The sequence below is a fragment of the Pantoea sp. 1.19 genome (assembly GCF_001922585.1).
Taxonomy (GTDB): Bacteria; Pseudomonadota; Gammaproteobacteria; order Enterobacterales; family Enterobacteriaceae; genus 1-19.
Map to the genome: position 1 here is coordinate 1 of NZ_MRBS01000011.1, position 54,880 is coordinate 54,880.

General features: G+C 62.2%; 53 protein-coding genes, 3 tRNA genes, 1 rRNA gene and 2 pseudogenes. 21 read left to right on the top strand and 38 right to left on the bottom strand.

Going from position 1 to position 54,880, the window contains the following annotated elements:
- Positions 1–218 (bottom strand): transposase (locus BS626_RS16405; RefSeq protein WP_075183513.1); only part of this gene is annotated, 218 nt, incomplete at its 3' end.
- Positions 219–299: 81 nt separating this feature from the next.
- Here BS626_RS16405 and BS626_RS16410 point away from each other — a divergent pair.
- Positions 300–692 (top strand): annotated as a pseudogene (locus tag BS626_RS16410) (IS3 family transposase); the annotation flags it as partial.
- Positions 693–1,196: 504 nt separating this feature from the next.
- Here the strand turns inward: BS626_RS16410 and BS626_RS16415 are convergent.
- The 4 genes from BS626_RS16415 to proB form a co-directional block, all read right to left on the bottom strand.
- Positions 1,197–1,272, bottom strand: a tRNA-Thr gene (locus BS626_RS16415).
- A 104-nt stretch (positions 1,273–1,376) separates the two neighbouring features.
- Entirely contained in the window at positions 1,377–1,574 is a 198-nt protein-coding gene (locus tag BS626_RS16420) for a hypothetical protein (protein ID WP_075183465.1), read from the bottom strand.
- Between the two features lie 380 nt (positions 1,575–1,954).
- Positions 1,955–3,211: a glutamate-5-semialdehyde dehydrogenase gene (gene proA / locus BS626_RS16425; RefSeq protein WP_075183466.1), complete on the bottom strand. Its 1,257-nt coding sequence runs from the start codon at positions 3,209–3,211 to the stop codon at positions 1,955–1,957.
- 10 nt (positions 3,212–3,221) lie between these two features.
- Positions 3,222–4,328, bottom strand: coding sequence for a glutamate 5-kinase (gene proB, locus BS626_RS16430; protein ID WP_075183467.1), 1,107 nt, complete (start codon positions 4,326–4,328; stop codon positions 3,222–3,224).
- 238 nt (positions 4,329–4,566) lie between these two features.
- On the opposite strand from proB, the gene BS626_RS16435 reads away from it, so the two are divergent.
- Both BS626_RS16435 and BS626_RS16445 read left to right on the top strand, forming a co-directional pair.
- Complete coding sequence (locus tag BS626_RS16435; RefSeq protein ID WP_075183468.1) at positions 4,567–5,664, top strand: porin; 1,098 nt, start codon at positions 4,567–4,569, stop codon at positions 5,662–5,664.
- Between the two features lie 1,105 nt (positions 5,665–6,769).
- Positions 6,770–7,198, top strand: coding sequence for a carboxymuconolactone decarboxylase family protein (locus BS626_RS16445; RefSeq protein ID WP_075183470.1), 429 nt, complete (start codon positions 6,770–6,772; stop codon positions 7,196–7,198).
- Between the two features lie 71 nt (positions 7,199–7,269).
- Here the strand turns inward: BS626_RS16445 and crl are convergent, their stop codons facing one another.
- The 3 genes from crl to gpt all read right to left on the bottom strand — a co-directional run bounded on the left by crl (position 7,270) and on the right by gpt (position 9,563).
- Positions 7,270–7,671, bottom strand: a complete 402-nt coding sequence (gene crl, locus BS626_RS16450) for a sigma factor-binding protein Crl (RefSeq protein ID WP_075183471.1) — start codon at positions 7,669–7,671, stop codon at positions 7,270–7,272.
- Positions 7,672–7,730: 59 nt separating this feature from the next.
- Positions 7,731–8,978, bottom strand: a complete 1,248-nt coding sequence (frsA, locus tag BS626_RS16455) for an esterase FrsA (protein WP_075183472.1) — start codon at positions 8,976–8,978, stop codon at positions 7,731–7,733.
- Between the two features lie 126 nt (positions 8,979–9,104).
- Positions 9,105–9,563 (bottom strand): xanthine phosphoribosyltransferase, encoded by a 459-nt coding sequence (gpt, locus tag BS626_RS16460; protein WP_075183473.1) that lies wholly within the window; start codon positions 9,561–9,563, stop codon positions 9,105–9,107.
- A 289-nt stretch (positions 9,564–9,852) separates the two neighbouring features.
- On the opposite strand from gpt, the gene pepD reads away from it, so the two are divergent.
- On the top strand, positions 9,853–11,310 hold the full coding sequence (pepD, locus tag BS626_RS16465; protein WP_075183474.1) for a beta-Ala-His dipeptidase: 1,458 nt from the start codon (positions 9,853–9,855) through the stop codon (positions 11,308–11,310).
- Between the two features lie 35 nt (positions 11,311–11,345).
- On the opposite strand, the gene dinB is transcribed toward pepD, so the two are convergent.
- Entirely contained in the window at positions 11,346–12,401 is a 1,056-nt protein-coding gene (dinB, locus tag BS626_RS16470) for a DNA polymerase IV (protein ID WP_075183475.1), read from the bottom strand.
- A 231-nt stretch (positions 12,402–12,632) separates the two neighbouring features.
- On the opposite strand from dinB, the gene dpaA reads away from it, so the two are divergent.
- Positions 12,633–13,373, top strand: a complete 741-nt coding sequence (gene dpaA, locus BS626_RS16480) for a peptidoglycan meso-diaminopimelic acid protein amidase (RefSeq protein ID WP_075183477.1) — start codon at positions 12,633–12,635, stop codon at positions 13,371–13,373.
- On the opposite strand, the gene BS626_RS16485 is transcribed toward dpaA, so the two are convergent.
- Together BS626_RS16485 and lpcA are read right to left on the bottom strand one after the other, a co-directional pair.
- The gene (locus BS626_RS16485) at positions 13,347–14,111 is read right to left on the bottom strand and encodes a class II glutamine amidotransferase (protein WP_075183478.1); all 765 of its coding nucleotides are present in this window, start codon (positions 14,109–14,111) and stop codon (positions 13,347–13,349) included. The genes dpaA and BS626_RS16485 overlap by 27 nt on opposite strands.
- 51 nt (positions 14,112–14,162) lie before the next feature.
- Positions 14,163–14,741: a D-sedoheptulose 7-phosphate isomerase gene (lpcA, locus tag BS626_RS16490; RefSeq protein ID WP_075183479.1), complete on the bottom strand. Its 579-nt coding sequence runs from the start codon at positions 14,739–14,741 to the stop codon at positions 14,163–14,165.
- Between the two features lie 208 nt (positions 14,742–14,949).
- Here lpcA and fadE point away from each other — a divergent pair, with 208 nt between their 5' ends.
- Positions 14,950–17,424 carry an acyl-CoA dehydrogenase FadE gene (gene fadE, locus BS626_RS16495; protein WP_075183515.1) on the top strand — a complete coding sequence of 825 codons (2,475 nt, stop codon included), beginning with the start codon at positions 14,950–14,952 and terminating at the stop codon, positions 17,422–17,424.
- Between the two features lie 67 nt (positions 17,425–17,491).
- Here fadE and mtnK read toward each other — a convergent pair whose 3' ends face one another.
- Positions 17,492–18,691 (bottom strand): S-methyl-5-thioribose kinase, encoded by a 1,200-nt coding sequence (gene mtnK / locus BS626_RS16500; protein WP_075183480.1) that lies wholly within the window; start codon positions 18,689–18,691, stop codon positions 17,492–17,494.
- 116 nt (positions 18,692–18,807) lie between these two features.
- On the opposite strand from mtnK, the gene mtnA reads away from it, so the two are divergent.
- Positions 18,808–19,827, top strand: coding sequence for an S-methyl-5-thioribose-1-phosphate isomerase (mtnA, locus tag BS626_RS16505; protein ID WP_075183481.1), 1,020 nt, complete (start codon positions 18,808–18,810; stop codon positions 19,825–19,827).
- A 16-nt stretch (positions 19,828–19,843) separates the two neighbouring features.
- Here mtnA and abgT read toward each other — a convergent pair whose 3' ends face one another.
- From abgT to BS626_RS16520, 4 genes and pseudogenes are all read right to left on the bottom strand, one after another.
- A complete protein-coding gene (abgT, locus tag BS626_RS16510) occupies positions 19,844–21,367 on the bottom strand; it encodes a p-aminobenzoyl-glutamate transporter (protein ID WP_075183482.1) in 1,524 nt (507 codons plus the stop codon).
- A 29-nt stretch (positions 21,368–21,396) separates the two neighbouring features.
- Positions 21,397–21,537 (bottom strand): hypothetical protein, encoded by a 141-nt coding sequence (locus tag BS626_RS18660; protein WP_170870480.1) that lies wholly within the window; start codon positions 21,535–21,537, stop codon positions 21,397–21,399.
- An 18-nt stretch (positions 21,538–21,555) separates the two neighbouring features.
- Positions 21,556–21,849 (bottom strand): annotated as a pseudogene (locus BS626_RS16515) (amidohydrolase); the annotation flags it as partial.
- Positions 21,846–23,162, bottom strand: coding sequence for an amidohydrolase (locus tag BS626_RS16520; protein WP_075183483.1), 1,317 nt, complete (start codon positions 23,160–23,162; stop codon positions 21,846–21,848). The pseudogene BS626_RS16515 and the gene BS626_RS16520, both read right to left, overlap by 4 nt.
- A 281-nt stretch (positions 23,163–23,443) precedes the next feature.
- Between BS626_RS16520 and BS626_RS16525 the strand changes: the two genes are divergently transcribed.
- Complete coding sequence (locus tag BS626_RS16525) at positions 23,444–24,355, top strand: LysR family transcriptional regulator (RefSeq protein ID WP_075183484.1); 912 nt, start codon at positions 23,444–23,446, stop codon at positions 24,353–24,355.
- Positions 24,356–24,501: 146 nt separating this feature from the next.
- Positions 24,502–25,830 (top strand): SGNH/GDSL hydrolase family protein, encoded by a 1,329-nt coding sequence (locus BS626_RS16530; RefSeq protein WP_083615983.1) that lies wholly within the window; start codon positions 24,502–24,504, stop codon positions 25,828–25,830.
- Between the two features lie 36 nt (positions 25,831–25,866).
- Here the strand turns inward: BS626_RS16530 and BS626_RS16535 are convergent, their stop codons facing one another.
- The 3 genes from BS626_RS16535 to BS626_RS16545 are packed head-to-tail and all read right to left on the bottom strand — an operon-like array spanning position 25,867 to position 27,700.
- Positions 25,867–26,409 (bottom strand): acireductone dioxygenase, encoded by a 543-nt coding sequence (locus BS626_RS16535; protein WP_075183486.1) that lies wholly within the window; start codon positions 26,407–26,409, stop codon positions 25,867–25,869.
- Positions 26,406–27,095: an acireductone synthase gene (gene mtnC, locus BS626_RS16540; RefSeq protein WP_075183487.1), complete on the bottom strand. Its 690-nt coding sequence runs from the start codon at positions 27,093–27,095 to the stop codon at positions 26,406–26,408. The genes BS626_RS16535 and mtnC overlap by 4 nt, the downstream gene beginning before the upstream one ends.
- Entirely contained in the window at positions 27,092–27,700 is a 609-nt protein-coding gene (locus tag BS626_RS16545; RefSeq protein ID WP_075183488.1) for a methylthioribulose 1-phosphate dehydratase, read from the bottom strand. Before BS626_RS16545 ends, mtnC begins: the two co-directional genes overlap by 4 nt.
- A 139-nt stretch (positions 27,701–27,839) precedes the next feature.
- Here BS626_RS16545 and BS626_RS16550 point away from each other — a divergent pair, with 139 nt between their 5' ends.
- The 3 genes from BS626_RS16550 to BS626_RS16560 all read left to right on the top strand — a co-directional run bounded on the left by BS626_RS16550 (position 27,840) and on the right by BS626_RS16560 (position 30,470).
- Entirely contained in the window at positions 27,840–29,000 is a 1,161-nt protein-coding gene (locus BS626_RS16550; RefSeq protein ID WP_075183489.1) for a pyridoxal phosphate-dependent aminotransferase, read from the top strand.
- Positions 28,988–29,770 (top strand): amidohydrolase, encoded by a 783-nt coding sequence (locus BS626_RS16555; RefSeq protein WP_075183490.1) that lies wholly within the window; start codon positions 28,988–28,990, stop codon positions 29,768–29,770. The genes BS626_RS16550 and BS626_RS16555 overlap by 13 nt, the downstream gene beginning before the upstream one ends.
- Before the next feature lie 220 nt (positions 29,771–29,990).
- Positions 29,991–30,470, top strand: a complete 480-nt coding sequence (locus BS626_RS16560) for a molecular chaperone (RefSeq protein WP_139308849.1) — start codon at positions 29,991–29,993, stop codon at positions 30,468–30,470.
- Positions 30,471–30,508: 38 nt separating this feature from the next.
- Here BS626_RS16560 and BS626_RS16565 read toward each other — a convergent pair whose 3' ends face one another.
- The 10 genes from BS626_RS16565 to BS626_RS16610 all read right to left on the bottom strand — a co-directional run bounded on the left by BS626_RS16565 (position 30,509) and on the right by BS626_RS16610 (position 39,110).
- A complete protein-coding gene (locus BS626_RS16565) occupies positions 30,509–31,828 on the bottom strand; it encodes a nucleobase:cation symporter-2 family protein (RefSeq protein ID WP_075183492.1) in 1,320 nt (439 codons plus the stop codon).
- Between the two features lie 48 nt (positions 31,829–31,876).
- Positions 31,877–32,212: a hydroxyisourate hydrolase gene (gene uraH, locus BS626_RS16570; RefSeq protein ID WP_075183493.1), complete on the bottom strand. Its 336-nt coding sequence runs from the start codon at positions 32,210–32,212 to the stop codon at positions 31,877–31,879.
- Positions 32,209–32,706 carry a 2-oxo-4-hydroxy-4-carboxy-5-ureidoimidazoline decarboxylase gene (uraD, locus tag BS626_RS16575; RefSeq protein ID WP_205949627.1) on the bottom strand — a complete coding sequence of 166 codons (498 nt, stop codon included), beginning with the start codon at positions 32,704–32,706 and terminating at the stop codon, positions 32,209–32,211. The genes uraH and uraD overlap by 4 nt, the downstream gene beginning before the upstream one ends.
- Complete coding sequence (gene hpxK, locus BS626_RS16580) at positions 32,703–33,983, bottom strand: allantoate amidohydrolase (protein WP_075183494.1); 1,281 nt, start codon at positions 33,981–33,983, stop codon at positions 32,703–32,705. The genes uraD and hpxK overlap by 4 nt, the downstream gene beginning before the upstream one ends.
- A complete protein-coding gene (locus tag BS626_RS16585; protein ID WP_075183495.1) occupies positions 33,983–35,221 on the bottom strand; it encodes an alanine--glyoxylate aminotransferase family protein in 1,239 nt (412 codons plus the stop codon). Before BS626_RS16585 ends, hpxK begins: the two co-directional genes overlap by 1 nt.
- Positions 35,222–35,237: 16 nt before the next feature.
- The gene (locus BS626_RS16590) at positions 35,238–35,975 is read right to left on the bottom strand and encodes an amino acid ABC transporter ATP-binding protein (RefSeq protein WP_075183496.1); all 738 of its coding nucleotides are present in this window, start codon (positions 35,973–35,975) and stop codon (positions 35,238–35,240) included.
- Positions 35,956–36,615, bottom strand: a complete 660-nt coding sequence (locus tag BS626_RS16595) for an amino acid ABC transporter permease (protein ID WP_139308850.1) — start codon at positions 36,613–36,615, stop codon at positions 35,956–35,958. Before BS626_RS16595 ends, BS626_RS16590 begins: the two co-directional genes overlap by 20 nt.
- A complete protein-coding gene (locus BS626_RS16600) occupies positions 36,612–37,277 on the bottom strand; it encodes an amino acid ABC transporter permease (protein ID WP_075183497.1) in 666 nt (221 codons plus the stop codon). The genes BS626_RS16595 and BS626_RS16600 overlap by 4 nt, the downstream gene beginning before the upstream one ends.
- 10 nt (positions 37,278–37,287) lie before the next feature.
- Positions 37,288–38,073, bottom strand: a complete 786-nt coding sequence (locus BS626_RS16605) for a transporter substrate-binding domain-containing protein (RefSeq protein ID WP_075183498.1) — start codon at positions 38,071–38,073, stop codon at positions 37,288–37,290.
- Between the two features lie 197 nt (positions 38,074–38,270).
- Positions 38,271–39,110, bottom strand: coding sequence for a MurR/RpiR family transcriptional regulator (locus BS626_RS16610; protein ID WP_075183499.1), 840 nt, complete (start codon positions 39,108–39,110; stop codon positions 38,271–38,273).
- A 155-nt stretch (positions 39,111–39,265) separates the two neighbouring features.
- On the opposite strand from BS626_RS16610, the gene BS626_RS16615 reads away from it, so the two are divergent.
- From BS626_RS16615 to hpxZ, 4 genes are read left to right on the top strand one after another with little or no spacing between them, the layout of a single operon-like run.
- Positions 39,266–40,852 carry a gamma-glutamyltransferase family protein gene (locus BS626_RS16615; protein ID WP_075183500.1) on the top strand — a complete coding sequence of 529 codons (1,587 nt, stop codon included), beginning with the start codon at positions 39,266–39,268 and terminating at the stop codon, positions 40,850–40,852.
- Between the two features lie 11 nt (positions 40,853–40,863).
- Complete coding sequence (gene hpxX, locus BS626_RS16620) at positions 40,864–41,055, top strand: oxalurate catabolism protein HpxX (protein ID WP_075183501.1); 192 nt, start codon at positions 40,864–40,866, stop codon at positions 41,053–41,055.
- Positions 41,052–42,461: an AtzE family amidohydrolase gene (locus BS626_RS16625; RefSeq protein WP_075183502.1), complete on the top strand. Its 1,410-nt coding sequence runs from the start codon at positions 41,052–41,054 to the stop codon at positions 42,459–42,461. The genes hpxX and BS626_RS16625 overlap by 4 nt, the downstream gene beginning before the upstream one ends.
- On the top strand, positions 42,451–42,825 hold the full coding sequence (gene hpxZ / locus BS626_RS16630) for an oxalurate catabolism protein HpxZ (RefSeq protein WP_075183503.1): 375 nt from the start codon (positions 42,451–42,453) through the stop codon (positions 42,823–42,825). The genes BS626_RS16625 and hpxZ overlap by 11 nt, the downstream gene beginning before the upstream one ends.
- A 34-nt stretch (positions 42,826–42,859) precedes the next feature.
- On the opposite strand, the gene puuE is transcribed toward hpxZ, so the two are convergent.
- The 3 genes from puuE to BS626_RS16645 are packed head-to-tail and all read right to left on the bottom strand — an operon-like array spanning position 42,860 to position 45,267.
- Positions 42,860–43,804, bottom strand: coding sequence for an allantoinase PuuE (gene puuE, locus BS626_RS16635; RefSeq protein WP_075183504.1), 945 nt, complete (start codon positions 43,802–43,804; stop codon positions 42,860–42,862).
- A 9-nt stretch (positions 43,805–43,813) separates the two neighbouring features.
- Positions 43,814–44,551, bottom strand: a complete 738-nt coding sequence (gene hpxA / locus BS626_RS16640) for an allantoin racemase (RefSeq protein ID WP_170870482.1) — start codon at positions 44,549–44,551, stop codon at positions 43,814–43,816.
- Positions 44,552–44,559: 8 nt separating this feature from the next.
- The gene (locus BS626_RS16645) at positions 44,560–45,267 is read right to left on the bottom strand and encodes a GntR family transcriptional regulator (protein WP_075183506.1); all 708 of its coding nucleotides are present in this window, start codon (positions 45,265–45,267) and stop codon (positions 44,560–44,562) included.
- Positions 45,268–45,404: 137 nt separating this feature from the next.
- On the opposite strand from BS626_RS16645, the gene BS626_RS16650 reads away from it, so the two are divergent.
- Positions 45,405–46,898: an NCS1 family nucleobase:cation symporter-1 gene (locus BS626_RS16650; RefSeq protein WP_075183507.1), complete on the top strand. Its 1,494-nt coding sequence runs from the start codon at positions 45,405–45,407 to the stop codon at positions 46,896–46,898.
- A gap of 592 nt (positions 46,899–47,490) precedes the next feature.
- Here BS626_RS16650 and BS626_RS16655 read toward each other — a convergent pair.
- Together BS626_RS16655 and dnaQ are read right to left on the bottom strand one after the other, a co-directional pair.
- Positions 47,491–47,567: transfer RNA gene (locus BS626_RS16655), tRNA-Asp, on the bottom strand.
- A 133-nt stretch (positions 47,568–47,700) separates the two neighbouring features.
- On the bottom strand, positions 47,701–48,432 hold the full coding sequence (gene dnaQ, locus BS626_RS16660; RefSeq protein WP_075183508.1) for a DNA polymerase III subunit epsilon: 732 nt from the start codon (positions 48,430–48,432) through the stop codon (positions 47,701–47,703).
- A 52-nt stretch (positions 48,433–48,484) separates the two neighbouring features.
- Here dnaQ and rnhA point away from each other — a divergent pair, with 52 nt between their 5' ends.
- Positions 48,485–48,955 carry a ribonuclease HI gene (gene rnhA, locus BS626_RS16665; protein ID WP_075183509.1) on the top strand — a complete coding sequence of 157 codons (471 nt, stop codon included), beginning with the start codon at positions 48,485–48,487 and terminating at the stop codon, positions 48,953–48,955.
- Here rnhA and BS626_RS16670 read toward each other — a convergent pair.
- Positions 48,952–49,671: a class I SAM-dependent methyltransferase gene (locus tag BS626_RS16670; RefSeq protein ID WP_075183510.1), complete on the bottom strand. Its 720-nt coding sequence runs from the start codon at positions 49,669–49,671 to the stop codon at positions 48,952–48,954. The two genes, rnhA and BS626_RS16670, sit on opposite strands and share 4 nt — an antisense overlap.
- Positions 49,672–49,709: 38 nt before the next feature.
- On the opposite strand from BS626_RS16670, the gene gloB reads away from it, so the two are divergent.
- A complete protein-coding gene (gene gloB / locus BS626_RS16675; protein WP_075183511.1) occupies positions 49,710–50,465 on the top strand; it encodes a hydroxyacylglutathione hydrolase in 756 nt (251 codons plus the stop codon).
- Between the two features lie 67 nt (positions 50,466–50,532).
- Positions 50,533–51,906 carry a murein transglycosylase D gene (gene mltD / locus BS626_RS16680; protein ID WP_075183512.1) on the top strand — a complete coding sequence of 458 codons (1,374 nt, stop codon included), beginning with the start codon at positions 50,533–50,535 and terminating at the stop codon, positions 51,904–51,906.
- A 147-nt stretch (positions 51,907–52,053) separates the two neighbouring features.
- Here the strand turns inward: mltD and BS626_RS16685 are convergent, their stop codons facing one another.
- Complete coding sequence (locus BS626_RS16685; RefSeq protein WP_075183518.1) at positions 52,054–52,848, bottom strand: endonuclease/exonuclease/phosphatase family protein; 795 nt, start codon at positions 52,846–52,848, stop codon at positions 52,054–52,056.
- A gap of 741 nt (positions 52,849–53,589) precedes the next feature.
- On the opposite strand from BS626_RS16685, the gene yafC reads away from it, so the two are divergent.
- Complete coding sequence (gene yafC / locus BS626_RS16690; RefSeq protein WP_083615984.1) at positions 53,590–54,558, top strand: DNA-binding transcriptional regulator YafC; 969 nt, start codon at positions 53,590–53,592, stop codon at positions 54,556–54,558.
- Positions 54,559–54,583: 25 nt separating this feature from the next.
- On the opposite strand, the gene BS626_RS16695 is transcribed toward yafC, so the two are convergent.
- Positions 54,584–54,660, bottom strand: a tRNA-Asp gene (locus BS626_RS16695).
- A gap of 102 nt (positions 54,661–54,762) precedes the next feature.
- Positions 54,763–54,878, bottom strand: a 5S ribosomal RNA gene (gene rrf / locus BS626_RS16700).
- Between the last annotated feature and the right edge of the window lie 2 nt (positions 54,879–54,880).

Below are 54,880 nucleotides of genomic sequence, written 5' to 3' on the forward strand. Positions count from 1 at the left end.
AGGTCAGCAAACATCTGTTTAAGACGCCTATTTTCATCTTCCAGGTCTTTAATTTTCTTGATATCAGAAGCTTCCATTCCGCCATATTTCGCTTTCCAGTTGTAATAGCTGGCTTCTGAAATAGCTGCCTCACGGCAGACATCTTTCACCGTTCGACCGGCTTCAACAGACTTCAAAACGGCGATAATCTGGTGCTCAGTAAATCGGGCTTTACGCATAACGATCTCCTTCTGGGGACATATTCAGTATGTCGGAAGATCTCTAAAAGTGAATGGTTCTTTTTGCAGGGATACTTACAAATGCAGCCCCGGATGACAAAAAATATTGTCCTGAATGCACTTCTGATGGCGGTGTGGCGACGTAATCCTCAAAAACAGGTGCTGGTTCATTCTGATCAGGGTAGTCAGTACACAAGCTATGAGTGGCAGTCGTTTCTGAAATCACACGGCCTGGAGGGCAGCATGAGCCGTCGCGGTAACTGTCACGATAATGCGGTTGCAGAAAGCTTTTTTCAGCTGCTGAAACGTGAGCGGATAAAGAAAAAGATCTACAGAACACGAGAAGAAGCCCGTAGCGATATTTTTGATTACATCGAAATGTTTTATAACAGTAAGCGTCGGCATGGTTCGAGCGAGCAGATGCCACCGGCTGAATATGAAAACCTATATTATCAACGGCTCAGAAGTGTCTAGATTATCCGTGGCGATTCATAACTCACATCAAGCCGGCTTGAATCGCTAGCACTTCTGTCACCTTTTCTAGTTGGCATACTGGACCAGCTTTCGCTCCGCGCTCAAAGCTAACTGTCAATTTAGCAGGGTATTGGATGCTTTTTTGTCAGACATGGATAAGTAAAATGCAAGTGGTTAGTCAAGAATGCAAATACCGAAATGGACTACTAAAAGTGTTTGAATGTATGCTTTTGTAGTGACATCTTTTCGACCCATCCGTGCAGGCAAGCACTGGATTGTCAACATCCGTAACCAGAAGCCATCAAAGTAATAATATTGCTCAAAAGACAAGATAGAGGGGAGCTTCAAGGTAAGACATGCTGTTAGCATACCCTTGCATTGGGCCACAAACAATCTCACTGTACCTGCCACAATTTTGCCACACTCACAACGCGCAAAAATGCACATTCGTGTTAAGAAAAGCAAAACAATGCAACAGTAATTATATGATTTCATTGGAAAAGATGGTGCCGATAATAGGAGTCGAACCTACGACCTTCGCATTACGAATGCGCTGCTCTACCAACTGAGCTATATCGGCGGGGGAAACGGACAAGCGGGTTCACCTTAGGAAAAACGCGGCGGATCGTCAAGAGGCCAGCGGTGCAAGCGCCGTTTTTGTCACCAGCCGGCTGCGGAGCGGGCTCAGCCGCGGGCGTGAATTTCGTCGTACAGCAGATCGCAGAGGCGGGCGGCATGCTCCGCGCTGGCGCGCAGCATCGCTTTTGCTTCCTCCAGATCCTGCGGTTCTATCTGGCCAACGATGCGCCAGCCGAGGGCGATATTTTTGGCTTCTTCCAGGCGGGCGGACTGGGATAGTTCCCGGGCAGCGGCGTCAGACACGGCATTCTCCTGTTGATTACGCGATAGATCAGCGCGTGATGTCCCATCAACCGGCGGGGAGTGGCAATGGCCCTCACCGGTGCGCGACGTGCGGGCGACGTCTTCTGTTGTTATAAGCTGCCGCGCGGCTTCAGGTAAAGCTGGATCGACTGCGGAAGTTCTGAAAGTGCAGATTCTCCTGGCAAACCGCGCGCGGCGCGGGGATCCCGCGCCCGCGGATGCGGCATCGATAAAAAACGGTCGGTGTGGCAGGGGCGAAATTGCGACTGCCGCAGAGCAGACAACGCGGCGCGGCGAAGGTGCAAACGGGAAAGAATGGCCCTCAGACGGATCTGAAAACGGGGCGGGCCCCGTTTGCGTCCGGCTGAGGGCGTGGGGAGTCAGGCCCGCAGAGTGTCGTCGCCGTAGCCGATCCATTTGTAGGAGGTGAGCGCCTCCAGCCCCATCGGGCCGCGCGCGTGTAGCTTCTGGGTGCTGACCGCCACCTCCGCGCCGAGGCCAAACTGCCCCCCGTCGGTGAAGCGGGTGCTGGCGTTGACGTAGACCGCCGCCGAGTCCACTTCATTGACAAAGCGATCGGCATGACGCGAGGTGCGGGTGAGGATCGCGTCCGAGTGCTGGGTGCCGTGTTCGCGAATGTGCGCGATGGCCTCGTCCAGGCCGTCAACGACCTTGACGTTCAGGTCCAGCGATAGCCACTCATCGTTGTATTCGGCCGCCAGCACCGGCGTGACGGTTGCCGGTCCGCCCGCCAGCAGCGGCAGCGCGCGCGGGCAGGCGTGCAGGCGAATGCCCTCCTCCGCCATCTGCGCACTGAGCGCGGGCAAAAAGGCCGGCGCGATAGCCTGGTGTACCAGCAGCGTTTCGACCGAGTTGCAGGCGCTGGGGCGCTGCTTTTTGGCGTTGACGATCACCGTCAGCGCCGCCGGGATCTCCGCGCTGTCGTCCACCAGCATGTGGCAGACCCCAATGCCGCCGGTGATCACCGGAATGGTGGACTGCTCACGACACAGCTTGTGCAGCGCCGCGCCGCCGCGCGGGATCAGCATATCCACGTAGCGATCCAGCTTTAGCAGCGCGGTGACCAGCGCGCGGTCCGGGTTGTCAATGGCCTGGATGGCGGCGGCCGGCAGACCGTGCGCCTGCAGCGCCTGCTGAATGACCCTGACCGTGGCGGCGTTGGTGCGCCAGGTCTCTTTCCCGCCGCGCAGGATCGCCGCGTTGCCGGTTTTCAGGCACAGCGCGGCGATGTCGAGGGTGACGTTCGGGCGCGCCTCGTAGATCACGCCAATCACCCCGAGCGGCACGCGGCGGCGCTCGATGCGCAGGCCGCTGTCCAGCCGCCCGCCGTCAATCACTTCGCCGACCGGATCGCGCAGCCGGCAAACCTGGCGAACGTCGTTGGCGATACCTTTCAGCCGCGCCGGAGTCAGCGCCAGTCGATCCAGCAGCGCGTCGCTGAGCGCCAGGCGGCGGGCGTCATCCAGATCCTGCTGATTGGCCGCGAGGATCGCCTCGCTCTCCGCTTCCAGCCGTTCAGCAATGGTGAGCAGCACGGCGTTTTTCTGCGCGCTAGAGAGGGTGGCCAGCTGATGCGAGGCCGCTTTGGCCGCCTGGCCCATGGATTCTAATGACATCGTGTTTCCCTTAGCTGCTGACAATCATGTCGTCGCGGTGGACGGCGACCGGGCCGTATTCGTATCCCAGCATCTCGCCGATCTGCTGAGAGTGATGTCCGGCAATGCGCCGCAGCGCATCGCTGTTGTAGCGCGAGACGCCCTGCGCCACCGGTCGGCCATTGAGGCCAAGAATGCGGATCACCTCGCCGCGGGAGAAGTTGCCCTCAACCCGCCGGATGCCTTTTGGCAGCAGCGAGCTGCCGCGCGCCTGAATGGCGGCCAGAGCGCCGTCATCCACGGTGATTTCACCGGCCGGTGGGGCGCCAAAAATCCAGCGCTTGCGGTTTTCCAGCGGGCTTTGCTGCGCGTGAAAGCGGGTGCCGACCGCGGCGTTAGCGATCGCGTCGCCAATGACCCCCGGACGGCTGCCGGCGGCGATGATGGTTTCGATCCCGGCGCGGCAGGCAACGTCGGCGGCCTGCAGCTTGGTGGCCATGCCGCCGGTGCCGAGGCCGGAGACGCTGTCGCCGGCCAGCGCGCGCAGCGCATCATCCACCGCGTGCACGTCGCTGATCAGCTCGGCGTCGGGATTGCTGCGCGGATCGGCGGTGTACAGGCCGGGCTGGTCGGTCAGCAGCAGCAGCTTATCGGCACCGGCGAGGATTGCCGCCAGCGCCGACAAGTTGTCGTTGTCGCCAACTTTGATTTCGGCGGTAGCGACCGCGTCGTTTTCGTTGATGACCGGGACTATCTGATTATCCAGCAGCGCGCGCAGCGTGTCGCGGGCGTTGAGAAAACGCTCGCGATCTTCCATATCGGCGCGGGTCAGCAGCATCTGCCCGATGTGGATGCCGTAAATTGAAAACAGCTGCTCCCACAGCTGGATCAGGCGGCTCTGCCCCACCGCCGCCAGCAGCTGCTTGGAGGCGATAGTCGGTGGCAGTTCCGGGTAGCCGAGGTGCTCACGTCCGGCGGCCATCGCCCCCGAGGTGACAATCACCATCCGATGGCCCGCCGCGTGCAGCTGCGCGCACTGACGAACCAGTTCCACAATGTGTGCCCGATTTAACCGCCGTGAACCGCCGGTTAACACACTGGTTCCCAGTTTTACAACCAGGGTTTGGCTACCGCTCATGATGTTCTGCCGTTTCCGTAAAAGTGCAAAAAAGACATTAAATCAGGTGTGAAGAGCGATGCCAACTGTCACCGGCGGAAGAGAAGGCAAAAAAGCCGGACGGGGCAATTCGCCGCGGTGGATGTCGGCCTTCACGCCGCTGACGCGAAGTTGTCATGAATACGTCATCTGCGACCGGTAAAACGTTCGTGCTTTCAGACAGTTCTGATAAACCTTTTATGCTTTTTGGGAAAACAACATGCAACAGCGCGTACTGGCTATTCTGATCCCCCTGGCGTTTTCCACCGCGGCGCCGGCGGCAGAAATCTATAACAAGAACGGTAACAAACTCGATCTCTACGGCCGCGTTAAGGCCATGCACTACCTGAGCGATGATCCGAAGCTGGATGGCGATACGTCCTATATCCGGCTGGGCTTTAAAGGCCAGACCCAGATAAATGAGGTGTTGACTGGTTACGGTCAGTGGGAGTATCAGGTCGCCGCCAACGTCGCCGAAAGTCAGGGCAGCACCGGCAGCAAGACCCGCCTCGGCTTTGCCGGACTGAAGGCCGGCGATCTCGGATCCTTCGACTACGGCCGTAACTACGGCATCATTTACGATGTGGAAGCCTTTACCGATATGCTGCCGGAGTTCGGCGCTACCGGGTATACCAAAACCGATACCTATATGCTGACCCGCGCCAACGGCGTCGCGACCTGGCGCAACAATAACTTCTTCGGCCTGGTCGACGGCCTGAAGGTGGCGGTGCAGTATCAGGGCAAAAATGAGAACGCGGCGCGCCCCGGCGGCGTCTCCAACGGCGACGGCGCCGGCGTCTCGCTGGCGTATGAGGTGGTCGACGGCCTGAGCGTGGTCGGCGCCTACAGCAGCGCGAACCGTACGCTGGCACAGAAGCAAGCGGTCTACGGCAAAGGGAATAAAGCCGACGCCTGGGCTACCGGGGTGAAGTACGATAATGACGGGCTGTATCTCGCCGCCACCTGGGCCGAAACCCGCAATATGAACCCGATCGCCGGCACTGCCAACGTTAACGGCATCAGCACGCCGGTCAGCGGCGTGGCCAATCAGGTCACCAACCTTGAGCTGGTGGCGCAGTACCAGTTTGAAGGCGGCCTGCGCCCGTCGCTGGCGTGGGTGAAAACGCGGGCGAAGGACATTGAAAACGGCGTCGGCGACGCCGTTTTGGCGAAGTTTATCGATATCGCCGCCACCTGGTATTTCAATAAAAACATGTCGGCGTTTGTTGATTACAAACTGAATCAGCTACGCGACGATAATCGGCTGGCGCTGGCCAACGATGACGTGGTCGCCGTCGGCCTGGTGTATCAGTTCTGATCCTGTCGGTCGGCGCGACCGCTGCGGGCGCGCCGACCCCTGACGGCATGCGCTGAATTCGCTGTGCGTTCAGTGCCACCCCGCTCACCGCGTCCGGACACAGCCTGATCCCCTTCGTGCTGCGGGTTGAGGCACGGAATACGCCCCACAGAACCGGGGCCCCCGCCCTGCCGAATTCCGGGCCGCGAGCAGCGCACGCTGACTGCGAGCGCGCCAGCGGTATGCAGGCGTCGAGCGGCCCTCTTTTTACCCGACAGGAACAGGTGGCGAACCTCGCCGGCAGCAGACCGGGGCCATGCTAGCCAACACCGGCTGTATGCCCCCCGCGGATCCCGGTCGTCCGCTGAGAACGCGCGGCGTGGTGATGCTGACGTAGCGGGCAAAGCGCGCCCCTCATCATGATCCGCCCCAGCACGCTGGCGCCGTCGATCTCCGCCTGAATGCGTCTACCCTGCAGAGCCCGATACTGAATTTGCGCCCCAGCGCACAGCCTGTGTGCCCCAGACCGTAGCCTCTCCATCAGGGGAATTGTCGGGCGCAGACTCAGCCGCGCTGCCGGCGTGGGGCGGATGTCGGCCGTGCAGATCGCGGTGGGCCGCCAGCACGCCGCAGCAGGCGGTGGCGAAAGAGGGCGCGATACGTCGGGCGCAGACTCAGCCGCGCTGCCGGCGTGGGGCGGATGTCGGCCGTGCAGATCGCGGTGGGCCGCCAGCGCGCCGCGGCAGGCGGTGGCGAAAGAGGGCGCGACACGGCGGGCGCAGACTCAGCCGCGCTGCCGGCGTGGGGCGGATGTCGGCCGTGCAGATCGCGGTGGGCTGCCAGCACGCCGCAGCAGGCGGTGGTGAAAGAGGGCGCGATACGGCGGGCGCAGTGCGAAGGGCTCCGGTGACGCCCCGCTGGCTGCCGTTAGCAGGCGACTTGGTTGCGGATCGAAGTGAGCCCCCGCCAACGCCGCCGCGTGGTACGCGGCGCGGCAGTCCCCGCGCGGCGCGCGGCGTGCTGCCGGCTGGCTTCCCGCACGTTAGGCACTGCCCGACGCGACTGAGGCCGCTACCCTGATCGCTATCCCCACCCACTTCGTTTCCGTTGATGAAGGATTATCCATATGCTGCCACGCCTCCCCTATGCCGATCTTTCCCCCGACGCGTATCAGGGCCTGCTTCTCGCCGATAACGCCCTGCACAACAGCCCGCTGGGCACCACGCTGGTTGCGCTACTCTATCTGCGGGTGTCGCAGATTAACGGTTGTGCGTATTGTCTGGAGCGGCACGCGCGAACGCTGCGCGCTGACGGCGTCAGTCAGCACAAACTGGACGCGCTGGCCGGCTGGCGGGTGAGCCCACGCTTTAGCGCGCGCGAGCGCGCCGCCCTGCAGTGGGCGGAGTCGCTGGTGCACATCGCGTACACCCACGCGCCCGACGGCGATTTTGCAACCTTGCAGCGGCACTTTTCCGATCGCGAAATTAGCGATATCACCCTCGCCGTGGCGCTGATGAGCGCGTTTAACCGGCTGGCCATCGGCATGCGGCAGTGAGCGCTTTCGCCGCGACTGACCAAAAAAAAACCTGCACGGCAGTGCAGGTTGGGTCGGATATTCGCCGCGGCTCAGGCGCTGAGCGCGATGGGCGCATCGTTGAAATGCGGCGCCGGTTCCAGCGTCAGCGACTGCTCGGCAAGCAGCGCGGTCAGATTGCGGTGAAAGTTACGCAGCGTCTCTTCGATGCGCTGATTGTTCTCTTTACCCTTCACCCCCTGCGCTGTCCAGTTTCCGTCTTTATCAAACAGCCCAATGTAATACTCGTAGGTGAAGCGATCGCTGTGTGCTTCCAGCTCCATCCACCATCCCCAGAATTCGCGGCTTTCCGGTGCCGGCTTCACATTGACGCATACCGCCAGGCAGTCAAAAAAGAAACGATTATTCTCACACTTCTTTTCACGAATATACGGGCCAAGCGCGTTGAATTTTTTCATCAGGCGGCTTTTTGGGTGCCCACTCGGTAACGTCATGTTTTAACCTCCGTTAGTCAGCTGTTAGTTGTAACAAACTCCCGAAAAAGCGCCAACCCCTATCTCAGACGTTTCGCTATCCAGCGCGCAATGTCGTGCAGCGCGTGGTCAAATCCCTGCCTGAGCGGCGTGCGCGGGATCGCCAGCAGTTTGCCCTGCGCAGCGCCGCTGACAATCAGCCGCGACTCGCTCTCCGGGCTGAACAGGTCCTCTTGCCAGAACGCGGAGAGCAGCGGCGTCGGGCAGCGGCGTCCCAGCAGCCCCTGGGTCTTCAGCGAATAGCGTCCCAGCTCGGTGCGCAGGGCGCTGTCGCTGGTATTGGCCATGCCCAAGCGACTGGCCAGCACGTCCATATACATATCCGGGACGCGATCTTGCAGCGCGGCGTCGCTCAGCAGCGCGTGCACCACGGGGCCGAGGCAGGCCACCGCTTTCAGCCGCGAGGCCTCCAGCCACGCCAGCCGCACCGCGATGTTAGCGCCAAAGCGCAGGCCAAATGCCGCCACCCGGGTATGGTCAATCCACGGCACCTGCGCCAGCTCCCGCAGCACCTGCTGATGCAGAAAGCTGGAGTCCTGATTCAGCGTCCACTTCACCGAAAACCCCACCGACGGCATATCCAGCGTCAGCATCGCCAGCCCCAGCGGAGCGAGATAGTCATGGAACAGGCGATAGTAGTCGCTTTGCAGGCTGTCGAGCGAACCGCAGACCAGCACGGTGGGATACGGTGCCTTGACTCCCGGCGGCATATGCAAAAAACCCTGTACCGGCGGACCGCCGGGCATGGTGAAGGTTAATTCTTTCAGCTCGCCGGTCAGGCGCGCGGTGGCCTCTTCGTAGGCGCGATTGGCCAGCGTCTGCGCCTGTTCGGCCAGCGGATCGCCCTTGATGTGCGGATACGCCGCGATGCTGTAAAGCCGCGAAGCGTGCAGCCACTGTTCGCCGGCGGCGGCATCCCCGGCGGTGCGCAGCGCGCGCGCCTGCCAGCTGCCGCCTTCGCGGACCCACTCGTATTGCCAGTTGCCATTACGATAGCCGACCACCGTATCCAGCTGCTGCGGATCGGTGCGCTCGTCCGGCCCCATGGCGATGCGGGCCAGCACCGCGTCGATCTCCAGCGGCGACAGGCCGCGCCAGCTCCACAGCACCTTATTGATCATGCGATACCAGCCGGCGCGCGGTGCGCCCTCCAGCGGCGTGGTGCCGCCCTGTGGCACCTGATGGTGTACGCGACGCACCAGGGTAGAGGTTTCCGGATGTTTGAAGCGGGGTTTAAACAGCTCTTCACTGAGATTTTTCGGCGTCATGCAACAGGCTCCTGCAGAGGTCGACCACCGGCAAAGTGTAACCTGGCCTGCCGTCGCCCACACCTGCTCCGGTCAATTCCGCGCGATAAAAAGCACAGCGCCCGGTTAACCGGGCGCTGTAGGGGATCAGTTTTTGACAATCGGCGGGACAAACATCACGCCCATATCCCAGGGCTGCTCAATCCAGGTGTCCTGCGGAATATCGACCACATAGTCATCCACCAGCGGACGTCCGGCCGGCTTGGCAAAAATGGTGACAAAGTGTGCCTTTGGATACATGTCGCGGATGGCTTTTGCCGTGCCGCCGGTATCCACCAGGTCGTCAATCACGATAAATCCTTCGCCTTCTCCCTCGGCGCGCTTCAGCACGTGCAAATCGCGCTGGCTGTCGTGGTCGTAGCTGGAGATGCAGACGGTATCGACGTAGCGAATACCGAGTTCGCGCGCCAGCAGGGCTGCCGGCACCAGGCCGCCGCGGCTGACGGCGATAATGCCGGTCCACTGTTCAACAGGTAACAGGCGTTGAGCCAGTTTACGGGCATGGATCTGCAACATGTCCCAGGTAACGACGTATTTTTCACTCATAAAAGGGATCCCGGCCAAAGGAATTGGCTTAAATTGTGTTCAGTGGGGAAAAGGTTGCGCGAGATTATAGAGATTCGCCCCTGTAAAAACCAGACCCGAGGCCGCTTTTGGCTGTGGTTGCTGACGGGGCCAGCGTCCGTCAGGGTGTGCAGTCGGTTACACATCTCTGCGGTAAACAGTGGTATTCTTTGCGTATCACGTCGCTGACGCTGACGCGAGCCATCCACCAGATAATTAGCGCAGGTCAGGATAAAAACCTGATTTTACGCCAGGAAACAGGAGACCAGTGGTGTCTGAATTGTCTCAACTCTCCCCGCAGCCGCTGTGGGATATCTTTGCCAAAATCTGTTCCATTCCGCACCCTTCGTATCATGAAGAGCAGCTGGCGCAGCATATTTTACGCTGGGCTGACGAGCAGGGGCTGTGGACCGACCGCGATCAGGTGGGCAATATCCTGATCCGTAAGCCGGCCACCCCGGGCCTGGAAAACCGCAAGCCGGTGGCCCTGCAGGCGCACCTGGATATGGTGCCGCAGAAAAATAACGATACCGTGCATGACTTCACGCAGGATCCGATCCAGCCCTACGTCGACGGCGAGTGGGTGACCGCGCGCGGCACCACGCTGGGCGCCGATAACGGCATCGGCATGGCCTCGGCGCTGGCGGTGCTGGCCGATAAGCAGGTCGAGCACGGCCCGCTGGAAGTGCTGCTGACCATGACCGAAGAGGCCGGCATGGACGGCGCGTTTGGGCTACAACCTCGCTGGCTGCAGGCCGAGATCCTGATCAACACCGACTCGGAAGAGGAAGGTGAGATTTATATGGGCTGCGCCGGCGGTATCGACTTTACCGCCACCCTGCCGCTGGAGCGCGAGGCGCCCGCGGCCGACAGCCAGATCGTCTCTCTGACCCTGAAGGGCTTGAAGGGCGGCCACTCCGGCTGCGATATTCACGTTGGCCTCGGCAACGCCAATAAGCTGCTGGCGCGCTTTCTGTTCCGCCACGCAGAGGCGCTGAACCTGCAGCTGCTGGACTTCACCGGCGGCACGCTGCGTAACGCCATCCCGCGCGAAGCGACCGCACTCCTCGCGGTTCCGGCCGCCGGACGTGAGGCCTTTGACGCCGCCGTGCAGGACTATCTGTCGACCCTGCAAAACGAGCTGGCGCTGAAGGAGAAGAACCTGACGCTGCGCGCGGAAGCGGCAGAGAGCAGCCTGCAGGCGCTGACCCCCGCCAGCCGCGACCGCTTCGTTGCGCTGCTGAACAGTACGCCAAACGGCGTGATCCGCCAGTCAGACGTGATGAAGGGCGTCGTGGAAACCTCGCTGAACGTCGGCGTGGTGCGTACCGAGGGCGATCAGGCCACCATTAACAGCCTGATTCGCTCGCTGCTGGACAGCGGCAAAGCGTACGTGGTGGAGATGCTGACCGCGCTGGGCCAGCTGGCCGGAGCGAAAACCGCCGCCAAAGGCAGCTACCCGGGCTGGCAGCCGGACGCCAGCTCGCCGGTGATGGCGCTGGTACGGGAGACCTACCAGCAGCTGTTTGACCGCACGCCAAATATCCAGGTGATTCACGCCGGTCTGGAGTGTGGCCTGTTTAAAAAGCCGTATCCGGACATGGACATGGTGTCCATTGGCCCTACCATTACCGGTCCACACTCACCGGATGAGCGCGTGCACATTGCCAGCGTCGGCCTCTACTGGCAGCTGCTGACCGCGCTGCTGAAGGCCATTCCGGCGAAGTAAGCCCTGCAGACGGGCATCGTTAGATGCCCGTCTGACTACAGCCCCAGCACCAGCTGCCGCTCCAGCTGTGGATCGAGCAGCGTCACGTGCAGCCCCACCAGCCTGACCCCCCGCCCCTCGCGGCGCGCGTCCCAGCTCTGCTTCGCCACCGCCACCAAATCGGCTTTATTCAGTACCGGCCAGACGTGCTCCTGCGTGGTCTGCTGAAAGTCGTTAAACTTCAGCTTGACCCCCTGACGAGCGATCTGGCAATCGGGACGCAGCTGTTTAAGCCGCCGCTCCAGCTCCTCATAGAGAAAATCGAGGATTGGCAGGCAGTCTGACCAGTGATGAATATCCTCCATCAGGGTCCGCTCCACCCCCAGCGATTTGCGCTCCCGTTCAGTGATAACCTCCCGGGTATCGATGCCGTTACAGCGCTCCCAGAGCACGCGGCCAAATTTACCCAAGCGGCGCAGCAGCGCGGCGAGATCGGTGTTTTGCACATCAGCACAGCTGCGCAGCCCCAGCGCTTCGAGCTTTTTCGCGGTCACTTTGCCCACCCCGGGGATCTCCGCCAGCGACAGGGTGCGAATAAATGCCGGCATCTGCTCCGGGGTTATCACGAACTGACCGTTGGGCTTGTTGCGATCGGAAGCGATCTTGGCGAGAAATTTGACCGGCGCCACGCCGGCGGAGGCGGTCAGATTCAGCTCCTGTTCGATAGTGCGCCGGATGGCCTGCGCCATCAGGGTGGCGGAGCCGTGGCAGTGCGGGCTGTCGGTCACGTCCAGATAGGCTTCGTCCAGCGACAGCGGCTCTATCAGCGGGGTGTAGCGGGAAAAGATCTCACGAATGTGCCGCGAAGCGGTTTTGTACTCCTCATAGCGGCCGGGCAGCAGGGTCAGGTGCGGGCAAAGCTTCAGGGCGGTGGCAGTGGGCATGGCGCTGCGCACGCCATATTTGCGCGCCGGATAGTTGGCGGTGCTGATCACGCCGCGCTGCAGGCGACTGCCGCCGATCGCGATGGGGATCTCGCGCAGCGCCGGGTTATCCCGCATCTCCACGGCGGCGAAAAAACAGTCCATATCCACATGAATGATCTTGCGCATCACGCCCCCTTAACACTGTATAAGTATACAGTCTCATCCACTAAATTCAACGCCCGCCCGGACCGCTGCGGCAAAATCTGCTGCACCGGCGCCGTTTTTCGCCGTGTACGTCTTGATAAAACCTTCGACAGTGATAATGTGGCGCTGCAGAATAAGCGTTATCTGAATTTGTATGTATCCTGAGCCGTTCCGGCGCAGCGTCGCACTCCCTATTATTTCAAGGTCAGCAGCATGGGCAAAATCGCACTCCTGTTTGCGATGATTTTTATGCCAGCCATCAGCTTCGCCAGCGTTACGCCCTCGGTAGCGCCGCTGGAGCCGGTCAGCAAAGCGTTAAAAAAACAGCTATTAGGCACCCCGGTCTACGTGCAAATCTTTAAAGAAGAACGCACGCTGGAGCTGTACGGCAAAATTGGCGATGCCTATCGCCTGCTCGACAGCTACCGTATTTGCAACTATTCCGGCGGTCTCGGGCCGAAGCGCCGTCAGGGTGATTTTAAAAGCCCGGAAGGCTTCTATTCCGTTACCCTCAGTCAGCTAAAGCCGGATAGCCGTTTTTATCGCGCGATTAATATTGGCTTTCCAAACCAATACGATCGCGAGATGGGCTATGACGGTAAATACCTGATGATTCACGGTGCCTGCGTATCAGTCGGTTGCTATGCAATGACCGACGGCCAGATGGACGAGATTTATCGCTATGTGGAGGCCGCGCTGCGTAACGGCCAGCCGAGCGTGCCGGTGAATATCTATCCGTTCCGCATGACCGACGCCAATATGCAGCGGCATAAATACTCGGTGTACAACAGCTTTTGGAAAGAGCTGCAGCCGGGCTACCAGTACTTTGCCGAGCACCAGGTGCCGCCGTCCATGGCGGTGATGAGTGGAAAATACGTGATGCATGACGCCGGCACGTTTGAGCCCGGCGGCCACGTTAATCAGGCGCTACTGGCGTTCGCCCAGGAAAAATAGCTGCCAGGCGCCTGGCGCAATTTTGTGCCAGGCCTCATTGCCGGTCAGCGGCTGGGTGGCAATCACCGTCACCACATCATTGGGCGTGGTCTCCTGCTGAAAATCGATCTCCACATCCTGATCTAACAGCGTCGCTTTGCCAAAGGGCGCGCGGCGGGTGATCCAGAACAGGTTAGTCGAGCAGAACGCCATCAGATAGCGCCCGTCGGACAGTAGCATATTAAACACCCCTTTCTCGCGCAGCGCCCCCGCCAACTCGGCAACATAGCGGAACACCGCGGGCATATTGCCCGGCGTGCGCGGATAGCGGCTGGCCAGCTGATGCAGGATCCAGCAGAAGGCGTGCTCGCTGTCCGTTTCGCCGATGGGCCGGAAGTGTCCGGTATCCAGCCGGCGATAGCCCTTCAGCTGCCCGTTATGCGCATAGGTCCAGTTGCGCCCCCACAGCTCGCGGGTAAACGGATGGGTGTTTTCCAGCGAAACCTGGCCGCGGTTAGCCTGGCGAATATGCGCCACCACCGAGCGGGATTTGATCGGGTACTCCTGCACCAGCCGGGCAATCGGTGAATGAATGCTGGGCTGCGGATCCTTGAAGGTCCGGCAGCCTTTATCTTCATAAAAGGTGATGCCCCAGCCATCTTTGTGCGGCCCGGTGCCGCCGCCGCGCTGCACCAGGCCGGTAAAGCTAAAGCAGATATCGGTTGGCACATTGGCGCTCATCCCGAGCAGTTCACACATCGTCTACGCCTCATCTCAACGCAATCGGGGCGGCCTGGCGGCCGCCCGCGCTTATTTAACCATCTCTTTTTCTACCAGCAGCATCAGGATGTGAATAACCTTGATGTGAATCTCCTGAATGCGATCGGCGTAGCCAAAGTGCGGCACGCGGATTTCGATGTCGGCCAGTCCGTCCATCTTTCCGCCGTCTTTACCGGTCAGGGCGATCACTTTCATGCCTGTCGCTTTCGCCGCGTCGATCGCCTTCAGGATATTGGCGGAGTTGCCCGAGGTGGACAAGCCGAGCAGCACGTCGCCTTCGCGCCCTACCGCTTCGACATAGCGGGAAAAGACATATTCATAACCGAAATCGTTACTGACGCAGGAGAGGTGGCTGACGTCGGAAATGGCAATCGCCGGATAGCCCGGGCGGTTCTCACGGTAGCGGCCGGTCAGCTCCTCGGCAAAGTGCATCGCATCACAGTGCGAGCCGCCGTTGCCGCAGGAGAGCACTTTGCCGCCGGCTTTAAACGCGTCGGCTAACAGCACCGCGGCGCGCTGAATCGCATCGATATTGGCGTCCTCACGGAGGAACGCGTTAAGTACGTCGGCCGCTTCGTTGAGCTCGGCACGAATAATGTCCTGGTACATAGGGTAGGTCCTTTAGCGGAGTGTCAGAGTCGCCTTCGAGTGTACCGGAATGGCTTACGCCCGCAAAGCGCGCCGCGGGATGGCGCCGGCCAACGCGCAGTTTGTGAGCCAGGTTGTAATTATAATGTTAGCCAATTGCTAACGTCAGCCTTCTGATCTAAACCTTACAACAGGTCAGACCTCTTACTACTTTTCAGGAGCGGATATGATGTTGGTTCTCAGTTTACTTGCGACGATCGCGCTGGTTGCCGCCCTCTTTTACCACCGCGTCAGCCTGGCGCTGAGCAGCGGGATCCTGCTTGTCTGGACCGCCCTGCTGGCGGCGGCCGGCCTGTGGACCGGCTGGGTGCTGCTGCCGCTGGCGATTATTCTGTTGCCGTTCAATGTTACCCGCATGCGCCGCGCGATGTTTTCTGCGCCGGTACTGCACACTTTCCAGAAGGTGATGCCACCGATGTCGCGTACCGAGAAGGAGGCGATTGATGCCGGTACCACCTGGTGGGAAGGCGATCTGTTTCGCGGCAAGCCGGACTGGCAGAAGCTGCACAACTATCCGCAGCCGCGCCTGACCGAAGCCGAGCGGGCATTCCTCGACGGCCCGGTGGAAGAAGCCTGCCGGATGGCAAACGATTTTCAGATAACCCATGAACTGGCGGATATGCCGCCGGAGCTGTGGGCCTGGTTAAAAGAGCATCGCTTCTTCGCCATGATCATTAAGAAAGAGTACGGCGGGCTGGAATTTTCCGCCTACGCGCAGGCGCAGGTATTGCAAAAACTGGCCGGCGTCTCCGGGATCCTCGCCATTACCGTTGGCGTGCCGAACTCCCTCGGCCCGGGCGAACTGTTACAGCACTACGGTACTGATGCGCAGAAAGATCACTACCTGCCACGGTTGGCGCGCGGGGAGGAGATCCCCTGTTTTGCACTGACCAGCCCGGAGGCGGGCTCTGACGCCGGCGCCATCCCGGATACCGGCGTGGTATGCATGGGCGAGTGGCAGGGTGAGCAAGTGCTGGGTATGCGCCTCACCTGGAACAAACGCTACATTACGCTGGCGCCGGTGGCGACCGTGCTCGGGCTGGCGTTTAAACTCTCCGATCCGGATCGCCTGCTGGGCGATACCGAGGAGCTGGGCATCACCTGTGCGCTGATCCCGACTCATACCCCGGGCGTCGAGATTGGCCAGCGCCACTTCCCGCTGAACGTGCCGTTTCAGAACGGCCCAACCCGCGGCAAAGACATTTTTGTGCCTCTGGACTACATCATTGGCGGGCCGAAAATGGCCGGTCAGGGCTGGCGGATGCTGGTGGAGTGTCTGTCGGTAGGCCGCGGTATTACCCTGCCCTCCAATTCGACCGGCAGCCTGAAAAGCATTGCGCTGGCTACCGGCGCCTATGCGCACATCCGCCGCCAGTTCAAGCTCTCCATCGGCAAGATGGAAGGCATTGAAGAGCCGCTGGCGCGCATTGCCGGGAACGCCTACGTAATGGACGCTGCCGCCTCGCTGATCACCTACGGCATCATGCAGGGAGAAAAACCGGCGGTGCTCTCCGCCATCGTCAAATATCACTGCACCCACCGCGGTCAGCGGGCGATCATTGACGCTATGGATATCGCCGGCGGTAAAGGCATTATGCTCGGCGACAGCAACTTCCTCGCCCGCGCCTACCAGGGCGCGCCGATCGCCATCACCGTGGAAGGCGCCAATATCCTGACCCGCAGCATGATCATCTTCGGCCAGGGCGCGATCCGCTGCCATCCTTACGTGCTAGAAGAGATGGCCGCCGCGCAGAGCAATAACCTGTCTGCTTTTGACCGCGCGTTGTTCAGCCATATAGGTTACGTCGGCAGCAGCGCGGTGCGCAGCCTGTGGCTGGGCCTGACCGGCGGCTACACCAGCGCCTCCCCCACGCGGGACAACACCCGCCGCTACTATCAGCAGCTGAACCGCGTGAGCGCCAACCTGGCGCTGCTGTCCGACATGTCGATGGCGGTACTGGGCGGCAGCCTGAAGCGTCGCGAGCGCATCTCCGCCCGCCTTGGCGATGTGCTGAGCCAGCTCTATCTGGCGTCGGCAACGCTGAAACGCTATGAGGACGAAGGTCGCCATGAAGCGGATCTGCCGCTGGTGCACTGGGGCGTGCAGGATGCGCTGCTGCAGGCGGAAAACGCCATGGACGATCTGCTGCGCAACTTCCCCAACCGTCTGGTAGCCGGCGCCCTGCGTCTTGCCGTCTTCCCGCGCGGTCGGCTGTGCCGGGCTCCGTCGGATCGTCTCGATCACCAGCTGGCGAAGATCCTGCAGATCCCGTCGGCGACCCGCTCACGTCTGGGGCGCGGCCAGTATCTGGCCCCCAGCGAGCACAACCCAATGGGCCAGCTGGAGGCGGCGCTGCGCGACGTCATGGCGGCGGAGGATATTCATACCCGCCTGTGCAAACAGCTGAAGAAAAACCTCAGCTTTACCCGGCTGGACGCACTGGCTACCCGCGCGCTGAAAGAGGGATGGATTAACGAGGACGAGGCCGCGGTGCTGCAAAAAGCCGAAGCCAGCCGCCTGCGGACCATTAATGTGGATGAGTTTGATCCCGACGCGCTGGCCACCCAGCCGCAGCAGCGTCAGCCGACGCCGCAGGACGACGCGGCGCTCAGCCCGGCGGTACGTAAAACCGAAGCGGCCTGACCCCCGGTTGCACGGCGCCAACGCCGGCCCCTGCCCTGACGGGCGGGGGCTTTTTTTATCGTGCGGCCTAGCCGTTTTGACGGATACGGGCCAGCAGCGCGTCGCAGTCCGCCACGTGCGGTGCGGCGAGGATTAGGGTTTTGCCGAGGCGAATAGCGTGCGCGATGCAGGCGGTGCGCATCGCCGGGTCGGTAATGTCGAGCATATCCGCCACGTGCGACATGCCAACGGTGCGGCGGATCAGTTCGGTGCCGCAGTAGCCCAGCGCATCAGTCCACACCTTCTGCAGGAACTGCGCCGCGTAGCCGGGACAGGCCAGCGCCGCGTCGCGGGTGTGCTGTTCGGCCAGCGCGAGGAAGCGGCTGGCAAAGGTCAGCCACAGATCGCGCACGTCCTGCAGGCGCTGTTCCCGGGCCGCAGCCGCTTCGCGCGGGGCCAGCAGCCCCGGCAGCGCGCAGTAGTTGAGCAGCAGATTGCCCAACGCGGTGCCGATATCAAAACCCATCGGGCCGAAAAACCCGAACTCGGCGTCGATCGCCTTCAGACTGCCCTGTTTAACAAAAATCGAGCCGCTGTGAATATCACCGTGCAGCAGCGCTTCAGCGTGGGCAAAGAAGTGGTGCTTCAACCCGGCGACCGCCTGCTTCAGGGAGAGATCGCGTTGCAGCGCACCCACGTCGGCCTCCAGCGCCGCCGGCCAGGCATTGCGCGGATGGTCGCAATAGGGGTCATTGAAGAACAGGTCTTCGGTGATTTCGCACAGCTCCGGGTTAAGAAAGCGCGCGACCTGCGCTTTTTTCTGATGCGGGGGCAGAACAAAATCCGAGGTGTGAAACAGCACTTGCGCCAGATACTCTCCCAGCTGCGTCGCCGCCTGCGGATGATGTACGCCCTTGACCAGCTCGCGTCGCCAAATCTGATGATCGCTGAGATCTTCCATCACCATCACCGCCAGAGCGGGATCGTAATGCAGGATGTTAACCGTATGCTGCGGACAATGTTTGCCGTGTTCCCGCAGCGTTTCCGCTTCCAGCCTGGCGCGATCCAGCGTCAGTGGCCAGGACTCTCCGACGCAGCGTACGTAGGGCAGCGCCTGCTTAACAATGATCCGGCTTACGCCGGCGGCGTCAAAAATTTTAAACACCAGGTTTAAATTGCCATCTCCCACCTCCCGCGCGTCGACCAGCACGGACGGATCGCTGAGACCGCCGTGCTGACGGGCCCAGTCAACCGCGTCCGCCGCGGTAAAAGTCCGGTATTGCAACATTGCCAACCCCTTCTGTTCTTGTTATGCCCGCAGGTACAAAAGCCGTTCAGACGTCTATACTTCCGCTCTGCATGTTGGCACAATACCTCGCCACAACGCAACCAGGATTTCACCCGATGCAAACACTGACCACCACCAGCCTGCAGATCCGCGATAACCAGCTGTGGATCCTCGATCAGCAGGCGCTACCACAGCAAAAAATCTGGTGCCCTACCCCCGACGTCGCCACCCTGGTGGATCACATCCAAACCCTGCGGGTGCGCGGCGCTCCGCTGATCGGCCTCTCCGCCAGCCTGCTGCTGGCGCTGCTGGCGGAAGGCGGAATGCCCAAACCGGCCCTGAGCGAGGCGCTGACGGTGCTGCGCGCGGCGCGCCCCACCGCCGTCAATTTGATGAATAACCTCGATCGGATGAAGGCCGCGCTGGCGGCAGCGGATCACGTCAGTGCGCTGGTTAACGAGGCGCTGCGGCTGGTGGCGGAGGATAATGCGCTGTGCGAACGCATCGCTGACGCCGGCCTGCCGCTGGTGCCGCCCGGTAGCCGCCTGCTGACCCACTGCAATACCGGTGGCCTGGCAACCGCCGGCGTTGGCACCGCGCTCGGGGTGATTGCGCGCGCGCATCAGCAGGGACGCATCGCGCAGGTGTGGGTGGGGGAGACCCGGCCGCTGCTGCAGGGCGGACGGCTGACCGCGTGGGAGCTGGGCGAACTGGGCGTACCGCTGCGGCTCATTACCGACTCAATGGCCGCCAGCCTGATGGCGCGCGGTGAGGTGGATGCGGTGTGGGTGGGCGCCGACCGCATTGCCGCCAATGGCGATGTGGCCAATAAGATCGGTACCTACAGCCTGGCGGTGCTGGCGCATTATCACGGCGTGCCATTCTACGTCGCGGCGCCGCAAACCACGCTCGATCGCGCCTGTCCGGATGGCAACGCCATTCCAATTGAGCAGCGCGCCGCCAGCGAAGTTACCGGCGTGGCCGGCAGCTTTGGCCACGTGCAGTGGGCCCCTGCGAGCACCCCAGTGTATAACCCGGCGTTTGACGTCACCCCCGCCGCGCTGATCAGCGGCTGGGTGCTGGACAGCGGCGTGGTGACGCCGGCGCAGGTGCAGGCCGGCGCGTTCCGGCCATGACCTCACGCCAGGCGCCCTACAGCCGGGGATACACCCCCGGCCCAATCGGCAGTCCGGACGCATACCAGGCCAGCAGCAACACCAGCCAGACGCTAAAAAACACCAGCGGATAGGGGAAGATCAGCCGGTAGTAGGTGCCGAGCTGCGCATCGCGCTGGTAGCGCTGCAAATAGCCGAGAAACAGCGGTAAAAACGGCGACAGCGGCGACAGCGGCAGCACCGCCGAGTCGGCGATGCGGAAGATCATCTGCGCAAAGGCGGGATGAAAGCCCAGCAGCACGAACATCGGCACAAACACCGGTGCCAGAATCGACCAAATCGCCGAACCGCTGGCGATAAACATGCACAGAAACGCCGACAAAAACATCAGGCCGATAAACGCCGGCGCGCCGCTGACCCCCGCCGACTCCAACAGATCGGTCAGGCCGATGGCCATGAATTTGCCCATGTTGCTCCAGTTAAAGAACGCCACGAACTGCGACAGCGGAAATACCATGACGATAAAACCGGCCATGCTTTTCATCGGATCGACCAGCAGCGCCGGCACGTCGTCCGCGCGCCGGATCTGCCGCGTGGCGACGCCCCAGGCGATGGCGACCACAAAAAAGAACAGAATAATCAGCGGTACGATGCCTTGGATAAACGGCGACGGGATCACCGTATCGGTCAGCGGATCGCGCAGCGGAGCCCCCGAGGGCACTACCAGCAGCGCCACCAGCGCAATAAACAGCGCCCCCGCCGCACCGGCGACCTTCAGGCCGCGCTGCTCCAGCGGCGTCAGCGGCGGCAGCGGCTCGCCGTCGCCGCCCTGCCACGCCGGCAGGCGCGGCTCCACATAGCGATCGGTCAGGATCGCGCCCGCTAGCGTCAGCACAATCACCGAGCTGGCCATAAAGTACCAGTTGTCGATCACGCTCACGTGCAGCGTATGGCTTACCGCTTTCGCCGCCTCGCTGCTGATCCCCGACAGCAGCACATCGGTGGTCACGATAAGCAGGTTGGCGGTAAAGCCGGAAGCCACGCCGGCTATCGCCGCCAGCAGCCCGGCCACCGGATGGCGACCCACGGCGAGAAAAATCAGCGCCCCGAGCGGCGGCATCACCACCAGCGCCGCGTCCGAGGAGATGTGGCTGAAGAAGGCGATAAACAGCACCATGTAGCTGGCATAGCGGCGATTAACCCGCGAGGCCATTTTCACCATCAGCGCCTGCAGCAGCCCGACCTTCTCCGCCAGCCCGGCCCCAATCACCAGCGCCAGGATCGCTCCCAGCGGAGCAAACCCGCTGAAGTTCTTGATGATATTAGGCAGCATCCACTGCAGCCCGGCCACGCTGAGCAAATTGTTAACCGTGACCAACTCACCGCTGGCGGGATTTTTTACCGCCAGCCCCAGGCCGCTGATGATTGCCGTGGCCACCATTAGCGCGACGATCAGATACACAAACAGTAAAAACGGATTGGGGATGGTATTTCCCACCCGCTCGATCCAGCTGAACACTTTGCCCGGCGGGGTGGCCCGCGGCGTTGCGGCGTCACTCATGGGGATTCTCCTCGTGGATAGCGGTGATATCAGGGCGCGAGCGGCGACGGCATCACCGCGGCCGGGATCGGGTTCTCATAGGGATGTTGCTGACGCCAGACCTCAAACTCCGCGCGGCAGGCCGCCAGCCGCGCCGCCGCGGTCAGCGCCATCACGCCGGCGGCCAGCATCTACCCTTTATGCGCCAGCGGTTCCGCACCCCCGGCCTGCTGGCTCATGCCGGCCAGCGTGTCAAACTCTCCCAGGATAGCGAGGATCGGGCTACCGCTGCCGACGCTGGCGATAAACGCCGTTGCCATTCCGCCCACGCCGCGCGTCACGGCAAAACCGGCCTGTTCCAGCGTATCCGCCAGCCGCGCAGATGAGCGGGTTTCGCAAAAGCGCGTCTCCGGCGTGGCCCAGATGGCGTCACTGAGGGCGCTGAAGCGCGCCTGATGCTGCTGTAAAAAGGCCGGAATCAGCGTTTCGGGGGCGAAGTTCATGCGCCCTCCGGAGCAAAATCACCGGCGCGATGCGCCAGCAGGGTGAGGGTCTCGACCGCGGTCGCCATGACCCGCTCGTCAAAATCAAACCGTGGGTGATGGTGACCGGCCGCCAGCCCGCAGCCAAAAATCAGGTAGGTGGCACGGCCGCCGCGCTGCATCACCCGCGCCATAAAGCAGGTGGCATCTTCCGATCCCGCGCCGCGTGCGCTGTCGGCCACGACCGAGACGTTCGCCTCCACCTCACCGGCCAGTCCGGCAATAAACGCCACCCAGTCGGACGACGGCTGGCTACACTCGGCGGCGCCCATCTCCCGTATTTCGTGCCGGACGCCATACATCGCGGCGGCGGCGGCAATAACCGCGCGCGCGCGCGTCCCCAGCGCCTGATTAATGGCGTTGCTGGCGCCGCGGGTTTCCAGCTTCAGGGTGGCGCGATCGGCGACCACGTTGCGCCCGCTGCCGGCCTGCAGGACGCCAACGTTAACGCGCGCGCTGCCAGCGCCGTGCTGCGGCAGAGTATGCAGCGCCAGCGCCGCCTGCGCCGCCGCCAGCAGCGCATTGCGTCCCTCTTCCGGCCGCGCGCCGGCGTGCGCCGCCACGCCGTGAAACGTCACATCCAATTTCTCCGTTGCCAGAAAATGGCTGGCACCGCACACCAGTTCACCGGCCGGCACGCCGGTACCAATATGCAGGGCAACAAACAGATCGACGTCATCCACCACTCCCGCGGCGACCATTGCCTTCGCCCCGCGCGTGCCCTCCTCTGCCGGTTGAAAAATCAGCTTGATGGTACCGGTCAGCTGCGTCTCGGCGGCTTTCAGCAGCGTGGCCAGTCCAAGCCCTATTGCGGTATGTCCATCGTGGGCGCAGGCGTGCATCGCCTCCGGGTTACAGGAGGCAAATCCCTCTCGCCAGGGGCGGTGATCGTCGCTTTGCTGCTCGCAGAGATCCAGCGCGTCCATATCGACGCGAAACGCCAGCACCGGCCCCGGGCGGCCGGTGTCCAGCGTGGCCACCACGCCGCAAAAGCCGTCGCTGAAGTGGGGTAACCAGTCAGCCAGCGCCCCCTGTTCACGGGCCCGCGTCTCCTGTGCCGCCCGCGCGGCGGCATCCGGCAACCCCATCCGCGCGTAGGCATCGATTACCGCGCGGCCCAGCGCCAGCTGATAACCTAAACGATGCAAATAATCGGCAACGAGGGTAGCCGTGCGATATTCCTGCCAACCCGGTTCGGCATAAAAATGGAAATCTCGTCGCCAGCTTTGTAGCTGAGGAAATAAAGCCTCGACGCGTGAAGAGAGGGTTTTCATAGGGAATTCTCCTGACTCGGTTTGGTCATCTGCGTCAGCCATCGCCGCACAGCGTGATAGAAATCACAAATAGTTAGCTTTTATGACCCTGCTCACAGCCATAATTAAAAAATATTGCCTGCGGTGAAAAATAATAATCCTCCGCAGCGGCAACGGGCTGAATGAATACGTCCTGTGCGAGAGCCGCTACATTATCTTCTGCCGACGCTACACGCTGTCTTTTATTTGCATAAGATGCCAATATCTTTTTTACGATAAACAGCAGTTATCAACGAGGTCTTATGCCAGGCAGCATTAAACTGCATCAGCTGCGCGCATTTACCGCCGTCAGCCAGCACGGGAGCATTCGCGCCGCCAGCCGCCTGTCGGGGCTGTCGCAGCCGGCGCTGACCAAAGCGATTCAGGAACTGGAGTCAGTGCTGGGCGCCCGGCTGTTTTTACGCCGACAGCAGGGCGTAGAGCTGACCGATATTGGCCAGCATTTTCATCGTCACGCCAGCCTGGTGTTGGAAGAACTGCGGGTGGCACAGGAAGAGATCCAGCAGCGGCTGGGGCTGGCGGGTGGCCAGGTGAATATTGGCGTCGGCGGCAGTATTGCCCGCACCATCATGCCAAACGTTATCACGCGCTTTCACCAGACCTATCCCAATGTGCGGGTGCGAATTGTTGAGGGCCAGCTGGTATCGATGATCCCCGAACTGCGGCAGGGCGCGCTGGATTTCACTCTCAACACCCATGACCGCACCGATTACGATCGGGAGCTGACCTTTGAGCCGCTGATGCAGCGCGAATACTGCGTGGTGGTGCGGCAGGGCCACCCCTGCCAGGGCGCGCGCGCGCTGCGCGAGCTGCTGCACTGCGACTGGACCATGCCGACGCCGAAAGGCAACTATTATCGCCTGCTGGGTGACCGCTTCGCCCAGCAGGGGATTCGGCCAACCATTGTGGTGACCTGCGAAACCTTTATGGCCTGTACCAGCCTGATTGCGCAGAGTGATTTTGTCAGTATTTTATCGCGCGATGTGATCAGCGATCCGGTGATGGGCCGCAACCTGGTGGCGCTGGAGATGGATGAACCGCTACCCAAGGCCACTTTTTATCTGATTCAGCGCCGCGACACCGCGCTGACGCCGATGGGCGCGTACCTGGCGCAGCTGTTTCGTCAGCACTGTCGGGACAGCATCGCCTCCTGACCGCAAGGCACACCTCCGTCGGCGCGGCCGGTTTTCGCGGCCAGCCGTGCGCCACGTCCGATTTTTCTCCTGACCGGGCGTTCATGCGTAGCGCACGTTGAATCGTAGGATGGTCTCTCAGGCATAACACTGAGAGGCAGGAAACCATGAAACACGCGCTTGTTACACTTTTATTGCTCACTTTTGCCGTCCCTTCGCTGGCAACGCGCCCGTCGCAGGACAACGCTACCTTCGCCGATGACGGGATTGGGATGACCCGGGTCGCCCCGGCCATGGAGGACAAGGGAACCGGCCAGCGAATGCTGAGCCCTAACTATAGCTACATTCGCTGCGCTTACCGGTTAAAAACAACGCAGGCGGCCGGCACCGATCCGGCCTCAGACTGGATTTGGGCCGTGCATACCGAAACGCCCAGCGCCTGGGCTATCGTAAAGGGGCACTGGGCCGGCTCGCTGCCCATCACGAATATGTTTTATACCCAGGTCAATTATCAGCGCCTGCAAGAAATATGTCAGTTTAGCCTTCAGCAAAAGCATATTCAGGCCACTGATGTGATCCCCTATGCCGGGAATGGCTCCCAGTCCTGGTATTACACCTTCTGGAATGAAAATCCCAAGCCGCCGACGGTTAAACTGGGGAAATCGGTGTTTGACCGTATGATCGTCTTCGGTGACAGCCTCTCCGATACGATTAATCTGTATAACGCCACGTTCGGCGCGATGCCACAAAACAAGAGCTGGTATCTGGGTCACTTCAGCAACGGGCCGGTCTGGCATGAGTATATCGCTAATAACCTGAGCCACATTCCCAGCTATATCTGGGCCTCGGCGAATTCAGAGAGCGGTGATAAGTCGTTTTTTCCGTCTCTGGTGAGCCAGGTAGATAATTTTTTCAGCTATCGAGCCTATGCCAACCATTACAATATCGATAACAGCTTATTTTTTGTCTTCGTTGGCGGTAACGATTTTGTCACCGGCGGAAAAAGCCCGGAACAGGTGTTGGAAAATTATCAACAGGCGCTGATTCGCCTGGCGGACGGCGGTGCCAAAACGGTGGCGATTTTCCGACTGCCTGATTTTTCCATCGTGCCGGCGGTGGCAAACAGGACGACGCAGGAGAAAAGTCAGCTTGCTGACCGATCGGTTCGTTTTAATCTGCTGCTGGACCGGCTACTGGAGGATCTGCGTCAACGCTATCCCGCCAGCACTTTCCTGACGCTGCATACCGATCGCATCCTCGATGAGGTACTGCACGACAGCGCCCGCTTCGGCTTAACAGATGTCCAGAACGCCTGCCTCAACGTCGGCAACAGCAGTCTGCCGTACATCGCACCGCAAACGCCATCGCCGGCCTGCGTCCGGGATAATGCGCGCTTTATGTTCTGGGATAAGATGCATCCCACGACCGCCACGCACCGCATCCTGGGGGATGCGGTCTGGCAGGAGCTGGGTGAGTTGCTCAGCGACAGTCACTGATCCTCCCCCCTCCCGGCAGCGGGAGGGGGCTGCCGATCACGGCAGGCGCGGATAGGCATCGGCGATGCTATCGCCGGTGAAGCGGGCCACCCACCCTTCCGGATTATCAAAGATGCGAATCGCGGTAAAGTGCGGCTGCGATCCCATATCAAACCAGTGCGGGGTGCCGGCCGGTACGGAGATCAGATCATTTTTTTCACACAGGATCTGCCAGACGTGGCCGTCAAGGTGCAGGCAGAATAGCCCGGCCCCTTCCACAAAGAAACGCACCTCATCTTCACCGTGGGTATGTTCAGATAAAAATTTGCTGCGTAGCGCGGTCTTTTGCGGATGATCGGCGCGCATGCTGATCACGTCCCAGCTCTGATAACCCTGCTCCGCCACCAGGCGGTCGATGGCGTGCTGATAGGCGCGCAGCACCGCCTCCGGCTGCGGATCCTCTCCCAGATCGCGGTCGGCCTGCCAGCGCTCGAAGCGCACGCCTTTGGCGTTCAGCTGCGCCCGGATGGCCTCTGGATCGGTGGCGTGAAACGTCGGGACGGTGGCATCCGTATCGGAAAAAATGGTCAGTGCACTCATGGGGTGACGTCCTCCGGTTGTATCTGATCGAACCCGCTGACCTGGCGATGCGTACTGCGCGCGTCCGCCTCGCCGCGAATCAGCTGGAGTGTGTGCCAGCCGGCTTCCCGCGCTGCGTCCAGCTCCTGATGAATATCCGATAAAAACAGTAGCGAGGCCGGCGACAGCGCCAGCCGGTCGGCAATGGTGCGGTAGGCGCTCACCTCGCGCTTGGCGCCGACGTGGGTATCAAAATAGCCGGTGAACAGCGGCGTAATATCCCCTGCGTCGCTGTAGCCAAACAGCAGCTTCTGCGCCGCCACCGAACCGGATGAGTAGACGTAGAGATCGATTCCCTGCCCGCGCCACGCCTGCAGTGCCGGCAGCACGTCGGCATAGAGGTGACCGGTAAACTGGCCGCTCAGGTAGCCATCGCGCCAGATCATCCCCTGCAGGGCCTTGAGCGCGGTCGATTTGCGATCTTCATCCATAAATTGCCTGAGGGCAGCGATCAGCCGCTGGCTGTCGGCCTGCGGCTCGCCCAGTTCGGCGCGCAGATCGTCCAGTGCCTGACGCACGGCCGGCTCGGCGTGCTGCTGCTGAATAAAATCGGCAAGGTGCTCACGGGCGAAGGGGAACAGCACGTCGTGCACAAAGCGAATATCGCTGGTGGTTCCTTCAATATCGGTCACGATAGCGCGTATCATTGGCCCTCCAGCAGGCGCAGTTGTACTTCACACTGAAACAAAAACTCCAGCCCTTCCAGATGGCGGCGGGCTTCCTGTACGTCGCGGCCCCAGCAGGTGAGGCCGTGGCCGCGCAGCAGAAAACCGTAGCGTAGCGGTTCGCTGTCGGCGCGCCGGGCGATACGCGCGGCCAGCGCGTCAATATCCTGGTCGTTATCAAACAGCGGGATTGCCACTGGATCAAGATGGCTTTGCTGACCGCTGAGGCTTTTTTGCATCTCATAGCCCTGCAGCACCAGCGCTTCGTCGCGACAGAGGCGCGACAGTACGGTGGCGTTCACCGAATGGGTATGCAAAATCGCCCCTACCTCAGGATAGCGACGGTAGATGAGGGTATGCAAACCGGTTTCGGCCGACGGTCGCCGCCCGCCGGTGACGCGGTTGTCTGCCAGGCGGACTTCGACAAAATCATCGATCGTCAGCGTCCCTTTATCGAGACCGGAGGCGGTCAGCAGACAGCTTTCCGCATCCTGCCGCAGCGACATGTTGCCGCCGGTTGCCGGCGCCCAGCCTTTGGCCCCAATCCAGTGGCAGGCCGCCACCAGCTGTTCACGTTGTGCGCTCATCTTGCCCCTTGCGATAAGGTTATGCGGAATACGGATATAGACGTCTAAGCGTCTTGATTGCCAGAGTCTAGCATCGCCGTTATAGTGGCAGCAACACGAGCCGCGAGCTCTTCACGTTTTGCCGCAAGGATCACTTCGCATGAGCGAGACCCCGCTGCTGCCCGACAGCAAGCTGCCCGCGCTGGGCACCACCATTTTTAGCCAGATGAGCGCGCTGGCTCAGCAGCATCAGGCCATCAATCTGTCACAGGGATTCCCGGATTTTGATGGCCCCGCCCATCTGCAGGCGCGGCTGGCGTATCACGTCAGCCAGGGAGCCAATCAGTATGCGCCGATGACCGGCGTTGCGCCGCTGCGCGCGGCGATTGCCGATAAAACGGCCGGGCTAATCGGCTGGCGTCCCGACGCGGAGACGGAGATAACGGTGACCGCCGGCGCCACCGAAGCCCTCTACGCCGCCATCACCGCACTGGTGCGGCCGGGAGATGAGGTTATCTGTTTTGATCCCAGCTATGACAGCTATGCCCCGGCGGTGACGCTGGCCGGCGGGACGCTGCGGCGCATCGCCCTGCAGCCGCCGGCGTTTCGCCCGGACTGGGCGGCGTTTGCCGCGCTGCTCAACGCGCAAACCCGGCTGGTTATCGTCAACACTCCGCACAACCCCACGGCTACCGTCTGGCAGGCAGAGGATTTCCAGGCGCTGTGGCAGGCGATCGCCGCGCGGCCGATTTGGGTGCTGAGCGACGAGGTGTATGAACACATCTGCTTTACCCCACAGGGGCACCAGAGCGTGCTGGCCCACCCCGGCCTGCGCGCGCGCGCCATGGCCGTGTCGTCGTTTGGCAAAACCTTTCATATGACCGGCTGGAAAGTGGGCTACTGCATAGCGCCGCCGGCGCTTAGCGCCGAGGTGCGCAAAGTGCATCAGTACCTGACGTTCTCAGTTAATACGCCAGCGCAGCTGGCCATGGCCGACATGCTGCGCGACGAGCCGGCGCACTATCGCGAACTGCCGGCATTTTATCGTGCCCGGCGCGATCGCTTTGTGCGCGCGCTGTCGGCCAGTCGCCTGCGGCTGCTGCCGTGCGACGGCACCTATTTTCTGCTGGCCGACTACAGCGCCGTGTCCGATCTGGACGACGTGGCGTTTTGCCGCTGGCTGACCACCAAGATCGGCGTGGCGGCGATTCCGCTGTCGGTATTTTGCGCCGGCCCTTTCCCCCATAAGCTGATCCGGCTGTGCTTTGCTAAACGTGATGCGACGCTGGATGCTGCCGCGGAGCGACTATGTCAACTTTAACGGTAACCGTATTACAGGCGCCGCTGGCGTGGATGGACGGCGAGGCCAATCTGCGCCATTTTGACCACCTGCTGGCGGCAATTGACCAGCGCGATCTGATTATCCTGCCGGAAATGTTCACCACCGGCTTTGCCATGCAGGCGGCCACCCAGTCGCTGCCGGAGACCGACGTGATTGCCTGGCTGCACGGTCACGCGGCGCGCACCCGGGCGCTGATCGGCGGCAGCGTGGCGCTGCAAATCGACGGCGGCGCGGTGAACCGCTTTTTACTGGTGCAGCCCGACGGGGTGGTGCATCGCTATGATAAGCGCCATCTGTTCCGCATGGGTGAAGAGCACCACCATTACCGGGCCGGCCAGCAGCGCGTGGTGATCCACTGGCGCGGCTGGCGCATCCTGCCGCAAATCTGTTATGACCTGCGCTTTCCCGTGTTCGCCCGCAACCGCAACGATTACGATCTGGCAATATGGGTCGCCAACTGGCCGGCCGCGCGCACGCTGGCCTGGCAATCGCTGCTGCTGGCGCGCGCGATCGAAAACCAAAGCTATGTGGTAGGCTGCAACCGGGTTGGCGAGGATGAAAATGGCCTGCGCTACAGCGGCGATAGCCGCATTTTCGCTCCGCAGGGCGAGACGCTGGCCAGCAGCGAGCCGTTTCAGCCTGCCCGTCTGGAAGCCGAACTGTCGCTGAGCGAACTGCAGGCTTTGCGCGAGCGCTTCCCGGCCTGGCGCGATGCCGATGCGTTTACCCTGCAGCGCGACGGCCTCTGATTGTGCCCCCGCCGCCCGGCGGCGGGGCCGCTTCCCCGGGCGGAATTATCGACGCCCCGACTCCCCACGGCGGCACGGGAATTAAAAAACAACGGAAAATAAGAAAACGCGATAAAACCTCAGCGGACGTTTTCACCGACGATCGTTAAGCTGACCCCTGCACATTGCCGGGCCGGCGGTCAACAACGCCGCCGCCTCTTTTAACGAACGGGTCACGCTCATGTCAGATGCTTCAGCACAGTACGTTATCGGGTTATTCCTGCTACTGGGGGGGAGCCCGCCGGTGGTCGGCGCAGGCCTCCCTGCACTGGCGTTCACGCCGGTACTGACGGAGCGGCCGATCGTTTCAGTGCGTCCGGCGACAGCGGTGCGTCAACCGGCGACCTTGCGCGATGCCTCCCCGGTATTTTATCGCATCGATACGCCGCGCAGAGCGAGTGACCCGGCCGACGCCCCGCTCAGCTGGAGCGTTGACGGCGACGCTCTGGTTGCCCGCAATCACGGCGCGGCGATGATTGCGCTGGGTTCCGTCTCGCTACTGCATGCTGGCCAACGCACCGACTTCCGCGAAACCTGGGTGGCCCCCTATGCTGCAGTGCGGTTTACGCTGAAGGCCGGTGCACCGGTCGCGGGCGATCGGGTGAACTGGTCATACGTGACCGGGCAGGGCGCGGTCACCCGCGGCAGTACCGTGCTGTGAGGCTGGCCCAGCCCCTTCCCTGACCGCTAATGCAGCGCTTAGCGATCCGCGCGGCGCGGCGCGAGTCGACGGCGACGCGCGTTAAACAGCAGGTTAAGCGCCACGGAGACCAGGCAGGTGGCGCTGATGCCGGAGTGAAACAGCGTCTGCACCCAGCCGGGAAAGCGATCGTAAAAGGTTGGCATCACGATCGGGATCATGCCGAAGGCCATCGCGGTGGCGACAATCACCAGGTTCATGTTGTCTTTGTAGTTCACTTTTGCCAGCGTGCGGATCCCGCTGGCCGCTACGGTACCAAACAGCACCACCCCCGCTCCCCCCAGCACCGGTAGCGGGATAGCCGCCACCAGACGCCCCAGCACCGGCAGCAGCCCCAGCACGATCAAAATTCCGCCGCCGGCGGCCACCACAAAGCGGCTTTTAATGCCGGTCATCGCCACCAGACCGATATTTTGTGCAAAGGCGCTCTGTGGGAACGAGTTAAACAGCGGAGCCAGCGCGCTGGTGAGCATATCGGCACGCAGCCCGGCGGCAATGCGCTTACTGTCCACTCCGGTTTCAACAATCTCGCCGATGGCAATCAGCCCGGCGGTGGTTTCGGTGAGCAGCACCAGCACAATCAGCAACATCGAGACGCTGGCGGCCAGATCAAAGCTCGGCTCGCCGAAAGTCAGTACGCCCGGCAGTGCCAGCCAGGCGCCGTCGCCAACCGCGGCAAAATCGGCGTCTCCCTGCAGGGCGGCCCACAGGGTACCCAGCACCATAGCCAGCAGCACCGACAGCCGCTTCAGCGCCGCGCCGCCGACCTTGTTAAGCAGCAGGATTGCCGCCAGCACCAGCCCTGCGAGGCCGATATTGTGCGGTGCTCCCCAGTCCGGGGATGAGGGGTGCCCCCCCATTGCCCAGCGCGCCGCCACCGGCATGAGCGACAGGCCAATTACCGCGATCACCGTGCCGGTGACCACCGGCGGAAAGAAACGGATGACATGGGCAAAAAACGGCGCGATCAGCAACCCCGCCAGCGCCGAGACGATGATCGCTCCGTACACCGTGGGTAACCCACCGCCGCTGCTGGCAATCGAGACCAGCGTCGCGACGCTGGCAAAGGAGACCCCCTGCACCAGCGGCAGCCGGGCGCCCAGACCGGGCAACCCCAGCGCCTGCAGCAGCGTGGCACAGCCGCTGACGAACAGCGCGGCGGTGACCAGCAGGCCAATCTGCGCGCTGTCCAGGCCGGCCGCCGTGCCGATAATCAGCGGAGGGGCAATGATGCCGCCGTACATGGTGAGCACGTGCTGTAATCCCCAGGCAAAGGTGGTCCCTGCCGGATAACGCGTATCTTCTGGCCTGACGCTCATAAGTGGGAGTCCTGTTGGTCATCGGGCGCGCCGCGCCCGTTTAGCGGATTAGCTACCCCGGTAGGTGGACCATGACCAGGGGGTTATCAAAAAAGGCAGATGGTAGTGCGCCTCATCTCCGGGCAGCTGCACATCAATCTGCGCCTGCGGCCAGAGCGACGGGCGTCCACTGCGCTGAAAATAGTCGCTCAGCGCGGCCACCAGCCGGTAGCGCCCCGCCGCCAGCGGCGCCGGTGATAGCTGGCGGATGCGGCCATCTCCGTCGGTGATGCCGGCGTGCAGATGAACCCAGCCGTCGGGCAGCCACTGTTCCAGCACGATGCTAATCCCTTCCGCCGGGCGGCCCAGCGCGGTGTCAAGAACGTGGGTACTGAGGGTGCTCATGCGATGGTCTCCTCAAGGCGTAATTGGGTGATGTCGCGCAGCTGCGCCAGCGCTTCGGCCAGCTCCTGCTGCGGAGAAAGCGTCAGGCGCTGCCGCAGGGCGGTGAGCATCGCCTGCGCGCTGCGCCCCTTCGCGCGGATCAGAAAAACGCGGCCAAAGCGCGCCTCATAGTCGGCGTTGCCCTGCCGCAGCGCCGCCTGCGTGGCGGCGTCGCTGTCGCTGAGCGACGCCTGCTCCCCGCGCGACAGTGCCGCCGCGCGACTGCTGCCGACGGCGCGTTCGCCAATGCGCGGATGGCCGCCGAGCGCACGGTCCAGATCCGCCGCCTGCCAGCTGACCATCAGTCGCTGCGCCTGGGCAAACAGTTCGCTCCGGCTGGCAAAGGGCCGCGCGGCCACCAGCGCCTGCTGCCAGGCCGGAAGAGCCACGCAGTGCGCTATGGCGGCCCGCGCCTGTTCGGCCTCGAGCCGGTTGAAGTCCTCAAGGGTGATCATGCGGCCTCCCCGCTAACGTGACCGCCGGCCACGCGCTGTACCACCAGGCTGTACGCCTGAATGGCCAGCGCCACATCTTCTGCCTGAACCGCCTCCGCCGGATGGTGGCTGACGCCGCCGCGACAGCGCACAAACAGCATCCCCACCGGCCAGCGTTCGGCGATGGCAATCGCGTCGTGACCGGCACCGCTCGGCAGCGCCAGCGAACGCCCCTGCACCTGCGCCACCGCGGTGCTAATCGCCGCCTGCAGGGCGGGATCGCACGGCGTCGCCGGGATCGCATAATACTCCTCAGCGTGGAAGCGCACGCCGCGACGCTGAGCGATCGTCTCTCCCGTGCGCAGCAGATCGGCCAGCAGCGCCGCCAGCGGCGCCTCTTCCGGTCCGCGCACATCCAGCGTCAGGTTGACCTCGCCGGGAATGACGTTCACCGCCCCCGGCAGACACTGCAGGGCACCCACCGTCGCCACCAGGTCGCGGCCGCGGCGCGGGGCCAGCTGCTCAATGGCGACCATCCACTCCGCCGCCGCCGCCAGCGCATCCTGACGGTGACTCATCGGCACCGTTCCGGCGTGGCCGGCGTGGCCAACAAAGCCGCAGTTAAGCCGGCGGGCGCCGTTGATGGCGGTGACCACGCCGAGCGCCAGCCCTGACTGCTCCAGCACCGGCCCCTGCTCAATGTGCAGCTCAAGGTAGGCGCTGATATGGCTGACCTCACGCGCCGCCTCGCCGATGCGGGCGGCATCCAGGCCGGCATCGGCCATCGCCTCGGCGACGGTAATGCGGTTGCCATCCGGCTGGGTGCTCCACGCCGCCGGCCAGCGGCCGGTCAGCCCGCGGCTGCCGAGCAGGGTGATGCCAAAACGGGTGCCCTCTTCATCGGCAAAGCCGACAATTTCGATCGCCTGCGGCAGCCGTCGCTGCTGCCGATGCAGCCAGGCGACGGTCTCAATCGCGGTGAGCACACCGAGCATGCCGTCATAGCGGCCGGCGTTGCGTACGGTATCCAGGTGCGAACCGAGCAGCAGCGCCGGCGCGTCCACGGTCAGCCCCTCATAGCGACCGCAGATGTTACCGACGCTGTCCTGCCAGACGCGCATCCCGGCGGCCTGCATCCACTCACCGACCCGCTGATTAGCGCGCAGATGCTCCGGAGACAGATACACGCGGGTAAGCGCCCCCGGCGTTTCGCTGATCTCCGCCAGCGCATCGCAGCGCGCCATGACCCGCGCCGCCGCCGCCGCGGCCTCGTCGGCGCTAAACGACACGGCCGCCATCAGTGCGCCTCACGGCGGTAATGGTCCCACGCCGCCTGCAGCGCCGCGCCCTGTACGGTGCGGAAGCCGAGATGGTTAAGCACCGCTTCCAGCGCGCTCAGCGTTTGCATTACGCAATCTTTTCGCGCGTTGTAGCCCATCGTGCCGATGCGCCACACCTTGCCGTGTAGCGGACCGAACGAGGTGCCAATTTCGATGCCAAAGTCGTCCAGCATCAGCTGGCGCACCCGATCGCCGTGGATCCCGGATGGGATCACGACGCCCAGCACGTTGTTCATTTTGTGTCGCAGATCGCCGAAGGTCTCCAGCCCCATATGCTGGATGCCGGTGAGCATTGCCTCACCGTGCAGCTTGTGGCGGGCGATGCCGGCGTCCAGCCCCTCCTGCAGGATAAGCCGGGCGCATTCGCGCGCGCCGTACAGCGCGGAGGTGGCCTCGGTGTGGTGGTTCAGGCGCTCCGGCCCCCAGTAATCCATGATCATCCCGAGATCGAAATAGTTCGACCAAATCATCTCGTCATCGCCGTCGCGGTGGGCCGCGGTGCGGATCCCCGCCTCGACGCGTTTACGCTGGCGAATGGTTTCCGCCAGCTTGTCGCTGAGGGTCACGGGGGCAGTGCCCGACGGCCCGCCGAGGCACTTTTGCAGCCCGGCGGAGACCGCATCCAGCCCCCAGGCGTCGGTTTCCAGCACGTTACCCGCCAGCGAGGCGGTCGCGTCGCAGTAGAACAGCACGTCGTGTCGGCGGCAGATCTCCCCCAGCTCGGCCAGCGGCTGCAGCATCGTGGTCGAGGTGTCGCCCTGCACGGTAAGCAGCAGCCGCGGCCGCACTTTTTTGATAGCCTCTTCTACCGCGTCGGGCGTAAAGACTTCGCCCCACGGCACCTCGATGGTGTGCACCTCGGCGCGACAGCGGCGAGCGATTTCGCACAGCAGGTGGCCGAAACGGCCGAATACCGGTACCAGTACCCGATCGCCGGGGCGGATTGCCGAGACCAGTACCGCTTCGATCCCGGCGCGCGAGGTGCCATCAACCAGCATCGTCCAGCGGTTTTGCGTGCGAAAAACGCCGCGATACAGCGCCATCACTTCGTTCATCATGCCGGTCATCGCCGGATCGTACTGCCCGACCAGCTGCGCCGACATCGCGCGCAGCATGCGCGGATCGGCGTTGATCGGCCCCGGCCCCATCAGCAGACGCGACGGCGGATTGATTTGCGAGAACTGCGTGATATCCATCTGAGGTTCCTTATCGTTAGTTCAGGCCGCGTACGGAGGAGATAAATTGCTTCAGCTCGGTGGTTTGCGGCGCGGCAAACAGCGTTTTGCTGTCGCCTTGCTCCCAGACCCGTCCCTGATGCATAAACACCACGCGGTCGCCCACTTCGCGGGCAAAATTCATTTCGTGGGTGACCAGAATCAGCGTCATCCCCTCTTTGGCTAACTGCTCAAGCACTTTTAACACTTCGCCGACCAGCTCGGGATCCAGCGCTGAGGTGATCTCGTCGCACAGCAGCACCTTCGGTGACATCGCCAGCGCGCGGGCGATCGCCACCCGCTGCTGCTGGCCGCCGGAGAGGCTGGCGGGATAGTAGTCGAGGCGCTCGCCCAGGCCGACTTTTTCCAGCATCTGCTGCGCCAGCGCCCGGCACGCGGCGGCCGGTTTTTTCAGCACCCGCCGCGGCGCCAGCATTACGTTTTCGAGGGCGGTCATGTGCGGGAACAGATTGAAGTTTTGAAACACCATCCCCACCGAGCGGCTGATCTCCCGCGCCTGCGCGTCGCGGCTGGTGATGGTCATCCCGCCCAGCTTGATGCTGCCGTCCTGATAACTTTCCAGCCCGTTCATGCAGCGCAGCAGCGTACTTTTACCGGATCCGCTGCGGCCGATGATCGAGATCACCTCGCCGGCGTCAACATCCAGATCAACCCCTTTCAGCACGTGATTGCTGCCGTAGAATTTCTGCACCTGATTAATGGTGATGAGCGGCATTGAATTTTTTCTCCAGATGTTGGCTGTAGCGGGACAGCGGCCAGCACAGTAGGAAGTAGCCCAGCGCCACCAGGCCAAAAACCTTGAACGGCTGGTAGGTCACGTTGTTCAGCATCGTGCCGGCCTTAGTCAGCTCGACAAAGCCGATGATCGACGCCAGTGCGGTACCTTTGATCACCTGCACGGCAAAACCGACGGTGGGCGCAATGGCGATGCGCAGCGCCTGCGGCGCAACTACCCGGCACAGGGTTTGACTGAAGCTAAGGCCAAGGCAGCGCGAGGCCTCCCACTGCCCTTTCGGCAGCGCCAGTACGCTGCCGTACCAGATATCCAGCAGGAAGGCGCTGGTGTAGAACGTCAGCGCCAGCGAGGCGGCGGTCCACGGCGAGACGTCGATGCCAAACAGCGCCACGCCAAAAAAAGCCAGAAACAGCTGCATCAGTAGCGGCGTCCCCTGGAACAGTTCGATGTAAGCGCGGATCAGCCGGTTGGGCCATCGGCGGCGCAGCAGGCGGATCAGCAGCAGCGGCAGCGTGACCAGCGTGCCGCCGAAGAACGCCACCAGCGACAGCGCCACCGTCCAGCGGGCCGCCAGCAGCAAATTACGAATAATGTCCCAGTCGGTAAAGGTCGTCATCATGCGGTCACCCCCAGCCATTTGCGACCAATGGCCAGCAGCAGCTGACGCATGGCGATCGATAATCCGAGATAGATAAGCGTGGCGACCAGGTAGACTTCAAAGCTTAAAAAAGTCCGCGACTGAATCAGGTTGGCGGCGAAGGTCAGCTCTTCATACGACACCTGCGAGACCACCGACGAACCGAGCATCACGATGATGCACTGGCTGACCAGCGCCGGGTAAATCCGCGCCAGTGACGGCGGCAGCACCACGCGCAGAAAGGTCTGCGTGCGGCTCAGGCCCAGCACCCGCCCCGCCTCCCACTGCCCTTTCGGCGTCACCTGAATACCGGCGCGAATGATTTCGGTGCTGTAGGCGCCAAGGTTGATGATCATGGCCAGCAGCGCCGCCTCACCGGCGGTCAGCTTTAGCCCCAGGTTAGGCAAGCCGAAGACAATGAAAAACAGCTGTACCACGAACGGCGTATTGCGGATCAGCTCGACGTAAACGCCCCACAGTCGGCTGGCCCAGTTGGCGCGGCCGCTGCGCAGCCACGCGCCGAGGATGCCGAGCGTCACCCCACCCAGCGTCGCCATCACCGTCAGTTGCACGGTAACCCACAGCCCGGCTAGCAGCTCCGGCCACATTGGCCAGAGCGCGGCAAAGTTGAGTTGTCCGATCATCCGCCCGCCCTTATGCGCCGAAGCCGGCCGGCAGTGGCGCTTTCAGCCAACTTTCCGACAGCGTATTCAGCGTGTTATCGCGCATCGCCTGCGCAATCAGCGCATCCACCCTGGCCTTCAGCGCCGGTTCATTTTTCCGCAGGCCAATAAAGCACGGCGAATCCTTCAGCATAAACTTCGCCACCGGCGCTTTGGCGGCGTTCTGCCGGGTAAGGGCGGCCACCACGAGATTACCGGTCGCCACGTACTGCACCTGCCCGGAAAGGTACGCCGACAGCGTGGTGTTGTTATCTTCGTAGCGCTTAAGCTGTGCGTCTTTCGGCGCCACCTCGCTCAACACCATGTCTTCCACCGCGCCGCGGGTGACGCCGATCGATTTCCCGCTCAGCGCCGCCGCCGTTTTCAGCGCTGTCGCCTGCGGACCAAACACGCCAAGGAAGAACGGCGCATAGGCGCGGCTGAAATCGATCACTTTTTCACGCTCCGGGTTTTTGCCGAGGCTGGAGATCACCAGGTCCACTTTATTGGTTTGCAAATACGGCACGCGGTTCGCGCTGGTGACCGGCACCAGCTGCAGTTTGACCTTCAGCTGGTTGGCGAGATATTTCGCCATATCGATGTCATAGCCTTGCGGCTGGAGATCGGTGCCAACCGACCCGAAGGGCGGAAAATCCTGCGGCACGGCGATGCGGATCACGCCGCGCTTTTCGATATCCGCCAGTTGGTCAGCCTGCGCCGGCGCTATCTGGGTCAACAGCACTGCCGCGCTCATGGCGGCCAATAACAGCTTTTTCATCGTTACTCTCCCCGGTTATCAGAACATGAAACAAAAGATTCTTGATAATACTTTCTGCAACTAATGTGCCAGGGATCGTCGCCGCGTTAAAACAGTGAGTGCGGGCGGGTTAGCCCGGTTTTGCCGCGCCGCTTTTGGGCCTCCGCTGCGCCGATGGTCTGCACCGTTCCGGCGCAAAGCACCAAAGGGGTGCCCCGTTATCGCTGCTCTAGCTCATCCAACTGCTGATAAAGCGCGGCGATGTGGTGGATACGCTGGCGGCCGGCGGCCAGCCGCGCGTGCAGTACCGCATTGGCCAGCAGGTTAATCAGGCTGTTGGCGGCGGCATAGCTGTCAAAGGCGGAGACGCTGTCCAGCGGAACGCAGAGCGGCCAGCGCGCCAGCGCGCGAATCGCCTGCGCCTGCGGTTCACACAGCACCACCACCGGAATGTGTCGGCTCTGCAGCTGCGTCAGCAGCGGCTTGATCAGCCGCGAACGCCGGCGAAAAGCCAGCACCACGACGCAGTCTTCCGGGCCGATATCCACCAGCTCCTCCGCCAGCGTCTGCCCCGGCTGCGGCAAAATATGCACCTGCGCACGGCTCTGCAGCAGCTGCTGCCGCAGATGCAGCGCCAGCGGCCACGAGTTACGCATGCCAATAATGTACAGGCGCCGGCCGTCAGCCAGCGCCGCCGCCACGTCAGCAAACTGCGCGGCATCCAGCTGATTGACCCATGCGGTCAGGTTGGCCATCTCCTGCTTATAGTGGCGCGCCAGCAGGGTATTACCCTGCACGGCGTCACGGTGATCGGTGAGCGGCATACCGCTCTGGCGCAGAGTGCGCAGCTCATCGCGCATCTCTTTGTATTTTTCATAACCCAGCCGCTTAAACAGTCGGCTGACGGTGGCTTTTGAGACGCCGCTGAGCCGCGCCAGCTCGGCGCTGTTATAGCCGATCAGATCGTCAAAGTGGTCGAAGACAAAGTCCGCCACCCGCTGCTCCTGCGGCGACAGCCGGGCATAGTGGCTTTTCAGACGTTCATCAAGCTGTTGCATAGGCGTTCCTGTAACGTTTGTTTCAGTGAGTCTACCGCCATACAAATAGAGTGCCAATAAGCACTATACCGCCGGGTTCCCCCGCCGCAGAAAAAGCTGGTACAGCTTTTGCAAACTTTCGTTTCACCTCGGTAACCCGACCCGGAGCCTCACGTATGTTGCACAGTAACTTTTCTCCACAGGGAATGGCGGTGACGCCGCACCACCTGGCCAGCCAGAGCGCGCTGGCGGTGCTGCGCGACGGCGGCAATGCCATTGAAGCGATGGTCGCCGCCGCCGCCAGCATCGCGGTGGTCTATCCCCATATGAACGGCCTCGGCGGCGACGGCTTCTGGCTGATTGTGCCGCCGCAGGGAGAGCCGGTGGCGATTGACGCCAGCGGTCGCGCCGGCGCGCTGGCCGATCTGAGCCGCTATGCCGGGCAGCAGCAGATCCCGATCCGCGGGCCGCAGGCGGCGCTGACCGTGGCCGGTACCGTCAGCGGCTGGCAGGAGGCCCTGACGGTGTCCCGCGATCTGGGCGGTACCCCGCTGCCGCTGCCGCGCCTGCTGAGCGATGCGATACGCTACGCCAGCGACGGGATCCCGGTCACCGCATCCCAGGCGGCGGCCACCGCCGGTAAATACGCCGAACTGCACGCGCAGCCGGGCTTTCGCGATACCTACCTGATGAGCGGCGAGCTGCCGCGCGCCGGCCAGCGCTTTACCCAGCCGGCGCTGGCCGCCACGCTGCGCCACCTGAGTGAAGCCGGACTGGAAAGCTTTTACCGCGGCGCGCTGGCCGAGCGCCTGGCGGCGGGAATGGCGACCCTGGGCATGCCGATCGTCGCCGGGGATCTGCAGCAGCAGCGGGCAGTTCGGACCATGCCACTGCGCCTGGCACACCGTCAAGGCGAGGTGTTTAACCTTGCGCCGCCGACCCAGGGACTGGTGTCGCTGGCAATCCTCGGCATCACCGATCGGCTGGCGATGGCGAACGCCAATGATGCCGATACCGTCCACCGCGTGGTTGAAGCCACCAAGCTGGCCTTTGGCCTGCGCGATGCGCACATCACCGATCCACGCCAGCTGCGCACCGACATCGCCGCGCTGCTGCACGGCGAACATCTCGATCGGCTGGCCGCGCAGGTCTGCGACCGTCAGGCCCTGCCCTGGGGAGCCGGTAAAGGCCCCGGCGATACCGTGTGGATGGGGGTGGTCGATCGCAGCGGCCTGGCGGTGTCGTTTATTCAGAGCCTGTACCACGAGTTTGGCAGCGGCGTGGTACTGCCGGGAACCGGCATCGTCTGGCAAAACCGCGGCGCCTCTTTCAGCCTCGATCCGACGCACCTGCTGGCGCTGGCCCCGGGCAAACAGCCGTTTCATACCCTGAATCCCGCCGCGGCGCGCCTGCGCGACGGCCGGGTGATGGTTTGGGGCTCAATGGGCGGTGACGGTCAGCCGCAAACTCAGGCGGCGATTTTTACCCGCCACGTGGTGCAGGGACTGGGGCTGCAAGAGGCAGTGTCCGCACCGCGCTGGCTGCTGGGCCGCACCTGGGGGCAAACCTCCGACAGCCTGAAGCTGGAGCAGCGTTTTTCAGCGGAAACGGCGGCGGCGCTGCGCGCGCGCGGGCATGACGTCGAGTGGCTGACGCCGTTCAGCGAAACCGTTGGCCACGCCGGCGCCATCGTACGTCACCCCGACGGCATGCTGGAAGGGGCATGGGATCCGCGCAGCAACGGCAGCGCGGCCGGATATTAACAGGAGCGAATATGCAACATCAGGCAGAGCCCGACTGGGCGGACTATTTGTTACAGATGGAGCGGGCGCTGGGCGTGCCGCTGGACGACGCCCGCCGCGCCGAGCTGCGGGTGCAGTTTGCCCGCATTGCCGCGATGGCCGCGCCGCTGATGGCCTGCCCGCTGGATGAGCGGCTGGAAGTTGCGGGGGTATTTCATCCATGAGCATCCTCACCCTCTCTCTGCGAGAGATGCAGCAGCGTATCCGGTGCGGTGAACTGAGCGCCCGCGAACTGGCCGAGGCCACGCTGGCGCGCCTCAGCGCAGTCAATCCGCAAATTAACGCCTGGACCACGGTAACCGGCGCCCGAATGCGCGCCGAAGCGGATCGCATCGATGCCCGCCGCGCGCGCGGCGAAGCGCTGCCACCGCTGGCCGGCATTCCGTATGCGGTGAAAAACCTGTTTGACGTTCGCGGCCACACCACGCTGGCCGGCGCGCAGCTGTTTGCCGATCGCCCCGCCGCCCGCGAGGACGCTTTTGCCGTGCGTCGGCTAAGTGAAGCCGGGGCTCTGCTCAGCGGCATGCTGAACATGGATGCCTACGCCTATGGCTTTACCACCGAAAACAGCCACTACGGCGCGACCCGTAACCCCCACGATCTGACCCGCATCGCTGGCGGTTCATCCGGCGGTTCGGCGGCGGCCGTGGCCGCCGGGGTGGTGCCTTTCTCCCTCGGCAGTGACACCAACGGGTCGATCCGCGTGCCGGCGTCGCTGTGCGGTATTTTTGGATTGAAACCGACCTTTGGCCGCCTGTCGCGCAGCGGCAGTCAGCCGTTCGTGGCCAGCCTCGATCATATCGGCCCGTTCGCCCGCAGCGTGGCGGATCTGGTGCTGGTGTATGATGTGCTGCAGGGCGCGGATCCGGCGGATCCGTTTCAGGCGCCGCGCGCCGCTGAACCGCTCAGCGCGCGCCTGAATGCCGATGAGTCACCGCTGCGGATCGGGGTACTGGGCGGCTGGTTTCACCACTGGGCCGATGCTGATGCGCTTCAGGCCGTGCAGCGCGCGGCGGACGCGCTGGATGCCCGGACGGAGATCGTTTGGCCGCAGGCCGGGCTGGCGCGCAACGCCGCCTTTTTGCTGACCGCCGCCGAGGCGGGGAACCACTATTTGCCGGCGCTGCGCACGGCGGCGGATCGCATTGAGCCCAACTCGCGCGAACGCCTGCTGGCCGGCGCAATGATGCCCGCCGCCTGGGCGCTTCAGGCGCAGCGGTTTCGCCGTGCGTTTCAGCAGGAGGCACTGGCGGCTTTTGACAAGGTCGACGTCCTGCTGGCTCCCGCTACTCCCTGCTGCGCCACGCCGGTGGGCCAGCAAACGCTGCGCCTGAACGGCAGCGAAGTGAACATCAAGGCCAGTATGGGGATGCTGACGCAGCCGATCTCCTTTCTCGGCCTGCCGGTCACCACCGCTCCGCTGCGCAGCGCATCCGGCCTGCCGATCGGCGTACAGCTGATCGCCGCGCCGTTTCGCGAGGATCACTGCCTGCGCGCCGCGCAGCGGCTGGAACAACAGGGATTAACCGTCGCCACTCCGGCGACGCTGGAGCCGATGCATGATCATTAATCATCCTGAAACGCTGGCCGCGGTCACCGCGGCCTTTTACCGCTATGAGCAGGCGCTGATCGGTAACGACACCGCCGTTCTCGACGACCTGTTTTGGCACGATGAACGCACCGTACGCCTGGGGGCCGGAGAGAACCTGTACGGTATCAGCCAGATCCGCGAATTTCGCGCCGCCCGTTCCGCCGCCGGGCTGATGCGCCAGCTGCGAAATACGGTGATCACCACGTTTGGTGAGGATGTGGCGGTGTGCAGCACGGAATTTACCCGCGAGGGCAGCAATAAAGTGGGGCGGCAACAGCAAACGTGGGTGAGGCTGCCCGTCGGCTGGCGGATTGTTGCCGCGCAGGTCAGTCTGATGAGCTGATGGCGTCTGCGCCCCCTGCGGGGCGCGTCGTCGCTTAGTCGCGACAGGGATGCGTGGCCTGCCAGTGGTCGGCAATCTGCTGGCGGGTGCAAATCCAGACTTTTTCATGCTGCTGGATATGATCCAGAAAACGCTGCAGGGCGCGGAACTTACCGGGCCGCCCCAGCAGCCGGCAGTGCATCCCCACCGACATCATCTTCGGCGCGGTTTCCCCCTCGGCGTACAGCACATCAAAGCTGTCTTTCAGGTAGGTATAGAACTGCTCGGCGGTATTGAAGCCCTGCGGCGTGGCAAAGCGCATGTCGTTGCATTCCAACGTGTAGGGGATTATCAGATGCGGCTTCACGCGGCCATCGCTGCAGCTCACCCGGGTCCAGAACGGCAGATCGTCGCCGTAGTAGTCACTGTCCCAGGTGAAACCACCCTCCTCCACCAGCAGCCGCCGGGTGTTCGGACTGTCGCGGCCGGTATACCAGCCGGTCGGCGCCTGACCAAACAGTTCGCGCAGTATCGCAACCGCCTGCCGCATATGCTGACGCTCCTGCTCTGCGTCCATGTGCTGATAGTGGATCCAGCGCCAGCCGTGGCTGACCACGTCGTAGTGGGCGTCACGGATCGCCGCCACCACCTCCGGGTGGCGCGCCAGCGCCATCGCCACGCCAAACACGGTGAGCGGCAGGCCGCGGCGAACAAATTCGTGGTGAATGCGCCAGAATCCGGCGCGCGAGCCATATTCGTACAGGGAATCCATCGACATATGGCGATCGGGATAACTGGCCGCGCCGATAATGTCTGACAGAAACTGCTCCGATCCGGCGTCGCCGTGCAGCACGTGATTTTCCGCACCCTCTTCGTAGTTCAGCACAAACTGTACGGCAATGCGCGCGCCGTCAGGCCAGGCCGCGTGCGGCGGCCGGCCGGCATAGCCGCGCAGATCGCGCGGGTAAGGCTGATTCAGTAACGCTTGCAGATCGGTCATGGCGGGGCCTCAGTTAAGATTGCGGAACAGGCCGCTCAGGGGTTTGGTAATCGGGTAGTCCAGATCGCCGTGCTTGCTGGTAGTAAGACGCAGCGCGGCCAGCGACTCCACCAGCTTGACGGCGGCGGTGACCCCGTCAATCACCGGCATATTGAGCTCGGCGGTGAGCGTCTGCGCCAGATCAGCCATGCCGCCGCAGCCCAGTACGATGGCACCGCAGCCATCTTCGCGCTTCGCTTGCAGGCAGCGCTCGCGCACGCTTTCCTGCGCAAGGCCGCTACCGTCTTCCAGCGCCAATACCGGCAGATCGATCGCGTGCAGCGCCGCGCAGTGATGGCTGAAGCCGTACTGCTGTAGCAGGTGACGGGCAATGGTCAGCGTGCGCGGCAGGGTGGTGACGACCGAAAAGCGGGTCGCGACCAGCGTGGCAAAATGGAACGCCGCCTCGGCAATGCCAATCACCGGCGCCTGCGCCAGTTCGCGCGCCGCCAGCAGCCCCGGATCGCCAAAGCAGGCGATAATATGACCCTGCACGCCCTGCTGACGTCCCTGCCGCACCTGCTCCAGAACGCCGACCGCCGCCACCGCTTCATCAAAATGGCCTTCGATTGACGGTACGCCCTGGCTGGGGCAGACCGCGAGGATCTCGGTGCCCGGTGCGGCCACCGCCTGCGCTGCGCGGCCGATGCTCGCCGTCATCGCGGCGCTGGTGTTGGGATTGATAACCTGAATCACTACGGACATGATGACTCCACTCACTGTCGGGGAAAGAGCCGGGCAAAGTCCGGCACGCTGTCACCTACCTCGCCAAAGCGCAGGCTGGCAACAATATGATCAAAATGGTGGCGCATCGCCGACTGCAGAGCCGGCAGATCCCGCTGATCCAGCAGCGCAATCAGTCGATCGTGATCGTCGCAGCGGCAGCCCTGCTGCCAGGGAGCGCCCCAGGCGGCAATCGCCAGCGAGGAGCGCTGGGTCAGCCGGGTCACCAGATCGTTTAATACCCGGTTACCGGCAATGGCCTGAAGCCGGAGATGAAACTGCGCCGACAGGCGAATCGCCGCCGTCCCGTCCTGCTGCTGGTGCGCCCGGGCTTCCTGTGCCGAGAGCGCACGCAGCGCCGCCAGGTCCGCCGGCCGGGAGTGCGCCACGACCGCATCAAGGTTGGCGCATTCGAGCAGCGCGCGGGTGCGAAAGATATCGCGCGACTCGACGGCGCCCGGGGTCGCCACCTGCGCACCGCGGCGGGGCAGCAGCGTGACCATTTGCACCGCGGCGAGGCGCTGCAGCACTTTTCGAATGCCGGTGCGGCTGACGCCGAAGGTCGCCGAAAGCGCTTCTTCCGGTAATTTACTGCCCGGCGGCAGCCGGTGCTCCACAATGGCGGTCAGCAACGCCTGAAAGATGGGTTCATCCTTATCTTGCAGGTCTGATGCCGCCCGCAGCGGGGTTACTTGCTTCATTTCATACTCCACGTCACAGCGTTACACCGCCTCAATGTACACAGCTTTTCTTTTTTTTGTATACAAGAATGCTGGCCTGGCCTGATTCCTGCAACGCCGATGTATCACCACCGATATCATTAACAGGAGCAGGTTTCATGCCAAACAGTGAACATCAACGCCCGGCGCCAGCGCATGACGCTCACGGAGCTTACAGTCCCCGCCTGTGTAACGAGGACCTTGCCCCGACTCGCGACCAAAACTGGAGCTGGTATAACATCTTCTCCTTCTGGATGTCCGACGTGCACAGCATGGGGGGCTACGTGGTGGCCGCCAGCTTCTTTACGCTCGGCCTCGCCAGCTGGCAGGTGCTGCTCTGCTTGCTGATAGGGATCGGCATTGTCCAGCTGTGCGCTAACCTGGTGGCCAAACCGAGTCAGATGGCCGGCGTGCCCTACGCGGTAATTTGCCGTCAGGCCTTCGGCGTGTTCGGTGCCAATATTCCGGCGGTGATCCGCGGTCTGATTGCCTTCGCCTGGTACGGTATTCAAACCTGGCTGGCCTCAAACGCGATGCTGCTGATTGCTCTGAAATTCTGGCCGTCGCTGGCCAGCCTGACCACCCACAGCTGGCTGGGACTGTCGACCCTCGGCTGGATCTGTTTTGGCATCATGTGGCTGCTGCAGGCGATGGTGTTCTGGCACGGGATGAATGCGATCAAGCGCTTTATTGATGTGGCGGGTCCGGCGGTGTATGTGGTGATGGTCGCACTGGCTGGCTGGATTGTATACAAAACTGGGTTTGACGGCATTTCGTTTACCCTCGCCAGTCAATCCCTGAGCGTCGGGGAGCAGAGCTGGCAGATGATTACCGCCATTGCCCTGGTGGTCTCCTACTTCTCCGGCCCACTGCTGAACTTCGGTGACTTTTCGCGCTACGGTAAAAGCATGGGCGAGATCCGCCGCGGTAACCGCTGGGGGCTGCCGTTTAACTTCCTGCTGTTCTCGGTGGTGACGGTGGTGATTGTGTCCGGTACCCAGTCGCTGTTTGGCCGGATGATCACCGACCCGATTGAGACCGTGAGCATGGTGGGCAACGACCTGGCCGTGGCGATCGGCCTGCTGACCATGATTACTGCCACTATCGGCATTAACATTGTCGCTAACTTTGTCTCACCGGCATTTGATTTTTCTAACTGCTCGCCGCAAAAAATCAGCTTTCGCACCGGCGGCATGATTGCGGCAGTGGGCTCGGTACTGCTGACGCCGTGGAACCTGTTCCAGTCACCGGAGCTTATCCATTATACGCTGGACGTGCTCGGCGCGTTTATCGGCCCGCTGTTTGGCATTCTGCTGGCGGATTTTTATCTGATTAAACGCGGCACCGTGCACGTCGACGATCTGTTCAATGACACCCCCACCGGCCGCTACTGGTATCGCGGCGGCGTTAACCCGAAAGCGATTGCCGCCCTGCTGCCGGCGGTGGCGATTGGGCTGACGATCAGTTTTATTCCCGCCCTGCACGCGGTGGCGAACTTTAGCTGGTTTATTGGTGCCTTTCTCGGCGGTGCAACCTACCGCTGGCTGGCCCGCGCCGAGCGTCTGCCGCAGGCCGCTGACTATGCCGCACCGCTGACGATGCAGAAAGAGTGATCCGGGCAGCGGCCCTCTCACGAGGGCCGGCCGATCGCCCGACGGTTCCAGCCCGGGAGGCGCCAGGCGCAGGCCGTTCCTGCTGACGCCGCCGCCTCTTATTCCCGTCGGGTCTTCTGCCAGCTTCCCGTACGTCAGGCCGCCCCATCACGCCGCGCCGTCCTGTCAGGCGCGCCGCCGCTAAGCGCCAGCCCAGCGTGCCAGTACGCCCCCCGGCGGATGGCCAGGCACCCGCGTGGCGTGTTGACCCACCGTGCGTTGCCGCTGTGCTGCCCCCTGGTGACAATATTGACCGCCGGCAGAATCAGCCACTCCCCGCGCTGATCTGACGGGGGCGGATGCGCGATGGGCGCAGCAGATGTACCGCGCGGACGTGCGCAGGCCCTCTCACGGATGCAGGCGAAAAAAGGGCGTCATGATGAAAGGCAATTTGCCCAGCAGGCGCCGGCTGAGCGTGTCAGAGGGGGATTAGCGAAGGTTGTAACGGGCGTGATTAACTTCCGCCCTGCGGCCAGCGCGTCGACTGCGGGCGGCATTATCCGCAGCAGCAACGACAAAAGGCCGATTCCGGAGAATCGGCCTTTTTGAATTTTGGCGGAACGGACGGGGCTCGAACCCGCGACCCCCTGCGTGACAGGCAGGTATTCTAACCAACTGAACTACCGCTCCGCGCTTGTCCCCCGTCGGGAACGAGGCGAATATTACGGTTCGCGTTCGGCGCCGTCAATGCTTTTTTTACATCGCGCTGGCGACTGGCGCTTTTTTCATCTCACCCTACCGGTTTTGGCTTTTTTTCAACCGCTTATCCGCGCCAGAGGCAGCTTCCGCCCTTTTTCATCACCAGATCCAGCCGCGACTCGTGCGCCAGCACTTCGGCCTCGCTGGCGGCAATGACCCGCAGCCCGGAGGCCGGACGGGTGATGCGCTGAATTCCCTCACCTTCCCGGGACTGCTGCCGTTCACCCTCGGCGGAGAAGGCCAGCGACGTCTGGCCCCCGGTCATCGTCAGATACACTTCTGCCAAAATTTCGGCATCCAGCAGCGCCCCGTGCAGCGTACGCTTGCTGTTGTCGATTTCATAACGGGAGCAGAGCGCGTCAAGGCTGTTGCGCTTGCCCGGGAACATCCGCCGCGCCATTGCCAGGCTGTCGGTGATTTGACAGAACGTTTCCGTCTTCGGCAGATCGCGCTTAAGCAGGGAAAACTCGTAGTCCATAAAGCCGATATCAAAGCTGGCGTTATGAATGACCAGCTCCGCCCCGCGAATATAGTCGAGAAACTCATCGACGATCTCGCCAAACGCAGGCTTATCGACGAGGAACTCGTCGGCAATACCGTGGACACCGAAGGCTTCCGGATCGACCAGGCGGTCCGGTTTCAGGTACATATGGAAGTTGTTGCCGGTCAGGCGGCGGTTCACCACCTCGACGGCGCCGATTTCGATGATGCGATGCCCCTCATAGTGGGCTCCCACCATGTTCATGCCGGTGGTTTCCGTATCAAGGACGATTTGGCGCGTTATTCCTGTGCTCATGGCTCTCGTTTATGTCAGACTTGCCGTTTTATCAGAGGGAAGTCTACCAGAGATGATGAAGCAGGTAGAAATTTTCACCGACGGCTCCTGCCTGGGCAATCCGGGGCCCGGCGGTTACGGCGCGATCATGCGCTGGCGTCAGCACGAGAAAACCTTCAGCGCCGGTTACCGGCTGACAACCAATAACCGCATGGAGCTGATGGCGGCGATTGTGGCGCTGGAAGCACTGAATGAGCCGTGTCAGGTGGTGCTCAGCACCGACAGTCAGTATGTACGCCAGGGCATTACCAGCTGGATCCATAACTGGAAAAAGCGCGGCTGGAAAACCGCCGATAAAAAACCGGTAAAAAACGTCGATCTCTGGCAGCGGCTCGATCGCGCGCTGGCATCGCATCAGATTGAGTGGCAGTGGGTAAAAGGGCACGCCGGCCATCCGGAGAACGAGCGCTGCGATGAGCTGGCGCGCCGCGCCGCCGGCGCGCCGACGCAGGAAGATCATGGCTATCTGGCCGAGAAAGCCTAACGCTTTGAGCGCAGATGCCGCGCGGCCCCCACCACCGTACGGATGCTGGCCTGCCCCGCCGCACGCCGCGCCGGCGTTTTAATCAGCGGAAAGGTGCGTTTGCGGGCCACTAACAGCTGCTGACATCCGAGCGCCGGCAAATGGGTGCTGATCAACCGCCCGCCGCGCCCGTTGCCGGGCAACACCTGAAAACGGCTGCACCACACCACCTCGTAATTAAGCAGATGCAGCCAGTCGATTAGCCGCACCTGACTGAACAGGCGGCTGTTCCATGGCGCACGCTGCCGCACCCAGGGCAGCAGCTTGCCGAGGCCCAGCAGGCTGGCCGGATGAAAACCGCTGAGCATGAGCCAGCCGTCGTCAATCAAAATCCGATCCACTTCACGCAGAACCGCGTGCGGGTCAGGGCTCCACGCCAGCGTGTGCGCCAGCAGGCAGGCATCAACGGATTTTGAAGCGAACGGCAGCTGCGTCAGGTCCGCCTGCACCTGCAGCCCCTCTCCGGCCGGCGCAACGTTCACCTGATGCGAGATGGCACAGGCCTCAGTGTTGATTTGCGCGCTGAGTGCGCCCAACTTAAGCAGATGGCAACCGTACATTTTCCCCAGCATGGGCTGCAGCTGCTGGGTCAGCGTCTCCCGAAAGCGCTCGCCGCCGCTCATGGCACGCCATGTTAAGGGTGCGGTAAGAATTTGGCGTGTTTTCGCCGGCCTCATGCTTTACCCTCTCTGTTTCATCCGCACTGGAGGTCAGTATGAATCTTAACAGTATTCCTGCATTAACCGATAATTACATCTGGACGCTGACCGACGACGCCGGACAGTGCGTGATTGTCGATCCCGGTGAAGCCAGTCCGGTGCTGGCCGATATGGATGCGCGCGGCAGTAACCCGGTGGCGATTCTGCTGACGCATCATCACCACGATCACGTCGGCGGCGTGGCGGACCTGCTGGCGCACTACCCCACTCTGGCGGTGTATGGCCCACAGGAAACCGCAGATAAGGGGGCGACCCAAGTGGTGGTACCGGGAGACACCATCACGCTGCTGGGTCGGACGTTTCAGGTATTCGCCGCACCGGGCCACACGCTGGGACACGTACTGTTTTACAGCGCGCCTTATCTGTTTAGCGGTGATACGCTGTTTTCCGGCGGCTGTGGACGCCTGTTTGAAGGCTCCGCAGAGCAAATGTATGGTGTTTTTCAGCAAATTGACCAGCTGCCCGACAACACGCTGGTGTGCTGCGGTCACGAGTACACCGAATCGAACATGAAATTCGCTAATGCAATCTGGCCAGAAGAGGCGGAAATTGCGGCTTATTACGCGGAAATTGTACAACGCCGGAAGAACCAGGACATTACCTTACCTTCAAGGCTGGAAAAAGAGCGTAAAGTTAATCTTTTTCTCAGAACACAAGACCATGAATTACAAAGAAAGATTGGCTTTACTTCGCCACCTGAACGGCCGTGGGAGGTATTTGCCACCCTGCGCCAAAAGAAGGATCGATTTTAAAAAGGGTTGTGTTGCCGTCCCCGAGCCAGTATCATTGCTCGTCTTTTAAGCAACTGTTGACACACACATGAAGGCTAAAGCGATCTTATTCGCCTCGGTCTTGCTGGTCGGCTGTCAGGCATCGCAACACGATGCCCGTATTCCCGATCAGCATGCACAGAGTTTGTCTTCGGCTGGTCAAACTGAAACGGACGATGCCACCGATCGTTTCCTCTCCCCGCGATGGCAGGATGACGGAACCGGACTCGCAAAAGATCGCGATCTGTGGCGTTTCATTGGTGACGAGCTGAAGATGAAGGTTCCGGAAAATGCCCGGATCCGTGAGCAAAAACAGAAGTACCTGAGAAATAAGAGCTATCTCCACGATGTAACATTACGGGCAGAGCCGTATATGTACTGGATAGTCGAGCAGATTAAGAAACGTAATATGCCGATGGAACTGGTACTACTACCCATAGTGGAGAGCGCTTTTGACCCCCACGCAACATCGAGCGCAAATGCCGCCGGCATTTGGCAGATTGTTCCGGCCACGGGGCGCAACTATGGTTTGAAACATAATCAGTGGTATGACGGACGTCGCGACGTAGTGGCGTCAACGAAAGTCGCCCTGGATATGATGCAGCGATTAAACCGCATGTTTGACGGCGACTGGTTATTGACCGTGGCCGCGTACAACGGCGGTGAAGGGCGCGTGTTAAACGCCATCAAGGCCAATCGGGCGCGAGGGAAAGCCACGGATTTCTGGAGCCTGTCGCTGCCGCGTGAGACCACCGTTTACGTGCCCAAAATGCTGGCGCTGGGAGAACTGCTTAAGCATAACCGGCGTTACGGTATCCGCCTGCCGACGACCAATGAGAGTCGCGCGCTGGCGCGGGTTGAAGTGGGACAGCAGATTGAGCTGACGCAAGCCGCCGACATGGCCGGCATGTCGCTGAACCGGCTGAAGAGCTTCAATACCGGCTATACCAAAGGTAAAACGGCGCCAAACGGACCGCACTACATCATGGTGCCCAAGTCGAACGTCGCTAAACTGCGTAACTCGCTGGCCAGTGGCGATATCGCTGCCGTACAGCCCGCACAGCAGCTGGCGGCCAACAGCGATCGCCAGTCTCAGCGCTACGTGGTGCGCCGGGGGGATACCCTGTCGGGCGTGGCGGCGCGGATGGGCGTATCGGTGAAGACGCTGCAAAGCGCCAATAACCTGCGCGGCGTGGCCATCAAGCCGGGTCAGGTGTTGCACGCGGGCGGCGCGTTAGCCGACAACAGCAACATTACTTATCGCGTCCGCAAGGGAGACTCCATCTCCAGCATCGCGAAACGTCATGGTGTTGACATCAAAGATGTGATGCGCTGGAACAGTTCCATTTCCAGCGTGAAAAGCCTGCGTCCAGGCGATGAGCTGACGCTCTACATCAGCAAAGATGACAGGCCAGACAGCTAACAACAACAAGAGCCGCACTGCGGCTCTTTTTTTATGCCTCTCGCGTACTTCAGCCGCTGTCGAGCACAGTCCGGTGAGGTCACCTGTCGCCTCATCCTCCCCTCCCCGACCCGCCCCCGTGCTGCGCGCCGCTTATTGCGTCCAGCGTCACGCCGGCGCGGGGAAAAACTCCACCAGCAGAGGGTTGTGATCGGAGGCGCGCGTGACCAGCACCGAAGCCGCACTGACCAGCATACCGCGATAAAAAACAAAATCGAGCGGCCGACCAAAGGCCGTACGGCGATGATCGTCGGTAAAGCGTACCTCGCGTAGCCCCATCTCGCGGGCGAAGCGATAGAGCGCATTCATCCGCTGGCGGCTCCAGGCGTTAAAGTCACCGGCCATGATCACCGGCCCCTGATGATGGGCGATCTGCTCGCCAATCGGTCCCAGCTGCTTGCTGTAGACGTCAATGCCGAGACTGAAATTCACCGCGTGGATATTGACCACCATCAGCGTCTGCTGATTCGGTAAGGGATAGGCGGTGACCAGCGCTGATTTCGACAGCCGCAGCAGCGGCTCGCGCTCGCGCAGGGGGCAGCAGTAGACCGGATGGGCCGCCGCCAGCGTCATCACTCCGGAGGGGTGCTGAGGCAGTACAAATGCCGGAACCTGATCGGCTGCCAGATAGTGGGTAGTGGCAAACTGGATCAGTTCGGGGGTGGTTTGCGCCTCCTGCAGCAGAACCAGATGCGCATCTTTGCCAAAATTCTGCAGTACCGACAGCCACTCGGCGCGCTGCTGCTTGAAGATATTCCAAACCAGCACGCGCAGGCGCTCCTGCATTGGCAGGGGTTCTCCGGGAGGAAGCGCCTGACCCACGTGAAGCATCGCGGCGGGCGGAAAGATCCGCTCGGCAGGCTGTCCTGCTGTATACCGCATTGCATAGGTCTTTTTACGCACGTCTGACGCCATCCTCTGATCACTCTATCCTGTTTAAGGTATAGATCCGCGCGAAGTGATGCAATCAACCTCGTCCCATTCTGCGCACCGTTACGTAAGGAAATGAAACGGCGCGTATCCGCACCGCAGGACTCCGCCGCCAGCGCCTTCGCGGGCGGTTAACAGGATGCGGCGCCGTTAGAGTGGCCACGCCGGCCCGCCGGCCCGGGGCGTCTGAGAGGTGGTCTACCGATGGCCGGCCCCGCCGTAATACCGGCACAATAAAACCGGATGCCGACTCTGTCATCTAGCGCTCCGCCTGTGGCCGCTCGCCGGCCTGCTGCCGGGAACGGTTGCCAACGGCCATAATCTCCGTTGCCGGCGCGGTTACCGCAGCAGCCGACCGTGCTACGGAGGCATGGGAACGGCGGCAGCGACGCCGTCCGGTCAGCAAAAGGTAGCGTCATTGCCTGGGGAGCTCCCCAACGCTCGGCCGGACGTCCTCCCCCGGGTGTATCTGCCGCTATCGTCACACCGTAGCCGGGCAGAATGTCGCTCACCGCGAATGGCGTATATTCCGCCAGCGGCGGCTTCACTGTGCTCAGTAAGCCGCCGCCCGACGCGCGAATAGCCGGGAGCGATCGCAGCGGTGTGCGTTGCCTTCTCTGCTGAAGGTAAGGGCCGGATGGCGTGCAGTGTTACGCCGTGCTTTAATCGCAAAATAGGGCAACATCCCGGCAACGTTTTGCGACAGGAGCAATAATGAAAGCCCACTCTGACGAACTGCGCATTTTTGTCGCCGTGGTGGAAAGCGGCAGCTTTAGCCGCGCGGCACAGCGGCTGGATATGGCTAATTCCGCCGTCAGTCGGGCGGTCAAGAAACTGGAGGCCCGGCTGGGGGTGACGCTACTGGCCCGCACCACCCGCCAACTCAGCCTGACGCAGGAGGGAGAACACTATTTTCGTCGCGTTCAGCACCTGTTGCGGGAGCTGGCCGCCGCGGAGAACGATCTGATCGCCAGCCGACAATCGCCGTCAGGCGTGCTGCGCGTCGACGCCGCGACGCCGGTAATCCTGCATCTGCTGATGCCAATGATTCATGGTTTTCGCTCGCGATACCCTCAGATCCAGCTGTCGCTCATCTCTTCAGAAAATTTGATTAACCTGATTGAGCGCAATGTGGATGTGGCCATTCGCGCCGGTAATCTGAACGATTCGACGCTGCGTGCCCGACCGCTGTTTACCAGTTACCGACGCATCGTTGCCTCCCCGGACTATCTCACCCGGTGGGGAACACCGCAGGTGGCTGATGACCTGGCCACACATGCATGTATCGGTTTTGTTGATGCGCCCGGGCTGAATCGCTGGCCGCTGATGCGCTCGGGCGGGGAGCCGGTCACGATTACGCCCGCTTCCTCGTCAAATAGCGGAGAAACCGTTAAACAGCTCTGTTTAACCGGTAACGGCATTGCCTGCCTGTCGGATTACATGATTGATGCCGAGATCGCAGACGGAAGCCTGGTCGCGCTGTTTAGCGAGCAGATCCTGCCGGTGAAGATGCCTTTTAACGCGGTGTATTACAGCGATCGATCAGTAAGCAGCCGCATCCGGGTGTTTATCGATTGCCTGATTGAATATGTGCGTACGCAGCCTTTTTACTGTCAGGAAGCGAGCGGGATCGGGATACCGGGAGATAAACAGAAAAACACGGGACAAAAAAAAAGACCCTGACGATGACGTCAGGGTCTGTATAAAGTGGCGGAACGGACGGGGCTCGAACCCGCGACCCCCTGCGTGACAGGCAGGTATTCTAACCAACTGAACTACCGCTCCACCGATTCTGTACTGATGCCCGCTATTGCGTGCGTGCTTCAGGTAACTCGCCCGATTCGCGTCACCGAAACGGTCATGACCAGCGTCTGGTCGTAATTTGATGCCTGGCAGTTCCCTACTCTCGCATGGGGAGGCCCCACACTACCATCGGCGCTACGGCGTTTCACTTCTGAGTTCGGCATGGGGTCAGGTGGGACCACCGCGCTACAGCCGCCAGGCA

Coding starts and splice junctions, on each gene's coding strand:
- proA (WP_075183466.1), bottom strand. CDS start 3,211: ATGTCATTAGAATCCATGGGCCAGGCGGCCAAAGCGGCCTCGCATCAG.
- proB (WP_075183467.1), bottom strand. CDS start 4,328: ATGAGCGGTAGCCAAACCCTGGTTGTAAAACTGGGAACCAGTGTGTTA.
- BS626_RS16435 (WP_075183468.1), top strand. CDS start 4,567: ATGCAACAGCGCGTACTGGCTATTCTGATCCCCCTGGCGTTTTCCACC.
- BS626_RS16445 (WP_075183470.1), top strand. CDS start 6,770: ATGCTGCCACGCCTCCCCTATGCCGATCTTTCCCCCGACGCGTATCAG.
- crl (WP_075183471.1), bottom strand. CDS start 7,671: ATGACGTTACCGAGTGGGCACCCAAAAAGCCGCCTGATGAAAAAATTC.
- frsA (WP_075183472.1), bottom strand. CDS start 8,978: ATGACGCCGAAAAATCTCAGTGAAGAGCTGTTTAAACCCCGCTTCAAA.
- gpt (WP_075183473.1), bottom strand. CDS start 9,563: ATGAGTGAAAAATACGTCGTTACCTGGGACATGTTGCAGATCCATGCC.
- dinB (WP_075183475.1), bottom strand. CDS start 12,401: ATGCGCAAGATCATTCATGTGGATATGGACTGTTTTTTCGCCGCCGTG.
- dpaA (WP_075183477.1), top strand. CDS start 12,633: ATGGGCAAAATCGCACTCCTGTTTGCGATGATTTTTATGCCAGCCATC.
- BS626_RS16485 (WP_075183478.1), bottom strand. CDS start 14,111: ATGTGTGAACTGCTCGGGATGAGCGCCAATGTGCCAACCGATATCTGC.
- lpcA (WP_075183479.1), bottom strand. CDS start 14,741: ATGTACCAGGACATTATTCGTGCCGAGCTCAACGAAGCGGCCGACGTA.
- fadE (WP_075183515.1), top strand. CDS start 14,950: ATGTTGGTTCTCAGTTTACTTGCGACGATCGCGCTGGTTGCCGCCCTC.
- mtnK (WP_075183480.1), bottom strand. CDS start 18,691: ATGTTGCAATACCGGACTTTTACCGCGGCGGACGCGGTTGACTGGGCC.
- mtnA (WP_075183481.1), top strand. CDS start 18,808: ATGCAAACACTGACCACCACCAGCCTGCAGATCCGCGATAACCAGCTG.
- abgT (WP_075183482.1), bottom strand. CDS start 21,367: ATGAGTGACGCCGCAACGCCGCGGGCCACCCCGCCGGGCAAAGTGTTC.
- BS626_RS18660 (WP_170870480.1), bottom strand. CDS start 21,537: ATGCTGGCCGCCGGCGTGATGGCGCTGACCGCGGCGGCGCGGCTGGCG.
- BS626_RS16520 (WP_075183483.1), bottom strand. CDS start 23,162: ATGAAAACCCTCTCTTCACGCGTCGAGGCTTTATTTCCTCAGCTACAA.
- BS626_RS16525 (WP_075183484.1), top strand. CDS start 23,444: ATGCCAGGCAGCATTAAACTGCATCAGCTGCGCGCATTTACCGCCGTC.
- BS626_RS16530 (WP_083615983.1), top strand. CDS start 24,502: ATGAAACACGCGCTTGTTACACTTTTATTGCTCACTTTTGCCGTCCCT.
- BS626_RS16535 (WP_075183486.1), bottom strand. CDS start 26,409: ATGAGTGCACTGACCATTTTTTCCGATACGGATGCCACCGTCCCGACG.
- mtnC (WP_075183487.1), bottom strand. CDS start 27,095: ATGATACGCGCTATCGTGACCGATATTGAAGGAACCACCAGCGATATT.
- BS626_RS16545 (WP_075183488.1), bottom strand. CDS start 27,700: ATGAGCGCACAACGTGAACAGCTGGTGGCGGCCTGCCACTGGATTGGG.
- BS626_RS16550 (WP_075183489.1), top strand. CDS start 27,840: ATGAGCGAGACCCCGCTGCTGCCCGACAGCAAGCTGCCCGCGCTGGGC.
- BS626_RS16555 (WP_075183490.1), top strand. CDS start 28,988: ATGTCAACTTTAACGGTAACCGTATTACAGGCGCCGCTGGCGTGGATG.
- BS626_RS16560 (WP_139308849.1), top strand. CDS start 29,991: ATGTCAGATGCTTCAGCACAGTACGTTATCGGGTTATTCCTGCTACTG.
- BS626_RS16565 (WP_075183492.1), bottom strand. CDS start 31,828: ATGAGCGTCAGGCCAGAAGATACGCGTTATCCGGCAGGGACCACCTTT.
- uraH (WP_075183493.1), bottom strand. CDS start 32,212: ATGAGCACCCTCAGTACCCACGTTCTTGACACCGCGCTGGGCCGCCCG.
- uraD (WP_205949627.1), bottom strand. CDS start 32,706: ATGATCACCCTTGAGGACTTCAACCGGCTCGAGGCCGAACAGGCGCGG.
- hpxK (WP_075183494.1), bottom strand. CDS start 33,983: ATGGCGGCCGTGTCGTTTAGCGCCGACGAGGCCGCGGCGGCGGCGGCG.
- BS626_RS16585 (WP_075183495.1), bottom strand. CDS start 35,221: ATGGATATCACGCAGTTCTCGCAAATCAATCCGCCGTCGCGTCTGCTG.
- BS626_RS16590 (WP_075183496.1), bottom strand. CDS start 35,975: ATGCCGCTCATCACCATTAATCAGGTGCAGAAATTCTACGGCAGCAAT.
- BS626_RS16595 (WP_139308850.1), bottom strand. CDS start 36,615: ATGATGACGACCTTTACCGACTGGGACATTATTCGTAATTTGCTGCTG.
- BS626_RS16600 (WP_075183497.1), bottom strand. CDS start 37,277: ATGATCGGACAACTCAACTTTGCCGCGCTCTGGCCAATGTGGCCGGAG.
- BS626_RS16605 (WP_075183498.1), bottom strand. CDS start 38,073: ATGAAAAAGCTGTTATTGGCCGCCATGAGCGCGGCAGTGCTGTTGACC.
- BS626_RS16610 (WP_075183499.1), bottom strand. CDS start 39,110: ATGCAACAGCTTGATGAACGTCTGAAAAGCCACTATGCCCGGCTGTCG.
- BS626_RS16615 (WP_075183500.1), top strand. CDS start 39,266: ATGTTGCACAGTAACTTTTCTCCACAGGGAATGGCGGTGACGCCGCAC.
- hpxX (WP_075183501.1), top strand. CDS start 40,864: ATGCAACATCAGGCAGAGCCCGACTGGGCGGACTATTTGTTACAGATG.
- BS626_RS16625 (WP_075183502.1), top strand. CDS start 41,052: ATGAGCATCCTCACCCTCTCTCTGCGAGAGATGCAGCAGCGTATCCGG.
- hpxZ (WP_075183503.1), top strand. CDS start 42,451: ATGATCATTAATCATCCTGAAACGCTGGCCGCGGTCACCGCGGCCTTT.
- puuE (WP_075183504.1), bottom strand. CDS start 43,804: ATGACCGATCTGCAAGCGTTACTGAATCAGCCTTACCCGCGCGATCTG.
- BS626_RS16645 (WP_075183506.1), bottom strand. CDS start 45,267: ATGAAGCAAGTAACCCCGCTGCGGGCGGCATCAGACCTGCAAGATAAG.
- BS626_RS16650 (WP_075183507.1), top strand. CDS start 45,405: ATGCCAAACAGTGAACATCAACGCCCGGCGCCAGCGCATGACGCTCAC.
- dnaQ (WP_075183508.1), bottom strand. CDS start 48,432: ATGAGCACAGGAATAACGCGCCAAATCGTCCTTGATACGGAAACCACC.
- rnhA (WP_075183509.1), top strand. CDS start 48,485: ATGATGAAGCAGGTAGAAATTTTCACCGACGGCTCCTGCCTGGGCAAT.
- BS626_RS16670 (WP_075183510.1), bottom strand. CDS start 49,671: ATGAGGCCGGCGAAAACACGCCAAATTCTTACCGCACCCTTAACATGG.
- gloB (WP_075183511.1), top strand. CDS start 49,710: ATGAATCTTAACAGTATTCCTGCATTAACCGATAATTACATCTGGACG.
- mltD (WP_075183512.1), top strand. CDS start 50,533: ATGAAGGCTAAAGCGATCTTATTCGCCTCGGTCTTGCTGGTCGGCTGT.
- yafC (WP_083615984.1), top strand. CDS start 53,590: ATGAAAGCCCACTCTGACGAACTGCGCATTTTTGTCGCCGTGGTGGAA.